This is a genomic window from Methanoregula sp. (genome assembly GCF_049686655.1).
Taxonomy (GTDB): Archaea; Halobacteriota; Methanomicrobia; order Methanomicrobiales; family Methanospirillaceae; genus Methanoregula.
In genome coordinates this window covers 1-49,145 of record NZ_JBAVIG010000022.1, presented here as the reverse complement: position 1 = coordinate 49,145, position 49,145 = coordinate 1, and the positions used below count along the sequence as shown (strand labels likewise).

Below are 49,145 nucleotides of genomic sequence, written 5' to 3'. Positions count from 1 at the left end.
GAAGATATCTCCGTACTTTTCCTGAGCCGGAAACACAGCACGATGATCCTTTCAAATGACGGACCGTTACGAGGCCTGGCCGATAATTCCCGGATCGAATACCATGGCACTCTCTGGCTTCTGGAGGAGATGATTCAGAACGAGATCCTGCGGCCACAGGAATCTGCATCGGCCCTCAGACTCATGCTCGCAAAAAAACGCTGGCTCCCCCGGCCCGAATGTGAGAAATTAATCAAAAAATGGGAATCAGGAGAATAATCAGAAACATATCACTCCTGATCATTGCCTATTCCGGTTCGTCCTTCACGCCGCCTCCTCCGCCATCAGTCACTCCACGCCCTTCTCTCCCGCCTCCCAGCACTCCCTCCACCGTCCCCCTCGCTGAGGCCGCCCTCTTCGCAACCCCCGGATCGATCCGGAGAAACTCCGGGTCGATGAAATCATGCACGATCGTCTCGTGCGTGCCATCGTCCGCGATTCGCGAGGTCACGTAGAGCCGGTAAAGCATCCGGTCCTTCCCGCCATCTTTCCGGACGAGCCCGAGGAGCCGGTCCCGGGGCTTATCCTCCATATTCATCACGGTCTGCCGGCAGAGGCCGGCGAGCCGGCTGTTGATATCCGCCATCCAGTCCGGCACATCGCCGGGCCCGAACGGCGGGGTAAAGTCCAGCTGGATCCCTTCGTCTCCCTGGAAGCGGACAAATTTCACGTGCACCTCCACGCCGCCGAGTATGATCGCATTGCCTTCGAGAGATAATTTGTGTGCTTCGTCTTCCGTTGCATGGATGATCATTTCCATAGTATTTCCTCCGTTCGTTATCCGATCGGTTCTGTCCTGTTCCGTCATTCCTCCCTGTCTCCCTTCTCCGTCGTGAAGGGGACTCCTCTCCGTCGGAGAGGGTGATCCAATAGTGCCCTTTTTTGGGCCTGCCACGTGCTAAACCCCATCGGACCCCCGTTTCGGCCTCTCCAACTGACCCATATTAACACGGTCCGGGACACGCGGCCCCTCCGGCGTAAAAACCCCTGCATTCACGTTGTGAACGCACGGAAACCGGCACGCATTTTTGCGAAACTGTGTCGTTCCGACCCGGAAAAAGGGGAATCGGAGCCCTTTACGGGCTTCTTTTCCCCTGTCCCTGAAATAAGGGTATACAGGGGAAATCACCGACGGAGACGAGTATCTTGTGGGTGTCCTGGTCAATCCTGCCATCTCCCTCATGCATTCACGATCGGCTCGCCATCGCGGCCGAGTTCAATGATACCCTTCTCCATTACGCGGAAGAGCCTGAGTCCCCCGTGCCGGCTGCAGGCCCAGAGCTCCCGGGACCGGCACAATCCCGGGGGTACGAGCCGGAGCAGAGCGATCATCTCGGCGAACTGGGCTTCCATCTCCGCAAGCGATCCGTGCAGCCGCCGGCTCATCTGCACGCTGACAACGGCCGTGTACCCGGCAGCATGGATCACAAAGGTCGAGACGCTCCCCCGACCCTGCCGGCAGAATGTGACAAAACCCCGGGCCAGCGCTACCGGCAGCGCGAAATCAATCGCTTTCTGCGATACCGGTCCCCGTCTCATGCCCTCACCCCCCGGGGAGTCGCCTCATGGATGAGACGTTCGAGCCGGTCAATACTGCGCTCCAGGCGCTCATCGAGGAGATCGATCTGTTCCCAGAGGGCCGCGACCTGCTCCCGCTGCTGTTTCTCCTCACGGTACTGCCGGGCCAGGACAGAGCAGATGAAGTCCCGGTACGAGTTCTCGTACTGCAGGTACAGGATCTCCGGGTCGGGGCTTTTGAGGCGCTGCATCATCTGGCGCATGAGTTTTTTCAGCTCATCCGATCCGGTATCCGGGGGTGTTGTGTGCAGCTCTGTTTTCCGGAACACTTCATTCGCAGGTTCCGGCGCCGGCTCATCTTTCACATGCCGACAGGCCCATTCCAGTTCCTCATTTTCCTGCCCGGCACTAACCGCACCGGACTTGTTCTCATCAGATTGCGATTCCTCGCAGGAAGTCCCGGCACCCCCGGCGCCTTCCGGCAGCAGGACCCTCGCGGATCCTGCGATAGTTGTTTCCTTCTCGTGTTCTGTCATGTTCTTTTAGTTTTTTTTTCATCGGCTATGCAGGCAGGCGCTTCATCCGCTCCGCTAACGTAATGCGTGCCATGGCCGGCGTACCGGGTGCGGCGGGTGCCTCCCTGCCCCGGGTTTTAACAAAACCCCCGGGCAACGAGTGCACTACGCGCCGGGCGCCGGCGAGTTATTGCGTATGCAGCGGTGACCGGTGAAACCCCATGCGATCCCGGCAGCAGCCGGGAAGATCCCACAACCGTTCACGGACACCGCGCCATGGAGGAAGACCCCCCGCGAACCGGACGGTTTGTCCGGCTCCTTCTCCGGTATACCCGGAAGACTGGTGGTGTATCCCATCATGGCACAGTGCAGTACAACCCGGACGAGCATCATGATCGCCAGTCAGCTCCGCGTTATGCAGCGGGCGGCCGGGGCCCATGATCTTCAATGACGGGAAAATACAGAGGTCCGCGAGCATTGTGATTAACTCAGGTTGATGAAATCAAATATATATACAAATTGGTTTAAAGAAAGTACTTCGATTTATCTAAGCGAATCGCGGCACGGATTTTGGCCGGATTTATGTAATCCGCAGGTTCAGGGAATGAAGCGCGGAGGGGCGGGGGAGCCGGAACAGCATGTCAGCGTAAGGTAGAGAAATTTTTTCTTCCGGTTGCCGGGTGCAGAGCATAATTCCCGTGTTCCATGATCGAACCCGCACCATCAGGGGAATTCAATAGCCCGGTGTGGCAAGGATAATGAAGCATTTTTGGGGTACATATGAACGACAACCGGAACGGTGACTTTCTGTATTCTAATCAGGAACAGCAGAGCACCCGATCTTTGTGGTTTCGCAAGGCACTTCCGGAGATCCCGGTCACTTCTGCCACTCTGCTGGAGTACTCCGGGGCATTCCTCGGTATTGCCGGATGGCTGGGAGTCCGCCAGGTAGGAAATCCCACAGCACAGGAGATCGGTTTTATTGTCTGGATTATCAGTGGCCTCCTCCTCATCGCATGGGGATACCATACAAAAGCCCGGGCTATCATACTCATCAATGTAGTGAATGTGGTCATGGCCGCCTCCGCATTTGCTGCGCTTGTGTAAGATAGGAACATCCCGTCCCCCTCACATCCTTTTAAACCACCGGTACCCACCTTTACCATAATGTGCGGTATTGCAGGCCAGTACTGTCTTGACGGGACGGCGCCGGACGCCCGGCTGCTCGCGGAGATGTCGAGGCGGCTCGCCCACCGTGGCCCCGACAGCGAGGGGACCAGGATAAACGGTAACATCGGGCTCGTCTACCGGAGACTTGCGATCATCGACCTCTCTGATGAGGGCAGCCAGCCGATGACCAATGAGGACGGGACGCTCTGGCTCGTCTTCAACGGCGAAATCTACAACTATATCGAACTCCGCGAAGAGCTCGTCATGAAGGGTCACCGCTTCCACTCAAAATCAGATTCCGAAGTGATCCTGCACGCGTACGAGGAATGGGGCACCGCCTGCCTGGAGCGGTTCAACGGCATGTGGGCCTTTGCCATCTGGGACGGGAAGCAGAAAAGGCTCTTCTGCGCCAGGGACCGGCTCGGTATCAAGCCGTTCTATTACACCCGGACCGGCAGCTCGTTCCTGTTCGCGTCCGAGATCAAGGCACTCCTCGCCCATCCTGACGTAGGGAAATGCCCCGATGACGGAACGCTCGGCACATATCTTGCGTGGGGCGTGCTTGATCACTCCGGGCGGACAATGTTCAAGGAAATCTCCCAACTCGAACCCGCCCATGCGATGGTCGTGACTGCCGCCGGCCCGGAGCCGTTCCGGTACTGGGACGTGAACGTCAACCCGGCGATACGGTCCACGATACCGGATGAAGTGGCCTCCTCCCGGCTCCTCGCAATCCTCCGGGACGCGACCCGGCTCCACCTCCGGAGTGATGTCGCTATCGGGACCTGCCTCTCGGGAGGCATCGATTCCTCGACCCTCACCGTACTCATCAACACCCTCATCCGCGATGAGGCACCGGCCAGTGCCGGTGCCCGGCAGAAAACCTTCTCTGCGGTATTTTCCGACAACCGCTTCGACGAGAGCCGGTACATCAACGAGATCGTCACCGCAACCGGTGTCGATGCCTACCGGGTGGAGCCCACCCCTCACCAGCTCTGGGACGATATCGACCAGCTGGTCTATATGCAGGACGAACCATTCGGTTCGCTCTCGATTTATGCACAGTACTGCGTGATGCGCCTGGCAAAAGAACATGTAAAAGTCGTGCTGGACGGGCAGGGGGCGGATGAACTCCTTGCCGGGTACCTCGCATATCAGGGGAGTTATACCGGTATGCTCCTCCGGTCATTCCGCTGGGGAACCGCAATTACCGAGATCACCGGCAGCCTCCGGCACCACCGGGAGTTCTTCCGTTCAGCATTCCGACAACTTATGGAACGGAAAACGCGCAGGAACCTCCTGAAATGCACAGCTGAAAAAATCCCCCGGTACAATGGGAATCTGGATAATGTTTTGTACCGCGAACTTACGTGCACAAACCTTCCTGCCCTCCTCCATTACGAGGACCGGAACTCGATGGCATTCTCAATCGAATCAAGGGTCCCGTTCCTCGATTACCGTTTCGTAGAATATGTTGCATCCCTTCCACTCAACCAGAAGATCAGATCTGGTATCACCAAAACCGTACTCCGCAGAGCGATCAAAGGGATAGTACCCGAAACCATCCGGTGCCGAATGGACAAGATGGGCTTTGTTACTCCTGAAGAAGTCTGGATGCGGGAAGACCTGCGCCCGTTCGTGCTCAACATCCTCTCATCGGATTCATTCCATGGCCGGCCATACTGGGATGCGGTGGCAGTAGTACGGAATTACCTGGCATTCCTTGACAGGAAGTCTGCTTATTCGCCGGAGATCTGGCGCATCATCTGTGCGGAATTATGGCTCCGGAAATTCTTCGACAAGACCGGTACTACTGCGACAGGATTACATTTCCCAAAAGGAGTATGTGGAACAGATCAATCCACGTGAGAATGCAGAAGATCGAATCTTATAAATGTTCAGTCCCATGAGATTTATGTGACGAAACCCGCATTACCGGTGCATGTCATTCCGGGCCGGGCTCCTAGGCGTTCCATGAAATCGATCATCCTTGCAGGCGGTGTCGGGACACGGCTCTGGCCGCTCTCGCGTGAGTATTATCCCAAGCAGTTTATCCAGCTTGACGGACTCTCCCTGTTCCAGAAGACATATGAGAGGGCGGTCCATCTCTCCGGGCCGGATGATATCTTTGTTGTGACAAACGATATCCACAAGTATCTTGTACGCAACCAGGCCGATGAACTTGGATATATCATCGACGAATCCCATCTCCTCGTAGAGCCGGAAGGAAAAAATACCCTGCCTGCAATCGGATGGGCATTGCAGCGTACCAGGAAGATTGACAGCCATGCAACGACTGTCGTGTTCCCAAGCGATCACATCCTCGGCGACGATGCCCTCGACCAGATCCGTGCGGCGGAGCCCATTGCAAAAAAATATCTCGTAACTTTTGGCGTAAAACCAACGTCCCCTCATACAGGGTACGGCTATATCCGGCCGGGCAGGAAACTTCCGATCGGATATGCCGTCGAGGAATTCAAAGAGAAGCCGGACGAGAAGACTGCACAAGAGTATCTCCGCAGGGGATATCTCTGGAACAGCGGGATCTTTCTCCTCTCCACGGACTGTTTCTTTGCTGAACTGAAAAAATACCAGCCGGCATTATATGCTGCACTCTCGGATGGCAGCGATCCGGATTACCCGTGTCTTGAAGCGATCTCAATTGACTATGGCCTGCTGGAGCACTCGAAAAAAGTGGCCGTGGTCCCGCTGGATGTGGAATGGAACGACCTCGGGACGTTTCGGGCGCTCTATGATACAGAAACCCACGACCGGGAAGGGAATGTCGGGCACGCCGAATACCTTTCATCCCGGAACAATTACGTGCACGCCCCGGGCAAACATGTTGGTCTCATCGGTGTAAACGATCTCATCGTGGTAGATACAGTGGACGCCCTCCTGATCTGCGACAACAAAGAGACCGAGCAGGTCAAACACCTGGTGAACCGGTATAATGCCGGCAATGATCCCGTGACCAAGTTCCACCGGCAGGTCCACCGCCCCTGGGGCTCCTATACAGTCCTTGAGGATACGCCGATCTATAAGATCAAGCGGGTGACCGTAAAGCCAGGGGAGCGGCTTTCACTCCAGCTCCACCACCACCGGAGCGAGCACTGGGTGGTGGTCAGGGGAACCGCTGAGGTGGAACTGGATGGTGAGACCCGGCTCCTGAGGAAAGGGGAGAGCACATTCGTTCACAGCGGGATGATGCACAGGCTGAAAAACCCTGGTCTGATCCCGCTCGAAGTGATTGAGGTTCAACTTGGGGAGTACCTGGAGGAAGATGATATTGTCCGGTTCGATGACGAATATGGCCGGAAGTGAGAGCCTTTTTCTGTTTTTTACTTAATGGCCGGTATAAGTAAACCATAAGGATTGCCGGGAATGCAACCCTTATTTTTTCGATCCCTGGTGTTTCCGGAATGACTTTTGCGGATGGCCGAAATCCCCCCCCACCAGGCACTGTCCCCCGGTTCCGATCAGATCTCGCCGGCCGGCGATCTCCAGCCCTTCGATAACAAGCCTGCGGTTCCGGGGATCCCGGTACTGCAGCAGGGCCCTCTGAATCCTCTTTTCCTGTCCTTTTGGAACATGAACCGGTTCCATGGTGAACGGGTTGAGTCCGGTGTAATACATACAGGTCGAGAAGCTCATGGGAGTGGGCGTGAAATCCTGCACCTGTTCGGTATAGAGCTGGTTGTCACGGATATATTCTGCAAGCAGGATCATGTCAGAGATCGTGCAGCCCGGGTGCCCGGACATGAAATAGGGGAGGATATATTGTTTCTTCTGTTTGTCTTTCTGCAACATTGCGAACTCCTTGCGGAACCGGTCGAAAACTTCCTGCCCGGGCTTGTTCATGAGCCGGGTGACGTTCTCTGAAATGTGCTCGGGAGCCACCTTGAGGTGACCGGAGACATGGTGATCGCAGATGGTCCCAAGGTAATCCGAAGGGTCGGCCACAATAAGATCGTACCGGATACCGGATCCAATGAATACCTTCCTGACGCCGGGGATGGCACGGAGGGCGGCGAGAAGTTCGCACTGGGCACGGTGGCTCGTCTGCAATGTCCGGCAGGCCGGGCTACAGTTCTTGTCCCTGCAGGCGCCGGTCTTCTCCCAGAGAGTGCACGAGAGCCCGTACATGTTGGCAGTCGGACCTCCCACATCCTGCACGATACCCTTGAATCCCTGCATACTCGTCATCCGGGTGACCTCACGGACAAGAGATGCGATGCTCCGGCCCTGGATGATCCGGCCCTGATGGTGGGTAAGGGCACAGAACGAGCAGCTTCCAAAACAGCCGCGGTGGCTGGCCACCGAGAACCTGACCGGCTCAAGGGCAGGCACGTGCTGACGGTAGGACGGGTGGGCCTCACGGGAAAAAGGTATATCGTAGATATGATCCAGTTCCAGAGTTGTCAGCGGTATAGCCGGGGGATTCTGGATGATAACCGTTTTTGGATGCGGTTGCACCACGGATTTTCCCCGGACCGGATCCTGCTCGGCATAGTGTAGTGCAAATGCCCTTGCGTAAGCAGCCTTGTCCTGAGACACTTCGGAAAACCCGGGAATCTCGACTATACCATGGGACCTGCGGCTCCGCCATTCCGCAAGCTCCATCGTAAACGCGGTCCCGCGGATATTACGCAGGGATGTTATGGGCTCGCCCGCACTGGTACGGCAGGCGATCTCCACCATCTGCCGCTCGGCCATGCCGAAAACGAGGAGGTCGGCAGGGGCATCAGCAAGGATTGCCTGCCTGACCCGGTCCTGCCAGTAATCGTAATGGGCAAACCGACGGAGGCTGGCCTCGATGCCACCAAGAATGACAGGTATACCCGGGAAGAGTTCCCGGACCCGGTTCGCGTAAACGATCACGGCCCGGTCCGGGCGTTTCGGGATACCGCCCGGTGAATACACGTCATCGCTTCGCCTCTTCAGGTTCGGGGTGAAGTTGTTCACCATCGAGTCGACATTGCCCGACGATATGCCAAAGAAGAGCCGGGGCGAGCCGAGCCGGGTAAAATCCGCACTGCTTTTCCAGTCCGGCTGGGCGATAATCCCGACCGTGAACCCGGCATCCCAAAGGACACGGCCGATCAGGGCTGTGCCAAATGAGGGGTGATCGACATAGGCATCCCCGCTGATGAGTATAATATCGAACTGTTCAATACCCAGCTTCTGTCCCTCTTCGCGCGAAATTGGGAGAAACGGTGGCTGGGAAATCATAAAACGGGAGGATTTAAGAACTCTTTCCGGTTGCGAGCCGGATTATGTCGGGGGGCGCCGGGTCAGATCCCGGATTATCTCCGCAAGACCGCCTGGCAGTTCACTCTTCTCGTCTTTCTTTTCCTCACGGGGGCCCGGGCGGGGTTCTTCATTTACCGGCTCCTGTTCCGCTGTTCCGGAAGTGTTTTCGTGACTAAGTACAGGAAGGTGGAGCTGTGTCTTTTCATCGTACTCTTTCCTAGCGGAAAGACCAGTGAATTCGTAAATCACAGCCTCAACAATGAGATAGGTTACGGCCTTCTCCCTTAGGCAGCCGGTCAGGGCGTGACCTGCCCGTCCCACTGAAGCATGATAATGGATATGCGGACCTCCCTCGCCGGGATATATCGTGCCCACGCCGAAGACCTCCCACCCCCCCTCGAACATTACAAAATGCGGGACCGGGGGAATGACCGGTTCTTCAGGGCCGGTAACCATCCGCCCTTCCATCAGAGCACCGAGGAAAACGATCGAGCCGGCACGGACACCCTTGTCCTGGACGAACTGGCGAAGGGACACGAGCATGTCTTCCCCGTCATCGATCCTCACGACAAAGACCCTGCCGAGCTGACCTTCCGTATATTGCATAAGATCAGATTCCTGTTCTGGTATTCATATGGTTTGTGCGGCTTTATATCTTCTATGACTAGGTGACGCGTGATCTCCGTCATCCGCAGAGATTTATCGATACAATCACAATGGCAGCGAAAATGAGGGGGTGAGTGACGGGCACCACGGTTTATCTGCCCCCGGCTCCACCGCCACCAAACCCGCCTCCGCCTCCAAAGCCACCGCCGCCGCCAAATCCCCCGCCGCCGGAGCCACCGTGGCTCGGTGGCGAGAAGGCAATCAGCGGGATAAACGCGGCACTCATCGCTATGGCCCCAACCGGAACACCGGTGTCGGCCATACGGATATTGAGCTCTTTCATCGCCTTCTCTACGTTCGCTCCGACACCGAGAGCAGTTCCGTAGGTGAGCCAGTCACCCCACATTGAAAGATCGGCGGGTGCATACTTCTGGATCATGGCCATGTCTGAGAGGAAACGGGTGAATGCATCCCATTCAAGCTTTTCTTTATACCGGTCGTCCTTCCAGTGGCCGAACAACGTGGACGGAGCGGCAAAAGCGATCCCCGTCTGGACGAGGACTGCAGCCCACAGAACTGCTGCCGGGATAAGGATGTACGACTGCATTGAATATACAACGGCAAGGATCACTGTGACGCCGAGCACAACGCCCGCAACCATTCCCAGCGGGGTAATGTGGTCCCGGCCATCCACTATATACTGGTTGGAGAGGCTTGTGTCCACCCTGCTGGTCACATCAGTAAGGTTACGCTGGTACCGCAGAGCTGTCTCTTCTGCACTGCTGTCTGACTGCGCCCGCTTTGCAATGGCAGCAATCTTCTCTGTGTCCATCACGCTCTTATCCGCTACCTGGTCGATGAACGTAAGGATCCTCTGTTCGTAGGGATCGAGGTTTGCAGATGACAGCACCCGGATCTCTACGCCTTTACCGTCAACTTTTTCCGTGATCGTGATGTTCTTGCGCCGGTGGAGATCGAGCAGGGTCGCATAGTAGCCGTCCTCGTCGAAATCCAGCGCATCGCCCTTGAAAAGCAGGTTTACCTGCCAGGGCCTGAGCGCCGTAGAGGGGATGGTACTCAGGTATGCCGGGACCGTGAATTTTTTCTCCCGCCCGTAGCGGTAATAGATCAGGATGAGGAGAAGCGGGATGAGGATGACGGCAACCATCGCAATCCCATTCAGGGAATATGCTACGTAATAGGGTGCATTGTACCAGAAGTTCGCGGAACCTGTCTGTCCCTGGAGATCAGGAGACTCTGTCCGGAACGCGGGCATACCGGCAAATGCATTGTTCGTACCCAGCATCTCCACTGAAAGGATCTCATTCTCAGCCACACTTCCGGTAATCACGTAGGTGTCACCGGTTTTTTGGGTTTGCAGGCTGGGGGGATAGACGTAGATTTGCTGCACATTATCTGCAGGGAGGCTGATATGGACACTATGGTAGGGAATATGCGTATCCCCGGCAAATTTCAGGTTGAGGTGGGTGGTGGTGCCATCGTACTCGATCGGGGGGTAGAGGAGGTAGGTATATCCGGCGGTATAGATACCATCAGTATAATAATCCGGATTGAAGATGCCTACTTCGTTGGTGTTGGCGAGCTCGTCGATTGCTGCCTTCCGGGAAGCGGCCTGTGCATCTCCAGCAACATTTACGGTACCATCACTGCCTTTTGCATACCAGGTAACACCCTCAGGGGCCGCTGCCGACACGAACTGGACTGCAGAAGACGAGGGAGGTGAAAAGACCAGCGGGGCATCCCAGCTCCGGTACAGCATGCGATACACCCCTCCGGTGTGCACATCGTAGGTATAGTGCTCTGTCAGGGTTCCGTTGCTCTGGAGCGTGGCATCGTAAGATTCCACCACCAGATTCCCCTCAAACAGGGCCGGCGCTGCGTTAACGATGATGAGGCCGATGAGGCCGATGACCAGGCCGGCCACAACAATACTGGCAAGCTGTCGTGTCTCTCCCACGGCAATGACCTGCTCAGAACTCTATTTTGGGAGCGTTCTCGATCGCTTCCTCGAATTGCAGGTACTGCAGCTTGATAAGTCCCATGATCTTCCCTATAAAATTCGAGGGGATTGTGTCGATCATAGTGTTGTATTCCTGGCTGATGTTGTTGTAGGTATAGCGCTGGCGGGCGATTTCCTCCTCAAGGCCCTTTACGGAGTCCATAAGACTTGTTACAGTGCCTGAGGTCTTGAGGTCGGGATAGTTTTCTGCAACCGCAAGCAGGCGGCCGAAGATGGAACGGGACTCGGCCTCGACCTTGTTCAGGTCACCGGGTCCGGCAGTAGCAACAGCGGCCCGCATGGCGGTGACCTTTGTGAGGGTATCCTGTTCGAACTTCGCATAGCTTTTCACGGCACCAAGAAGCTGCTCGATCATGTCCAGCCGCTTCTTCATGGCCACACGGATCTGCCCGAGGGTGGCTTCCGAGGAATTCCGAAGGCTGACAAACCGGTTGTAGATTCCTACGGCCCAGAGCACGAGAACGATGACTACAAGGACGATAACGCCCAAGACAACCCATCCAATAATATCTTCCAGCATTGTACTCAGTACATTCATGATCGTCCCCAGTGATAAGGTGATTGGGAACCAGAGACAAGCCTTTCACGGCGCCGGAAAAAGAAGATTATTCAAGGATTAGAGAGCCAACAACCCGGAGCTTGCCGCCTTCGAGATAGTGTAGTACGACCCGTGCATTGGGGGGGTAGACAAGCGCCTTCTCAAGAGAGAGGGTGATGCCCGGCATTCTCCAGTCGCCTTCTACAACCGCTTTTTCAAGGCGTGTGGGAAGGAACTGCATCCAGTGGCCGGCATAGAGCACCATGCCTTCTTTCAGGGGGGCAGGCCAGTACTTCACCAGTTGCGCTTTCCCGGTGATGGTCTCGGAAAACCGGAGAGTGGGATCGTTGGTGAGGACGTAGCCCCGGTCAAGGTCCTCGGATTCGATATTTTTTAAGGCCAGACCAACCCGGTCACCGGTCACTGCGGTCTCGGCGTCATCATCATGCTTCTGGATTGAGCGGACCTGGGCGGTTTTTGTTGTCGGGAGTACCTTGAGCATATCATGCTTCCTGATTAGCCCATGCGTCACGCACCCGAGAACTACAACACCGACACCCTTTACATTGAAGTGGTGATCGATCGGGATTGTCCCGTTGCCTCCACTTTCTTTTGTTTTCTGGTGCGCAGTCGCCTTCTGTGCTGCGTCCAGCAGTTTTTCCCGCAGGCCGACCATATCCTCTTCAATAACTTCGTAATGTTCGAGGACTGTTCCTTTTATGAGCGGAGCGATCTGATCCGGCGATATGTAATTCTTGAGAATCAGGTAGCCGGAACTCTTGTTCGCGCTCTGGAGCATCAGCACGCACTCCCCAAATGAGGCATTAATCTCGTCCACAACGAGGAGAATGCGATCGGCAAGGGAGACTGCATAAAACAACGAGGATAATTTTTCCGGGTACCGGGTCGGTTCGATAAACGTGACTGTAGCTTCGCCCTTTTTCAGGTTGTAGAAAGTAATATCGCTCGTTGTGCCCTTCTTCCCAAGATCCTTTGCATAATCGGGGGGGGCAAGAACTGCGACGGTGAGATTGGACATAATAGTATCCATTTATCCCGTAGCCTTATGAGGATTTATCCTCCTCATGCACCGGAGCCGGATTAGCGATCCAGATATAATAACAGGAGGCAAATCATAGTAAGTTGTTCTTCACATGAACCGGATGAATCTATGGAAACCATAAAAAATAACCGGCGGATTTTGCAGACGGGACTCCTCCTTATCGGATTATTGATCCTAGCATATGTAATCTACCGCTCGGACATCATCGAGAATTACCGGATGCTTTTATCGGTCAATATTCCTCTCCTCCTGCTTGCATTCGGAGTGTCGATAGGTACCCTTGCACTCAGGGTTTACCGCTGGAAATTCCTCAGCGAGAAGTATAATACCGCAATAAGCTGGCACGATTCCTCAATCGTCAGCATCGCAAGTCTGTTTTATGCCAATATCACTCCGGGAAAGATCGGGGACCTCTATAAAGCCTACTACATGCAGAGGCGATATGCCATGCGCTTCTTCACCGGGGTTTCCATGATTTTCTACGAACGGTTCTTCGAACTGATGATCCTCTTCCTTGCAGCTTTCGCGATGGTGTTTATCGATCTCAGGGGAATTACTGTTATCGTACTAGAAGTAACGGCGGTACTTCTCATCCTCCTCTTTTTCTTCTACTACAAGGCAGATTTCTTCCTCACGCTCATAGAAAAGTACTCTTCGAAGATCCCGGTTCTCAAGAAGATCCCTGCAGATTTCAAGATTCAAAAACTCCCGTTCCGGGACATCGTCGCCGTGTTTATCATCACGGTTTTTTCGCTCGGTTCGGAATTTGTGCGCTTCTGGATAGTTACAATGGCATTTGGGTATACGCTGAACCCCATCCTCCTCACGATTTTTTTCTGTCTCTCCATCATAGCAGGTCTTGCCTCCCAGATTCCACTCGGTGTAGGTGTTATGGAGGCATCTCTTGGTTACCTTCTCACCCTGCTCGGGGTTGCCTCAGCAGACGCTATAGCTATCGTCCTCACCGACCGGCTGATCTCGATGTATTTGGTCCTGATCTATGGATTCATCTTTGCAAAATTTGCTGAAGACCAGTGCAGTGGAGGACCTGAATGATATCCATTATCATACCCCTCTTCAATGAAGCTGAAAACGCCCGCCTCTACCCCGAAAGACTCTTTCCTGTTGCGGGACCGATCATCGAACGGTACGGTGAGACCTGCGAATATATTCTCGTGGACGACGGAAGCAGGGATACTACCCTCGCTGAGCTAAACAAGCTCAAGGAGATACAAAAAAACGTGGTGGTTGTCCCCCACGGCGCGAATAAGGGAATGGGGGTGGCAGTGAGAACAGGTCTCGCACATAGTAAAGGAGACCTGGTGATCATGATGGATTCCGATCTCACGTACCGTCCGGAAGATATCGAGAAACTATTGGCGGCATACAGGGAGACCGGGGCAGACTGTATTTCGGCATCCCCCTACCGGGGAAAAGACCTTGCAAAAGAGATCTCCTCCCCGTTCCGGCTCTTTATCAGTAAATCCGTTAATTTCCTTTACCGGGTGCTCCTGCAGGACGACCTCACCTGCGTGAGCGCCATTTTCCGTCTCTACAGGAAAGAGGCACTGGATGAGCTTATTCTGGAGAGCAATAATTTTGAGATCTGTGCCGAGATTATTGCAAAACTCATCCTCAATAGAAAAAATGTATATGAAGTGGGGGTACGGGTCTATACACGCGAGTATGGTGAATCCAAACTGAACGTGAGAAAAGAAATTTTCAACAATCTGCGAATTCTCTTTAAAATTCTCAAGGCAAAGTATCTCCGGCAGAAATGGCAGTAAACACAACTCTCATTTTACAGGAGGATCTTTCTCTTAAAAGTGAAGAGGGCGATTTCAATTTTAAAAGAAATAATTTCGGATATTTTCCCGTTTTCACAATATTTATATCCCTTTCCTCCCCTAAATACGAATGAATTGTTATCCAGCGGCAGTTATAAACAGGAAAAGATCACATCATGCACAAAGAAACAGTTTTAATCACAGGAGGGGCAGGATTTATCGGTAGTAATTTAACCGAATTCCTCCTCAAAAATGGACACCGGGTCATTGTTCTTGATGATCTGTCCAGAAGTACAACTGATAATATCCGGGCCTGCTACAACCATTCCCCTAATTTTTATTTTGTTAAAGGCTCGGTCATGGACTTCGATCTTGTCGATCGGCTTGTGAATAATGTCGATATGGTTTTCCATCTCGCAGCTCAGGTCCACTGGGAGGAATCAATTGACAACCCGGTACCAAGCTTCGAAGTTCACACCCGAGGTACCCAGAACGTGCTCGAAGCCGTCCGGAGAGGGATGGCAAGAAAGGATCCCCTCAAGCTGATGCTCTATGCATCCTCGTCTGAGGTGTACGGTACCGGCCAGTACATGCCCATGGACGAAAGCCATCCATTCAACCCCCAATCGCCCTATGCAGCAGGGAAAGCGGCAGCGGATCGACTTTGCTCATCTTATCACCACGTGTACAACCTTCCCATTATCATCCTCCGGCAGTTCAACACATACGGGCCGAACCAGAGGATGAAAGGATATTCGGCAGTCATTCCAAAATTTGTTTCACAGGTGGTGAATAATTGTCCCCCGACTATCTACGGTAATGGCGTGCAGACAAAAGATTTCCACTACATTGATGACCTCATTGCCGCTTATTCGCTGATTATCGATAAGTGGCAGGAACTGGACATGTTCGGCACTGCCATCAACTTCGGAACCGGTAAAGAGACAAGTATCAATGATCTGGCACAGATTATAATCGATACAGTTGCAAAGGAAACCGGCAGGGATCTCAAGGATATGGCCCCGATACACCTCCCGAAACGACCCGGTGAAGTTATGCGGTTTTCGGCAGATATTTCACTTGCCAAAAAGACGCTCGGGTTTACGCCAAAAACAGATATCAGAAAGGGAATTGCAAAATACGTGCGCTGGTACATCAAAGAAGGATTGTCAGTAACGTAATTTTTCTCCTTTGAAACTATTTTTGTTATTCGTCACAGCAGGGAGAGCGCTGCATCAATTATCCGTTCTGAACTCCCACCGTTCCCGAATAACGAGAGATTTGGTGGATTCCTCGGATCCTGATTTGTAGCCGCCCCGATAATCTTGTCCCGGTTGTCATCAACGAGGATGTTCCACCCATTCTCAATGGTCTCCATCCATTCAGTATTCGGCCTGAGGGTGATGCAGGGTATTGAGAGGAAGAAAGCCTGTTTTTGGGCACCGCCCGAATCCGTCAGGAGCTTTTCAGCATGAGCAATCAAACGCAGGAATTCAAAATATCCCTGAGGCGGGATTGGATGAACATTTTCCGGAAGGGTCAGGGAAAAATCCCGGATCCGCTGTTTTGTGCGGGGGTGAACCGGGAATATCACCGGAAACGGAAGGGCGGATACTGCATCAAGAATATTTTTTAACCGGGTTGGATCGTCAGTATTTGCCTCGCGGTGCAAGGTCAGGAGAAGATAGGGTTTTTTCCCGATTGCAAGTTCTGACAGGGTGCGAGAGCGCGGTTTTATCAGATGGCGATAACGGACAATTGAATCAAGCATTACATCCCCGGCAAGGAACACATTATCACAGATCCCGTTTTTATGCAGATTGTCAACACCCCGCTGCGTAGGTGAGAACAGGGCGTCAGAGATGTTATCGATGATGATCCGGTTGATCTCCTCAGGCATCGTCCGGTCAAAACTTCTCATCCCGGCTTCGAAATGGCCGACCTTTATCTTCGCTTTGTTCGCCGCGAGGGCAACACCAAGGGCGGTATTCGTGTCTCCGGTAACGAGGAGCATGTCGGGTTTCTCGGAGCGGAGGATGCATTCTGATTTTGTGATCATCTCTCCGATCTGCTCACCGGGAAGTTTTGAGCCGATCCCAAGATAATGGGTGGGGGTTGGCATATGCATCTCGTCAAAAAAGATTCTGTCCATTTCATAGTCATAGTGCTGGCCGGAATGGATGAAGATCGTCGCGATGTCCCGCCTCTTTAGTTCGCGGATGATCGGCTCTACCTGAATAAATTCCGGTCGTGTTCCAGCCGCAACAGCAATTTTCATATATTCAGCACCTTGTCAGTTCGGGAAGGTCTTTGATTACTCATGTTTCTTGGGCGGTACTCTATAATATTCCTTCAGTTTCGTAATTATCCCTCCCTGAGGTCGAAGCGTTAAGTACATTAACGTTATGAGAACGATGTACTCCAACGTGAAGAATAATAATGTAAGGTACCACCCTGATGATCCGGCCGGGTTCACATATTGCGTGTTGGTATAGGAGATTTTAAATATCAGCGGAAACTCGATATAGGCAAAAACCTGGCTTAGGTAAAACAATCCGATCTTGACAAGATCATCAGCAACCAGGAGCGCGAGAAGCGGGGTGAACCAGATAATATACTGGGGGCTGTGGAATTTTGTGAAAAAAACCAGACAGAATATGGCGCACAATACCAGTTTCAGGAATGTTTTTTCATTCTTTTCCCGCTCAGCAAAAGCGATATAGACGAGCAACAGAAGGATTGCCCCCATCAGGACATACATCACATCAGATACCAAACCAACGGAGATTCCCAGATGGAACACTTCGGAGACATAGGCGTAGAGGGTATAAGTGGCGGTATTCACGTAAACACCGACAGAGCCTCCCGTTGCAAACAGATAGGTACTCAGAGTCGCGGGACTGATGATGGCCAGGGGCACCAGCAGGACCAGGCAGAAAATAAGGAAGATCTTTCCGGCAGAGATCAGCTCCTCTTTAAGAGAGGTGGTTTTTGCATTGTACAGTACCATGAATGGCAGGGCAATTGCCGGAAATATCTTTGCAAAAAAACCGGCTGACGCGCCCACGTAACCACGGGAGCTCACACCATATATGGTGAACAGAATCGCAAGCATGAGGAGACATGTCGGGAACGCGTCTGACTTCGTGACAACAAAATATGCAGTTGAAAATGCAGTTGCATAGATGAGCCCCCCATAGAAGGCTGTTGTTGCATTATAGATCTTCAGCCCGATGAAATAGACAGAGAGGACAATGAGGATATCGCACACGATCATGAGGGCCTGGAATGAGAGCACAAATGCCATGCTGTTCCAAGTCAGCACCGCCGGAATAAACGCAAGAAGAATCGGGATGAATGTCAGGATCGGGTATGCAAATGGGTAATTAATATAGGGTAACTGTCCCTGGAGCAGGGGAGTGGCACTACTCAAGTACCCCTCGATATCGAATAAATCGATAAATGAGTGGAAAATGGTCGCAGTAATAATCACCACCACGAACTTCATCACAATCGTGGCAAGGATTAGGAGGGCGATGTGGCGTTTTATTGTATCCCCATCCGGGGCGTCAAATTGTATTCCCAGGAACCTGAAGGGCTTGTTTCCCCGTTTCCCCTTCCTCGTTACCGGTTCATTCGCGATCTTGTCTTTCTTACTCATGTCCCGTCTCCGTTTTCATGTGATCATAGCCTTAATGTTAAATAATCATTCCAGAATATTCCCCGTCTTCTCCTCAGAGTAACATCCGGGTCGTCACTTTCGTATCCAGGTAATACGCCTGTTGACAACAAAATTCCATCCGAACCCCAGCAGAATTCCGATAATATTTGCAATCCGGTAATCGATAGCCATACTGAACGTGAGAATGTTAAGTAGTGCAAAATTAATTATCGCCCCCCCTGCTGAGACCACCTCAAACAAAAGAAGCCGGTGCCATGTGCATGATAATTTCTGTGTCTTGTCACATTCCTTAAAGGTCCACAGATCATTCCAGATAAAATTATTCAATATTGCCAGCTCGATGGCAAAAACACTTGCAACGGGGATAGAAAAACCTGCATATTCCTTGAGGGATATGAGCACCCCCTGATTGATAATAATTCCGGATATCCCGACAATCCCGAACTTAAATACTCGTTTCCATTCCCGCCACGCAGCGCTCTGGCGATGGGTAAATGAGTACAGGGTAATATCCACAACCTGCTGTGCGTACTCAATGATAGTTTTGATTTTCAGCTTGCTTGAGCCGATCTCCCGATCACTGAACTCGAACGGTATCTCCTTATCGTGCTCCCAGATACCTTTCCCCAGCACTTCCAGGAGGATCTTGTATCCCCGGGGTTTCAGATGTGCCTGCGCCACTACCTGTTTCCTGATGGCAAAAAACCCGCTCACCGGATCGGTAATATCGGGAAAGAGAAGCCGCCCCAGAAATGTTGCCCCAAGGGAGATGACCCGCCGCTTGAGGGGCCATTTCCTTATCCCCCCGCCATCCATGTACCTGCTGCCGATGACAACATCGTTGCCGGCCCGGATTTCTTTGTACATTTTCGGGATGAGAGCCGGTGGATGGGAAAAATCAGCGTCGATAACAACAAAAATATCCGAGGATGCATGGAGAAATCCGTCAGCTACGGATTGCGAGAGCCCGTGGTCAGTGGTCCTGACAAGGAGGTTCACATTCGGCATCGACGCTTTCAGGTCGTTGACAATCGCGATGGTAGTATCCGGAGAATTATCATCCACAACAAGGATCTCGGCTTCGATCCCGGTGTGTTTGAGAACGGCATCCACTTCCGTGACAATATTCCGGATATTCGCCTCTTCCTTGAAAGTAGGAATAATCACCGTCAGGTCGTACATTTTTAATCCCGTTAATTCAGGCTGATACTCTCAGCGCGATAGACGATTCCGGTGCGTAGGGCTTTGTATTATTGTTCAGCCATGCAATTGCATCACCTTTCGGGTCTGCAGACATGATGTCGCCGGTGATGATGTAATAAATCGTATTGTTGGTCTTTTGGGCAGCGATCGCATCAAGATCTGCTGCGGTATATGCCCCGTATTCGAATGTCCGATCCGATGTATTGGAATAATAATAATTGAATGGCTGGGAAATGTATCCCGGGATTAATACGACGAAATCCCCGGGATTTGTCGCTTGCTGAACCTGACCTGCAAAACCTCTCCAGTCATCCTTGGTATAGCCGGAATACATATTCACTAGGACGGGTGCACCAACAATCACGACCAGCACCATCAGCCCGTATATGACAGCGGGGTTCCTGAACAAATTCCAGAGGGGTTTGTAGCAGAGTGCAATCCCGATAAAAAAGACAGGTGTAAGGAAGATGAGATACCGGGGCTCCATCGGGATCTTGTAGGAGAGGAAATAACTGATCACAAATGTCAGTACCGTAAGCGATACGAGAAACAGCCCCTTGTTCTTATCGATCAGAAATGCCTGGCAAATTCCAACGATAAACAATATCAGAAACAGTATCATGGCAAGATCGGAAAAGCCGGAGATCTGCTGGAAAGTCTCACTGATGATACCAAGACCCTGAATACCAAACGTTGGGGCAGAGGCAGTCCTCTTGGCGAAGAGTTGTATCGTTACAAGGATAAGAGGGAGACAGACAACTACGAACACGGCCCCTGCAATTATCATCGGTTTGATTGATCCGATATCCTTCCTCAATGATGTGAGTTTCACTGCAAGTGCATAGAGAACCAGTGCCCCGATGATGACAAGTGCATAAAAATGTGACCAGAAGGCCAGGGCTGAAAGGACACCGAACAGAACCCAGTCCTTTGTATCGTCGGTTTTGAGTGCCCGAAGGAAGAAGACCATCGCAAAGATGACGAAAAAGAGCATGACCGAGTATGCCCGTGCTTCCTGGGAGTAGTAGATAAGAAATGGCGAGAATGCACAGGCTGCGGCTGCAATAATACCAACATTCCGATCAACAAACTCTTTTCCTGCGCTATAGACAAGGGGTACGGTAAGGCCACCAAGCAGAGCCGGGATAAACCTGAGGATCACTTCATTATTGCCCAGAGCAAGCATCAGGTGTTCCATCCAGTAGAATAAGGGGGGATTGAATTCCCCGCTGGTTGTTGCCTGCCAGATACCGGGCAGCGTCATGGAGGCAAATGTATAGGTTGAGGCTTCATCGAGCCAGAGGGAATTGAAGCCAAGATGATAAAAGCGAAGGAAAAAACCGATAAGGGTCAGGCATGAAAGCAGTTGAACATACCTGCTGTTACGTATGATATTTTTTATATTTTCAACCGTGAAGTCCTGAAACATGAGGCGCGGGGAGACGAACCCATTGTCCAGATCACAGGTATCCTCTCCGGTTAATCGTTTTCTGTTTTCCCGATCCTCGCGTTTTTTCACCATAATGACCATGTACTATTTCGCAAATATTCTCATATAGTTATTGCAGGGCATTTTTTCTTAAGATTCTTCGGCTATTTTAAAAAAGGAGCGAATTCCGGCGTTTCATGGATCACGCATTTTCATAGGAGACTGAATAGCCACAAGAAGTGCTTCCCAGCTGTCAACTACAGCTGCCGATTGTTCTAACATGAGATTCACCTGTTCGTTGATGCCCACATGACGGAAATCGGTCCGGAGTGCAATCACCCGTTTTCCCTGTGCAAAGGCATACCCCATCTCCCATGCGGTACCCGAATCGGCATCGGCACCGTCAATGACTGCAACAACAATATCCGCATCCTCAAGGGCATTTTTATTAGCCGAAAATAACCTCCCCTGCTCTTCTTTTTTCCGCGTATTGCAATCATCGCCAGTTTCCTGTGGCAAGTAGACTTCGAACAGGTTTTTCCTCAGCAGATCAGCTACCTGCAGGTTGTAGGATCGTTCGGCATCCGAGAAGAGAGGTGCGGCAAGATATACCCGGTATCGAGCAAAGACGAGCGTATCGATCGCAGGAATATAAGGAAAGCGGGAGAGGAAAACCCCCCGCCCGTTTCGTCTGGGGGGTTCATCGTCCCTGTTTCCATACCAGGTACTGGTGACACCGCACGTTGGTGAGGAATTGACACCGATAATACAGAGTGGTGGGCCGCGCTTGACAATGATTTCCCGGACCTGTTCCTCCAGTTCATCCATAAGCCGGTAAAATGCCGGGGTATCCAGCCGTTCGAGAAATGTTCCCGGGATCCTGTCTGGTCCCAAATAGAGAGTCTCAGGACATGGCAGCGGGATTATTTCAATACCGAATGCATTGCACCGGGTTTTCACGCGCTCGAAGGCCTCAAGATCAGAAGGTCTTGTAATCCCGTCCGCCCGGAGCACCGGGTTGAGTATGCAGGGACTGCAGAGCACGTACATTATTACAGTGTGTGCACGCACAGATGATCAATGATCCCCCTGTACTCCTACCGGGATAACAGCTGTGATCCCCGTAAGTGTACGGTCAAGAAGCTGGAGAAGGCCGGATTTCTGAAGATCTTTTCCAGGATTTCCCAGATTCCGCGCAATACTTTACTACTCGATCCTACAGCCGAACAGGCTCTCTCCCCGGCGGACAGGTTTGTCAAATCCATTACCGTGCTGGACTGCTCATGGGTAGTGCTGGATACCGGTGCTGTACGTTCCTGGCGGATCCGGAGGGCACTCCCCTTCCTCGTGGCGGCAAACCCCGTCAACTTCGGCAAACCCTGTAAATTATCCTCAGTCGAGGCGCTTGCTGCTGCACTCTTCATTGTTGGCGAGAAAGAGCGGGCTGCAGAACTGCTCTCAAAAGTCAACTGGGGTATCCGGTTTCTCGAAGTAAACGAAGAACCACTCAGACTTTATGCAGGGGCAAAAGACAGCACGGAAGTTGTAAAGATACAAAATCTGTTCCTGTAAATCCACCGCTTTTCAGACAGCAGTGTTACGAGATTTTCTCTTATCTAAAAACCGATAAAAATTTTCCAGATTTTATCAGGGAAGGACAATGGTATTTTGTCCGTCTGCAGGTGAGTGTATCATCCATTTCATCGAGGCTCCCGCGACGATACAAAGGACTCCGATAACCCACGCATACACACCCCAGATCTTCACAAGGGCTATGGTGGAGAGTGCAGGGAATAACGCCATCAGTATGCTCAGGAAGAGGGTGAGCATACCGAAAAGGACGATCACGAGACGTGTTTTCCACACATCCGAGAGCGAGCACCCCACAATGATCAGGAGCACGCTGTTGATGATCGCGATAAAGGCCATGATGATGATGAGCGAGGTCTGGATAAGTCCCGGTATCATGATAGCAATCGAAGCAACAATGAGGGACAGGATACCTGCGAAGAATATAGGGAACTGGTATACGAGATCCTGTTTTACCGATATGGAGAACACGATCATGATCACACCGACTGCGAGGGCAAGGATGCCAAAGAGTGGAATGAACATGTCAAGAAACATGGGTGTCCAGAAAAAGGCATCAACACCCGATAAAAAAATGATAATACCTATAATGGAAATCTGCCACCACCGCACCGGTGTATCGGACATGTCCAGGGAGGGTAACTTCATATAATTGTTGTTCTTTTCCGGGACCATTTAAATATATGTTAAAAACACCGAAAACTACAGTTCTGAAGAGTCTGCAGATCATCCGGACTTTTCCTGAAATTCCACATAGTTTTTTCTGTCCAGACGCAATGTACGATTGTATGATCAAGGTTGCCATCAACGGATATGGTACCATCGGCAAGCGCGTGGCCGATGCAGTTGTTGCCCAGAAGGACATGAAAGTAATCGGGGTATCGAAGACACGCCCGAACGCGGAAGCTTTTGTGGCAAAACAGCGGGGATATCCATTGTATATCGCGGATATCTCCAAAAAAGCTGCTTTCGAAAAAGCAGGCCTTGAAGTTGCGGGATCCGTAGAGGAAATGTGCCGGGCTGCCGATGTTATCGTGGATGCAACACCGGGTGATGTCGGCGCAACGAATAAACCGCTCTATGAAAAAATTGGCGTCAAGGCTATCTGGCAGGGCGGGGAAGAACATGAACTGGCCGGATTTTCCTTCAACTCATCATGCAACTACAAGGATGCGATCGGCAGGAAGTTCGTCCGGGTCGTGTCCTGCAATACTACAGGGTTATGCCGCATTATCAACGAGATCGACAGGGAATTCGGGGTTGCCCATGTCCACGCAGTCATGGTGCGACGGGGATCCGATCCGGGCGAGATCAAGAAAGGCCCCATTGACGCCATAGTCCTTGATCCGGTAAGCGTTCCCAGCCACCACGGCCCCGACGTACTGAGTGTATTGCCTCATATCTCGATTACAACAATGGCAATGATCGTCCCGACAACGATGATGCATATGCACGCAATCAGGATCACGACAAAGAAGGCTGTGAACCGCGACGGGGTCATCGGGCTCATCAACAATCACCCCCGCCTTGGCCTGATCAAGAAGACCGCCGGGATCAGGAGCACCGCCGAGCTCAAGGAATTCGCCATGGATCTCGGGAGGCCACGTTCCGATCTCTACGAGAACTGCATTTTCGAGGATTCCATCTATGCAAAGGAGAACGAACTCTGTTTCTTCCAGGCAATCCACCAGGAAGCCGACGTGGTTGTGGAGAATGTTGATGCGATCCGGGCGATGATGAATGCAGAAAAAGACGGGGACAGATCCATTGCAACAACCAACGCCGCACTGAATTTCAAAACAATCCAGAATAACCATTAACACCCATTATCACCTATTATTTTCAATGGATGCGTACGAGCAGGTTTGCCGGAACACCGTCGAAGTCATTACAGAAGATGACCTACGGGCGCTTCTTGCACAGCCGCAAAAAAAGGTTTATGCCGGGTATGAGCCCAGCGGGGAGATCCACCTCGGCCACCTGGTGACGATCAACAAGCTCGTGGACCTCCAGGCTGCGGGTTTTGAAGTCACGGTGCTGCTTGCTGATCTCCATGCCTTCCTCAACCGCAAAGGAACAATGGAAAAGGTACACGAACTCGCGGAATATAACCGTCGCTGTTTTGAGGGGCTTGGGCTGAAGAACGTCCGGTACGTGCTTGGATCCGATCTCCAGCTCAACCGGGAGTACGAGCTGCTCGTGCTCCAGCTTTCCCAACAGATCACCCTGAACCGGGCAACCCGGAGCATGGATGAGGTGGGACGCCAGATGGATCACCCGACGGTCTCCCAGATGGTATACCCGATCATGCAGATGGCCGACATCGCTATGCTTGGTGTGGATGCAGCTGTCGGCGGTATCGACCAGCGCAAGATCCACATGCTGGCACGTGAACACCTTATCAATTTCGGGTACAAAGTGCCCGTCTGTATCCACACGCCCATCCTGAACGGGCTTGACGGCAAGAAGATGTCCTCGTCCCAGGGAAATTACATCTCGGTTGCAGACACCGAAGAAGATATCAAGAAGAAATGCCAGAAAGCATTCTGCCCGCCGGAAATTACGGAGAACCCAATCCTCCAGATCTTCCAGCACCACATCTTCCCCCGGCTTCCCGGGCTCATCATCCGCCGCCCGGAAAAATTCGGCGGGGACCGGGAGTTTATAAATTACGCGGAACTGGAAACCGCATACGGCAAGGCAGAGATTCACCCGCTCGATCTCAAGAAGGCGTGCGGGGAGTCCCTTGCTGAGATCCTTGCACCAGTCCGTGAGTATATCCATTGAAACGCAATATATCCTGTACTTGCCGGTGAAGATTACCTTGAGAAAAGAAACCAATATTGACAAACAACTGGATCGGTTCGATCAGCGCCTCGAAGAGATGGGTGTACGGATCCGGGATGCCGACCAGCTCAAGGTAAAGGAGGATGTTTTCGACGATATCACTCTTCTTTCTCTCTATAAACTCGTGCATAAGAAATGGCTCTCGGTCATAGGGGGATCAATAAGCACCGGCAAAGAGGCGAACGTCTTTTACGGTGAGCGTGACGATGTTGCCGTAGCCATAAAGATCTACCGGATCCGGACAGCGAATTTCACCACGATGAGTTCCTATATTGTGGGAGACCGCCGGTTTTCCCATGTGAAGAAGGCAAAGAAGGAGCTCATCTTTGCCTGGACCAAGAAAGAGTTCTCAAACCTTGTGCGTGCACGGGAGGCGGGTATTGCTGTGCCGGAGCCCCTTGTATGGAACCGTAATATTCTTATTATGACGTTCATGGGGGTGGGAGAGATCCCATTCCCCCAGCTACGAAATGCCGAGATGGACGACCCTGCCAGTGTATATGCCCGGATCCTCAGCGATATCGATATTCTCTACAACAAGGCTGACCTTGTTCATGCCGATCTGAGCGAGTTCAATATATTGTACGGCGACCAACCATATCTCATAGATATGGGCCAGTCAGTCACTCGCGATCACCCCCGCGCCCTCCCGTTTCTCATGAGGGACATCAGGAACATCAACCGGTTTTTCAGCAACCGTTGCGATGTGCAGAGCGATGTCGAAATTTTCAATGCCGTAACTGGCCTGAATACAGCAAAACCATGATACCTGAGCATCCCATGATGAGAGGTACCAGGTAATTCCGCAGGGGATTTGCGGATATCTAACCAGAGGTGAAACAAGCGATGATGCAGGAAGTAAAAATTTCCGGAACACGCGTTGGTGTCCTGATAGGGAAAAGCGGCGCTACAAAAAAAGAGCTTGAAACGAAGACGCACACCACGATATCCATTGACAGCAAGGAGGGAACGGTCAAAGTCGAAGCAACAGATGAGAATACCGTTCCACTCCTGAGGGCTGTAGAGATCATCAATGCAATCAACCGCGGGTTTTCCCCGGAGCGGGCATTTGAGATGATCGAGGATGAAGATCTTCTCCTCGAAGTGATCGATCTTGGCGGTATGGCAGACAGTCCCAAACAACTTGACCGGCTCAGGGGAAGAATCATAGGCAAGGATGGTCGTGCACGAGAACAGATCGAGGATATGACCGATGTTGAAATATCCGTGTTCGGTAAAACCGTCGCCTTGATCGGATACCCTGAGCAGCTCAAGACCGCCCGCGCTGCAGTCGATATGCTGATCGAGGGGGTCCCCCACGAGAACGTCTTCGCCTTCCTTGACCGGAAAAAGAAAGAGTCAAAGCAGGATCTGATCAGTTATTACTACTGAGTAGCCTCTGTGGATAAAATCCCAAACCAGAATATATGTGTTTTGCTACATTTCCTGTGGAAAATATGTCGTTTTATAGGTTAGTATTACACAAACGGACATGATTAACAGCGCATTTCAGTGGAATTAAAGGGGTTCGCAAAAGCGGTGCACAATGCAGATTGAGAACCTGCCGATTCCGGATAATCTTAAAGAGCGGTACCTTGCGGCAGGTATCCGGGAACTCTATCCGCCACAGGCCGAATGCGTAGATAAAGGGATTTTTTCCGGGAAAAACCTCCTTGTTTCGATCCCTACAGCGAGCGGCAAGACTCTTGTTGCCGAAATGGTGATGCACCGCCACATCGCAAATAAGGGTAAATGCCTCTATATTGTGCCGCTGAAAGCATTGGCCAGTGAGAAATTCGATGAGTTCAGCAACAAGGGTGTACGCGTAGGAATTGCTACCGGAGATTTTGACCGGCGGGATGATATGCTGGGCAGGAACGATATCATCGTTGCCACGAGCGAGAAAGTGGATTCCCTGCTGCGCAACGGTGCCAGCTGGATTTCGGATATCACTCTGCTTGTAATCGATGAAGTGCACCTGATCGATTCCCTGAATCGCGGACCGACACTCGAGATGGTGATCGCGAAGATGCGGTACCGCAACCCCTCCATGCAGGTGATAGGGCTCTCAGCAACCATCGGTAATCCCGGCACCCTTGCCGGTTGGCTGGAGGCAGCACTGGTTACCAGTACCTGGCGACCGGTCGATCTCCGCCAAGGTGTATTCTGTTCTGACACAATCCATTTCCGGGAAGGGGAACGCAAGGTAAAACAGGTATCGAAAAACTACGACGACCTCAACCTTTGTCTCGATACCATCGCAGAGGGCGGACAGTGCCTTGTCTTTGTTTCATCGCGCCGCAATGCTGAGGCCTTTGCAAAACGGGCTGCCGGTGCAATCAAGGATGATGATCCACTTCTCAAAGAGTATGCGGCACAGCTCGGCGGCATGGCCGATACAGAGATGGGGAAAAACCTTGCATTATGCGTATCCTGCGGTGCGGCTTTTCACCATGCCGGTCTGAGCCGCCAGGAGCGGGGCGTGGTGGAGGAGGGATTCCGGAAAGGGCTGATCAAATGTATCTCTTCCACCCCGACGCTCGCTGCCGGGCTTAACCTCCCGGCCCGCCGGGTGATTATCCGGGATTATCTCCGCTTCACCGCCGGGGAGGGGATGCAGCCGATCCCGGCAAGCGAGTACCACCAGATGGCGGGGAGGGCCGGAAGGCCACGGCTGGACCCGTACGGGGAGGCGGTACTTATCGCGAAAGACGAGGGGCAGATAGAAGAGCTGTTCGAGTGCTATATCGAGGCCGCGGCCGAGGAGATCCACTCCAGAATTGCCGAGCCGCATGCCCTTTATACCCACGTACTCTCTCTCATAGCCTCGGGATTCGCCAGAACCCGGGGGGAACTCACCAGCTTCATGGACAGGAGCTTCTATGTTCATGAGCACCGACAGGGACGCCTGATGCAGAAATCCGTGGATGCTGCGCTCAAATTCCTGGTCGCCTCCGAAATGATCCTTGAAATCGGCGAACATCTCGGATCAACGGAATTCGGAACCCTGGTTTCACGATTGTACATCGATCCGAGGAGTGCCGCCCTGATCGTTTCCAACCTTCGCAAACGCACAGAGTACACAGATATAGGCCTTCTTCATCTGATCTGCAGCACACCGGATATGCCCAAGCTCTATGTCCGGAACACGGACCGGCCTGCACTGGACCGTATGCTCGAAACTAACGAGCACGATCTCTGGCTTGCGATACCGGACGAGGAAGGGGAGGAGCTGGAGCTGTTTTACCGGGCACTCAAAACAGCAATGCTCCTTAGCGACTGGACCGATGAAATGCCCGATGCAAAGATCTGCGAGCGCTACTCGGTAGGGCCGGGTGATATCTATGGCATGGTGGAGAGTATAAACTGGCTGCTGCACGCGAGCCAGGAGCTTTCCCGGATGTTTGCCCCCGGTTTCAACCAGGCTATCCGCGAGTTCGAAATCTGCATGAAGAACGGGATCCGTCGCGAACTTCTGCCCTTGGTTAAACTCCGGGGTATCGGGCGGGTCCGTGCAAGACGTCTCTTCAACAACAGCATCACATCTCCGGAATCAGTTCTATCGGCAGGAATTGAAACCGTGACAAGGATTATCGGAAAGGGGATCGCTGAACAGATATTTACCCAGCTGGGGCGTTCCGGAAAATCTCCTGCCGTGCCATCAAGTGAAGATAATATTTCGGGGCAGTCAACACTCTCCCGGTTCAGGTGATTACATGAAGGGACACACCCAACCCACAGATATCAGAGCCGCCCGGTGCCTGATTGGGGACAAGCAGGCTTTTTTGGCACGTCTCCAGTGTATTGGAAGGGAACGTGGCACCCGGATCATTTGCTTCAATGCTGACATGATGGCAGGCAGACGACATGTCGAATCCGCGGTGCGTTTTGCCCGGCGTTCCTGGGAGGGGGGGGGCGCCATTGCCAACACGTTTGAGATGGAGGTGCTCCTGTACGCGGCCGGCTCACGCCAATGTAACGTAGCTTTGAAATTCGGCATTCATGATGGGGAAAACAATCTCTATATCTGTTGTGAACCCGGCGGGAATGATAACGTATGGATTGCGCTCTCTGCCCTGCTTGAGTACGCCGACCCGGAGATCTTTGAAACCATCGATCAGAAGAAAAAGGAGCATCTTATCGATCTGTTCGACATAACATCCCTGGAGTTGGGATCCATTGATACCGGTACAACTATCACAGATCTGGTCCTGGAACGGGTTGCACTTCAGCAGGTACTTCGTTAAATAGCCGGTATTATTGCTATTTTAAAAAATGCTCTTGAGAGAGATCCAGTTGTTCTTTTGAGATCACATAATTTTTTGCGTTTATGAGTGTGCCACGCTCGTACCATAAAATCTGGTGGCAGGTGGGGGTCACTTGGGTACATTTAACCAGCAAAACCTGACCCAATGACCCCAGTACTTCACTAATTTCAGAATGGATCAATAACGCCAAATTTTCCTGCACACCCCAATCCGGATTCTGGTCCATAATGGCCTCCGGGTGCCTGATCGGGTACCAGACGATACAAAGTCCGACCAAAAAAACACCCCTTACAGAACACCGCTAAAGGGAAAATATAGCGCCCCGCAATTTGACCGGTTTTTGAGTTTTCGCCACAAATCGCGGGGATAATTTCCGTGGTGGACAACAGGGTTCTATTTTTGTGTTCACCACCGGACCCTGAGGGGAAAATACGCCCGTTTCGGCCCCGGATTGAGGGGCGAGACCGTATGTATGAGGGCAGGGCGGTTTTGTCTTATAAAGGATGGGATAATTTAGAGAAGTACTGGATCCCGGGATACAACCACTCAATTATGGCAGATTTACGGCAGAGTGTTCATTCCATGGGAGCGCCAGGAGCCGCAGGAAGTCCGGGCGGCAATTATCAAATGTACCCATGCGACCCCCCCCCATCAATACCAACCACTGTAAACTCCAGTCATCACCGTAAATCCGGCCAAAACTGGCACGGAACCGGAGAGGGTCGGGTGGGGTCGCACGGGTACATTTGAGTGTGGGATAATCTCATGATCCACTCAGATTCTGTAGCAGGGTGGACGTATGTCCCGGATCGATAGCCTGTGGGCAAACTGTGGGCAAAACCGCTTCGATGGCTGATGGCTTCTCTGCTTCGTAGCTCCCGGAAACCCACTCGGCCTTTGAGGGCAAGCCCACTCACGTCCGTCCTTGCTGAAACAACGATTGGTACCTCCCCGGGTTTTGCGTCACTCGTTCACGGTATCGAGCTCTGAATAGTGATTGGTTCGCTGCGGGGAATCGGTCGTCGCAATTACGAGAACGAATTGGTGAAGGATCAGGACTCTTCGAAGACCCCTGCTAGTTCTTTGAATGATTCATCGCTCCGGGATTCAACATGCCGAAGTCCTCATGTGCGTATATTACAAAAAATTGCTCTGTAGAAATCATTTTTTTCGAAGAGACGATGCCCCGAGTCAAATGGCAGGTAATACATCGTCATCGCAACTGGGGGATGCAATAGCGGCGGGGGCAAAGCCCAAAAGAGCGTCAGCGATTATGAGGTTTTCTACAGAGCACAAAAATTAATGATTTCGACACGGCAAAAAAATTCAGAAGATCAATTTTAAAAGATTCTGTCTGAATTTCAAGCTTTTTCTGTTTACGGTTTTGGGAGATTTGCATGAGACAGGATGTGGGCGATCGCCGGCACGATCAGCTCTTTTGTTGCGAGAGTTACGGCAGGTGTTGATCCAGGAATACAGAAAACAGCGGTCCCATAGGAGATTCCGGCAATTGCACGGGACAACATCGAAGAGAGTCCTACCTGTCCGAAACTTTTCATCCGGAATAATTCGCCGAAGCCATCAAGCTTCTTTTCAAGAAGGGGAAAGATTGCTTCGATTGTGCAATCATCGTGTGTAAGGCCGGTTCCGCCATTGAATATGATGCAATTTGCATTTTTTGTTGCTATGAATAATTCATTTCTTATCCTTTCCAAATTGTCAGGAACGATTGTATAGTAAGTTACGGGAATGGTATTTTCTTTAAGAATTTCTGCTATTGCTTTTCCGCTGAGATCATTCTCTTTTACCCGTGTACTGGATACTGTTATGATGGCAGCAGTAATTCCAATTGTTCGTTCATGAGCGTGACTCATAATAAACATGTCATCCGTGATATATTTAGAGAGTTCCTTGGCTTATCGGTAAGAATCCTTCAATTATTTCAGGAACAAATTTCAGGAACAATTGTGATAAAAGCAACTGTGACGAGTATGGCGGGGGGCCCTTTATTTCGTGTGGAAGTATTTTCTCCCCGATCTTTTTCTTCTATCCGAACCCAGCCCCATGTGGGTTTGTTTATTCTCAAAACTTTTTGCAAACCAAACGCTATTTCGATTGTTATATATACTATTGAAAATAAATTTATAAATGGCTTTCCTGAAAATAAAAAAAAATAGAACAAGGGTATCCTTGTACCAGTTCCACACGAAACAAAGGGGTCGGGGCCTTCGTCACAGTAAAAACTTTGTTCAGTCAATAAACAAAATTTATGATAATCAGTCCAGAAATAACCATCTATGAAAAAACGGGGCAAATAAAAAATGTCCCTGCAAAAATAGTATAATTTATCGGTATTTTCAATTTTAAACCAATTAAAATGGTATTTCCACACGAAACAATGGGGTTTATAATCCGAATGGACCGATCGTTTTTTAGTCTCGTCGCACTAATTCTCAGCTCCACAGTGTAACTATGCCCGATACAGAAGATCCATCAACAGGACTATTCAAAAAATACCTTATCAATAACCGGATATTCAGGGACAGGGAAGTTCTGAGGCATTCTTATCGCCCCCAGATCCTGCCCCATCGTAAACCTCAGATTGATGAAGTGGCCTCTATTCTCGCCCCCTCTCTCAGGAACGAAACCCCCTCAAATATCCTCATTTATGGTAAGACCGGCACAGGTAAAACCGCATGCGTCCGCTATGTTGGTTCGGAGCTGGAAAAAGCCAGCAGCAATATGGGAACCATCTGCAGGATTGTCCACCTGAACTGCGAAGTCATTGATACCCAGTACCGGGTACTTGCCCAGATTGCAAAGTGCCTTGATGTTGTTGATGAAGTCTCCAGCGATAAAACGCGAACTCACATCCCGATGACCGGGTGGCCAACTGATCAGGTGTATGCTGAGCTGAAAAACCAGCTGGAAGCCGGCGGTGGCGTGCTCGTCATCGTACTGGATGAGATCGATAAGCTGGTCAAAAAGAGTGGTGACGATACGCTTTACAATCTCACGCGTATCAATACCGATCTCAAAAATTCAAAAGTCAGCATCATCGGGATATCCAATGATCTGAGTTTCAAGGATTTTCTCGATCCGCGGGTCCTGTCATCTCTTTCGGAAGAAGAAATTGTGTTCCCGCCGTACAATGCTCCCCAGCTGGTCGATATCCTTGCACAGCGCGCAGACGGTGCGTTCGTACAGGGTGCAATCGCAGAAGGCGTCATTCCCCTGTGCGCCGCCCTGGCGGCCCAGGAACACGGGGACGCCCGGCGGGCACTGGACCTGTTCAGGATATCCGGGGAACTTGCCGATCGCGACGACTCATCTCAAGTCAGTGAAGAACACGTCAAGCAAGCTCAGGCAAAGATCGAGACCGACAGCATGATAGAATGCATTGCGACCCTTCCTACGCAGAGCAAGCTGATTCTCTATTCGATGCTTATCCTGGAGCAGCTAGGCCAGAATATCTTTACGAGCGGGGAAGTCTCACGTATATATCAGGATATCGCCCCGTCAGTCCAGCTCGATGTGCTGACCCATCGCCGTATCACTGACCTGATCTCGGAGCTGAACATGCTTGGTGTGATCAATACGCGGGTGGTGAGCCGCGGGCGGTACGGCAGGACGAAAGAGATGTGGTTCGATGCAAACACGGGAAAGATCCGTGAAGTGGTGCTCAAGGACCCGCGTCTGAACGAACTCAAAGACCTTGACGTGTCCCAGATGGAAGCAAAGTGGATGAAGACCTGGTTCAGGTGATACAGGATGGATGAAAAGGACCTCGACCTCCTCCGTATTCTTGAGGAGAACAGCAGGCTGTCAGCAGAAGAGATCGCAATGATGACGAACCTTGGGAAAGCCGAGGTTGAAGACCGTATCCGGGCACTCGAAGTCGCCCAGGTGATCAAACGTTATTCAACGGTCATCAACTGGGAGCGGGCCGGAAACGGTGAGGTCTCGGCTATCATCGAACTCAAGGTCAGCCCCGAACGCGATTTCGGATACGATCGGATTGCCGAGCGGCTTTCACGTTTCAGGCAGGTCAGGAGCCTGCGCCTCATCACTGGTACCTACGATCTCCAGCTAACTGTCACCGGCAAAAACATGCAGGAAGTGTCGCGTTTTGTCTCGGAACACGTAGCGCCGATGGACCGGATCCGCGAGACCGCGACACACATCATCATGAAGTCATACAAGGAAAACGGCAACGCATTTTTTGAGCAGCCAGAAACGGAACGCCTCCCCTATTGCCCGTAAGGTGTCACCATGCGCAACTTCACCTCAGTACGTGCACAGGAGATTCCGCCTTCAGGAATCCGGAAGTTTTTCGATCTTGTGCTCACCATGGAGGATGTGATCTCCCTTGGCGTCGGCGAACCGGATTTCCGCACTCCCTGGAATATCTGTGAATCGAGTATCTACGCGATCGAGCAGGGCGTAACCTCCTACACTTCAAATAAAGGGCTCCAGACACTGCGTGATGCACTCTCCCGCTACCTTGCTCAGCATTACAATCTGAACTACAGCAGCGATCACGAGATCATTATCACCAGCGGCGTATCGGAAGCCTTGGACATTGCCATCAGGGCCATCGTTGATCCCGGTGATGAAGTCCTGGTTGCCCAGCCGGGATATGTCTCGTATGGCCCGTGTGTCACTCTTGCAGGGGGTAAACCCGTCCCGGTCCGGTGCGTGGAAAAAGACCACTTCAAACTGAACCCCGACACCCTGGCAGAACAGATCACAAAAAAATCAAAGGCGCTGATCATCAACTTCCCGAACAATCCTACGGGAGCCGTCATGACCGAGAGCGACTTGAAAGCAGTTGCAGACCTGATCATAGATCACGATCTCCTGCTCATCAGTGACGAAGTCTATGCCGAACTCACGTACGAGACCCGGCACTGTGCTGCCGCAACGGTCGGCGCTCTCCGGGAGCGGACGATCACGCTCAACGGCTTTTCGAAGGCTTATGCAATGACCGGCTGGCGGATCGGCTATCTCTGCGCCCCGAGGGAGCTCTGCGATGCCGCCCTGAAGATTCACCAGTACGTAATGCTCTGTGCACCGGTAATGGGCCAGGTCGGTGCCGTCGAGGCGCTGCGATCCGCTGAGGAGGAAAAAAACAGCATGGTCAACGAGTATCGCCTCAGGCGAAACATGTTTGTGGCAGGGCTCAACCGGATCGGTCTCCCATGCCATGTGCCCGAAGGTGCATTCTATGCCTTCCCCTCCGTGGAAAAGACTGGTCTTTCCGATGTGGAATTTGCCGAGCGTCTCCTCAAGGAGCAGCGGGTAGCCGTGGTACCGGGCAGCGTCTTCGGGTCCGGTGGCGAAGGACACCTGCGGTGCGCCTATGCAGTGTCCCGGAAAGAACTTAACGAAGCATTACTCAGGATGGAAGCATTCCTCAATACCCTCTGATCCGATACATCACAATCAACAACCTGTTTTCCGTTTCCCTTCCTGCTGCGGCGGGCGGGGGATAGTTTATTGTGGAACTCGACCAATACTACATGATACTTCAATGAGCTGTACAATCATCGTTGGTGGATTTTTTGGGGATGAGGGAAAAGGCAAGGTTGTTGCCCATATTGCCTATAAGGACAAACCCGTAATCATCTCCCGCGGCGGTGTGGGTCCGAATGCCGGACACACTGTCCAGGTCGGGGATCACAAATATGGTGTCCGTATGGTCCCGTCCGGTTTTGTATACAAGGACGCAAAACTCTGCATTGGGAGCGGTGTTCTGGTCGACCCGAGGGTCCTGAAGCAGGAAGTCGAGATGCTGGGCGTCAGAGGCCGGGTCTTTGTCGACAAGCGCTGCGGTATCATCACTGAAGATCATATAGCCCGTGACAAGGGGAGCGCCCACCTCGCAAAAAAAATCGGCAGCACCGGTTCCGGTTGCGGGCCGGCGAATTCCGATCGCGTAATGAGACTCTCCCCGCAGGCAAAGGACATCCCGGAACTTGCGGAATATCTGCTTGACGTCCCTCAAGCTATCGATGATGCCCTCAAAAAGAAGGAAACGGTCCTGCTCGAGGGCACCCAGGGCTTTGGCATCTCGTTGTACTATGGGACCTATCCCTTTGTGACAAGCAAGGACACCTCAGCGTCGCAGATTGCTGCAGATAACGGTGTCGGGCCAACCAAAATCGACGACGTCATCGTGGTCTTCAAAGCCTACCCGACACGGGTCGGTGAAGGGCCGTTCAGCACGGAAATGCCAATCGCTACATCGGATGCAATGGGTATCCAGGAGTTCGGAACCGTCACCCATCGCCAGCGCCGTGTTGGCGGGTGGGATGGGGAGATGGCACAGTATTCCGCCATGATCAACGGGTGCACGCAGGCTGCAATCACCGGAATAGATAACGTCGATAAAGCCTGCTTTGGTGCAACTGAGTATGCAAAACTGACCAAAAAGGCAAAGGACTTTATCAGACAGGCCGAGGAAGACATCGGAAGCCCGGTCACGCTCATCTCCACCGGCCCCGAAGTGACCCAGATCATCGATTTGAGGGATGAACTGGTATGAAGCGCTCACTCATGGATATCCTCTGCTGCCCGGTGTGCAAAGGAGATCTTGTGCTTCATATAGACTCAGAAAACGATAAGGAGATCCTTGAAGGCAGTCTGAACTGTGCTGCCTGCAGGGTGGATTATCCCATTCACGAGGGCATCCCCAATCTCCTGCCACCCACCCATAAATCATAAGAGGCAAAGGATGGATCTCCCGTTACCTGTCATGATGCTGGTGTCTGCCGGTAAAGGGGAAAATGAAGGCACCTACGAAGTGTACCTCAACCGTAGCGGAATAAACTCCATTGATCTGCCCCGGGAGAAGATCATCGCGGAGATCGGGGGCAGCCTGCGGATGCGTTTTCTAAACCGGGGAGCGCCAATCCATATTACCATCACCACCTCAAACGCCAGCATGTACTCCGATTTTTTCCATGAGAACATGTATGTGGTAGATGAATCGGTGCTCACCCTCCCTATCAGGAAAGAGAGTCAGGAAGGCCTCTTTGATCTGGAGATCATTTCAGGGTATGGTGGGATGAAGTCCCAGCTGCAGGTAACGGTCATTCAACCACCGGTCCTTCGGCCGGTGGCTCCGGAAGAATTCCCCCTCCAGCCTGTTGCCCGAGGCCGGCCCCATCTCCTGATGATCATGATGGGTATTGCACTCATCATGTACTGCACCTGGCTCTATACAAGAATTGAATTCCTCAATATTGCCTCATTTATCACACTTATCATCGGGGCTCTTTACACATGGTACCGCCAGCAGTAACGCTCGTAGCAGTCGTTCTCTGTTGTGCGCTTGTCGTGGACCGGTTGATCGGTGACCCCCACTCCCGGTATCACCCGGTTGCCCTCCTTGGATCCTTTATCGGGCTCTGGGGAAAACCGGCATACTATCCCGTCAGATTCCAGCGGATTGCAGGTGTCCTGTTATGGGTACTCACCGTCTTCCTGTTTACCCTGCCGTTCATTCTTTTCACTGCACTGGCACCGTGTTTTCTCTACCTATTAGTGGCGCCATTCCTGCTCAAATGCTGTTTTGCCTGGCGCTCGCTCGAAGAGCACACCCTTGCCGTAGTATCTGCCCTGAATGAGGACGTTGAAACCGGCAGGGAGAAAGTCCGGTTGCTTGTGTCCCGGAATACAGCGGAGCTTGACCGGGATCAGATCCTCTCGGCAGGCTACGAGTCCATGACCGAAAACCTCACGGACAGCATCATCTCGCCGCTTTTCTGGTTCTCCCTCTTTGGTCTCGCTGGCGCAGCGGCCTGCCGGGCAATCAACACTATGGATGCGATGCTCGGGTACCACGATGAGCGCGAGCGGATCGGGTGGTGGCCCGCACGCACAGATGATATTCTCAATTATATCCCGGCCCGGATCACCGTTCTCCTGCTACTCATCTGGTTTGCCGGCCGGGGGACAGCTTCCCATGCATGGCAGGTGATGTGCCGCGACAGTCTCAAGCGCCCCGGGTTCAATGGCGGGATCGTGATGGCTGCGATGGCAGGCGGGACAGGCATCCGGTTTGAAAAGCCGGGAGTGTATACCATTGGTGACGGCACCCGGACACTCGACGAAGGGGGTTCCGACATTATCAGGGCGACCCGGGCGGTCACCCTGATGTATGCAATAATTGCCTGTTGCGTACTCTTTTTATTGGGAGCGACGATCAATAATATTGGCATATGAAACTGGAAGAACTGAGATTTGGCACTGAGCTTCTCAAGCGCGGCTTTGCATCCATGCAGAAGGGGGGCGTCATTATGGATGTAGTGAATGCCGAACAGGCGAAAATCGCCGAGGAAGCCGGGGCAGTCGCAGTCATGTCGCTTGAGCGCGTGCCTTCCGATATCAGGAAAGCGGGCGGTGTTGCCCGCATGGCCGACCCTGAGAAGGTTATCGAGATCATCGAGGCGGTCTCCATCCCGGTCATGGGCAAGGTCCGGATCGGTCACTTTGTAGAAGCCCAGGTGCTGGAAGTCCTCGGCGTAGACATGATCGATGAGAGTGAAGTCCTGACCCCCGCGGACGAGCAATACCATATCGATAAGAAACAGTTCAAGGTCCCCTTTGTCTGCGGTGCCCGCGATCTCGGCGAAGCGCTCCGCAGGATCAATGAAGGCGCGGCAATGATCCGGACCAAAGGTGAGGCCGGCACTGGCAATGTAGTCGAAGCAGTCCGGCACATGCGCACAATCATGGGCGAGATCCGGATGCTGCGGGGCCTCGACAAGCAGGAGATGGCAGATTATGCCCGCGAGATCGAAGCCACTGCGGACCTCGTCTTTGAATGTGCTGAGCGCGGCCGGCTGCCGGTCGTGAACTTCTCGGCCGGTGGCATCGCCACCCCCTCGGATGCAGCTATGATGATGCAGCTGGGTGCTGACGGTGTCTTCGTGGGATCAGGGATCTTCAAGTCCTCGAGCCCCGAACGGATGGCGAAAGCAATCGTGGAAGCGGTCAACCACTTCGATGATCCAAACGTGATCGCGAAAGTCAGCAACGGCCTTGGCGACGCAATGCCCGGGCTCGATATCCACAAGCTCAGGGACGACGAGGTGCTCCAGACCCGTGGACGCTAAGATCGGCGTTCTGGCACTCCAGGGGAACGTGAGCGAACATATCGATGCGTTCCTGCTGGCCCTTGAACGGATGGGCCACGGGTCGTCATCCGAGGTCTTTGAGGTCCGGAGCCCGGCAGATCTCACAGACTGCCACGCCTTTGCCATTCCCGGCGGGGAGTCCACGACCATCTCCCGCCTCATTGACAAGAACGGGCTCTACGAGCCGATCCGTAGCTTCAATGGTGGCATCTTTGCTACCTGCGCAGGCATGGTACTATTGGCAAATACAGTTGACGATCCACGGATCCACCCGCTCGGGCTCATCGAGATGGCAGTTGACCGGAATGCGTTTGGCAGGCAACGGGAATCGTTTGAAGCCGATCTTGCGGTTGAAGGCCTGCAGGGGGATCCCTTCCATGCAGTCTTCATCAGGGCACCTGTTGTCACCTCAGTCGGAACGGGTGTCAGGGTCCTTGCCCGTGTCGATCAGGGAATTGTTGCCCTCGAGCACGGAAAGCACGTGGCGTTCTCGTTTCACCCGGAACTGGGTGATGATACCCGGCTTCACGAACGGTTCCTGCAAAAACTCGGGATCACCCGGCAGAAAAAATAATTTTCACATTTTTCAGGAACCGGATTTCGACCGGTTCGAAATGCAGGGAAAGAACACCTGTATCATTTGCCCCGGGCACAACTTTCTTAAGCTGAAATGCCCGATTGGAAACGGTTTTTAACTTAAGGATACCACTCAAAAGAGAAGATTCAACCGGCGGGCAGGACCCCAGCCTACATTTTAAAAAAATGGGAATAAGATATACCACTCTGCTGTGGAAATTCATATACAGCCAAAGGAACAATCCGGGATACTCATGAGTGCATCACCTATTGTCGACAGCATTCTCTCCGCACGCTACCTCCGGAAAGGGGAACGGTCGTTTGAGGATATCTGTCACCGTGTTGCATCAGCCCTTGCTGATGACAAAGTGGAAGAAGAACGCTTTTTTGAGGCCATGCAGTCACTGCGCTTCCTGCCCAATTCCCCGACCCTGATGAACGCCGGCACCGAACTCGGCCAGCTCTCCGCCTGCTTCACGCTACCGGTCACTGATTCGATCGATGGTATCTTCGATGCCATGAAACAAGGTGCAATCATCCACAAGACCGGCGGGGGAACCGGGTATAATTTTTCGCACCTCCGGCCGGAGGGCTCACCTGTCCAGTCGACCGACGGGGTGGCATCAGGCCCCGTATCATTCATGCGGGTTTTCAATGCCGCGACCGAGGTGATCAAGCAGGGAGGCCGCCGTCGAGGGGCGAACATGGGGATCCTCGATGTCTGGCACCCTGACATCCTCCCCTTCATCAATGCAAAGACCAAGGAAGGCGAGTTCTCCAACTTCAACATTTCCGTTATGGTCAATGACAAGTTCATGGACCTCGTCTCCCGCAAGCAGTTTGAGACCGTCTGGATCACCCATCCGCACACCGGGGAAACGGTTACGGTTGGCCAGATCTGGACCGGGATCGTTGATGGGATCTGGAAGAACGGCGAGCCGGGCATCCTGTTCTTTGATGAGATCAACCGACGGAACCCGACTCCGCAGCTCGGCGAGATCGACACCACCAATCCCTGCGGGGAGCAGCCGCTGCTCCCGTACGAGAGCTGCGTGCTCGGCAGCATCAACCTCGCAGCCTGCGTGAACAATGGTGTTCTTGACGAGAACAAACTCCGGGAGACTGCACGCATGGCCACCCGGTTCCTCGATTTCGTCATCGAGCGGAATGTTTTCCCCATCCCGCAGATCGGCGATGCAACACGGAGGACCCGGAAGATCGGCCTTGGGCTCATGGGCGTCCACGATGCCCTCCTGATGGCTGGCCTTGCCTATGACTCGGCCGTAGGCCGGGCCTGGTGCGAGCAGATCATGCAGGTCGTAACCGAGACTGCTGTCGACGAATCGCGCCGGCGTGCCGAAAAGATGGGCCCGTTCCCGGCATGGCAGGGAAGCATCTGGAAGGAATTCCCGGTCAGGAACGCGGCCATGACCACAATTGCCCCCACGGGCACAATCTCCCTCCTCGCCGGGTGCTCGAGCGGGATCGAACCGATCTTCTCGTTTGCTTACACCCGGAAGAATACCGTGGGCAAGACCTTTGTGATCGTAAACCCGGTCTTCCGGGACCGGCTGAAGAGCACTCTTTCCGGCCACGGGCTCACCGGTGCAGAGCTGCAGAAGAAATGTGATGAGGTCCTGGCCCATGTCCACGAGACCGGGACGGTGCAGGACCTGCACTGGCTCCCGCAGGAATTCCGATCGCTTTTCAAGACAGCACTGGACATCAGCTGGAAGGACCATATCCTGATGCAGGCCGCGTTCCAGAAACATGTCCATGCCTCCATCAGCAAGACCATCAACATGCCGTCTTCAGCGACCAAGGACGACTGTGCAGAAGCCCTCCTCATGGCCTGGTCCTTGAAACTCAAGGGTATCACCATCTACCGGACCGGCAGCAGGGAAGATGTGGTACTCTCCCTCAAGGAGACCGCTCCCAGGCCGGCGCCCTTCCCTGAAGCTGTGCCGGTTGCCGGCAGGAATGCGCCGGAGAAGATCCCTTCCCTCTCGATAGACCGGCCCCGGGAACTGTCCGGCAGGACCTATCTCTGCCAGTCCGGGTGCTGCCGGCTCTACGTGACTGTGAACCTCCATGAAGGAAAACCAATGGAGATCTTTATCAGGACTGTCGGGAGCGGGGGCTGCGACGCAAACAGCAGCGCGCTCGGCCGTGCAATCAGTACCGGGCTCCAGAATGGAGTTCCTTATCAGAAATTCGTCAAGCAGTTTGCCAAGGTCAACTGTATATCCGCCATCAAGAACCCGTCATCGGAAGGCCATTCTTGTGCCGATGTTGTGGGGCGCTGCATCGAGCTCTCGGCAAAGAACCAGAGCATCACGACCCTGAGGGACTGGGACTTACGCGAGGTGGGAAAGCACGCCTGCCCGGAATGCAACGAGCCTCTGGACTTTGGCGAAGGCTGCAACAAGGGGATCTGCAAGAACTGCGGCTGGACAGGCTGCAGTTGATATCAGGCAACCTTTCGTTTTGGAAAGGGCTCCTCGGGCGAGGGAACCTGTCCCGGTATCCGGAAGGAAAGCGTTACGGTTCCGATTCATCAAGCGTATTGTCGAGAGGATAGAGCTGGAATTGTGCCGTCACATAGAGGTGTCGCTCATCTTCCGGGTTCCCCCGTGTCGCGACGATTTTCCCGATAAAGACCGTGTGATCACCGGTCTCGAACTCGCTGATCACTTGGCACTCGAACGCAACTGCAGCCCCGTCAATAGTCGGCGGCCTGACTTTTTCGGATTTGATGAATGAGAGGCCGGACGTTTTTATCTTGTCGCTGTTCCGGCCAGTCGTTGTGCCACAGATCCATGCCCCTTTCTTCTGGTCGGGACCAGGATAGTTGATGACGAACTCCCGGTTCTTCTGAATCCCGGCATGGGAGTACCGGCTGTGGTCGATGGAAATGAGCATAAGGAACGGCTCAAAAGAGGTCCGTATCACCCATGAGACACCGAGGGCATTGGGCTTTCCCTGTTCATCCATGCTCGTGACCACCGTGTATACCATCGGTGCAGAGCGGGCAAACGCTTCGTTTTGGGAGAGTGTCTTCATCATAGCTGCCACGTCCGGATAGTAGTCAGGATCAGGTATCGATAAGGATTGCGGTAGTATGCACTGGCCCTCCGGGAAGTGGATGTCCGAAGAATTTTCCCGGCTGGAATCACAGGGGAACCCGCGGTAGTGTTATGTTGACAAATCCTGTCGTTATCCCAAGTTATAAAACGTGAAAAAGAGAGGGATCGTATATGCCTGGTTTGAAAACCCTTCTTTTTGTCTATAACACAGACAGCGGGGTGCTGCAGGCCCTCAGGGACTATTCCGCCGGTACGGCAGTTGGCTCCCGGACAGACATCTGCCCGCTCTGCGCGATTACCCACAGCCCGGTTGGGATGAAGAAAGAGTGGAAGCGTTTCATCAAGGATCTGGGGGTTCCGTCGCGGTTTTTGGACAGGAATGCATTCTCTTCGGAGTTCGGGAACCACAAGACTACCTTTCCTGTTGTGCTTGTCCAGGAAGGAACCGGACTGGCGGTCTTCATCAGCACTGAAGAACTCAACCGGTGCAGGGATCTCAATGACCTTATTCTCCTTATGAAAGAACGGCTTTAAAGAGCTAGTCAGAACTGCAGGGCCTCTTATTAGATTTCCGTTGAGAAACACCAGAGAACCCTAATTGAGAAAAAGAAGGACCGGAAACAGGGTGCGCCCGTGAGGTACCACCCGCGCTCAGGTTCTGCAGCACATTCAGGAAGGGTTTGTAACCCTTCCCATAAAGAGGACCGTGCCGGTATTGTTATCCCGGATCAGGAAGACGAACGGGTGATCTGCCCGGAATACCGGGACCGGGCCCTCCCCCCGGACTGCCGCCATATTCATGACAACACCAGTTGCTGCCGCTGCTTCCGTACCGTCCTCGTTCACATCCACATACGCTTTGTGGACCACGTCATTGATCAGGAGATCCTGTCTTCCGTCCATTCCGGAGAAGTCCGCCGAACTGGTAAACGCGGTCGGCATCCCCATCGCTCCGAGGACTGCAGGGAGCGAGTACTGGGTCCCAAGCTGGAATTTCGGGAAGAATACCTTAACCCGCTGGGTCGAAGCAGACTGCTCTAGGACAGAGAGATTTTCCGGGCTGAGATACTGGTCAGCGGCACTCAGGGTATCTCCCTTGGGAAGGAGGACGATCATGGACAGGCCTGCCCCGCTGCTGTGGGCATACGGCATCTCCAGCATCTGCACATCCCCGTTCTCGGTATAAGGGTATCTGGCATCATCATCCGTTCTCTGCATCATTTTGACGGTGGTTGTAGTATCGGAAGACACCCGGAACCCGGCATCCTGCGTCATGTTCGCATCGAACTGCCTCACCCATGTACCTTTAAAGTACACCGCATTCGTGATCACGAGCCGGGTCAGGGAAGTGACAGAACCCGGTGGCAGGAGATCCTGTATCTTATTGTTCGTCTTCTCCCCGACCCAGCTGTTGATCGCGAGGCGGGAGTTGTCCGGCTGACCGGTAAAGTCGAGGTTGGTGACATTGGCTGAATACCATTGTCCGGCAATGCCGGTGTATTCCGGAAGGAACGCAAACGTCTTTTCCGCCCAGAGAGCATTTGCTGTATCCAGGCTGTAACCGGAATCCCTGCTGTTAATTACTCCGTTGATGGAAGCAAATCCCTGCCTCCGGATCGTGTCATCGGCAGGGAAATGGAAGACCGACCTGATCTCATCGGCAGTTGTCCCGCGGGCGCCCTCATAGGTAATAGCCAGGGCGGACGAGATGGAATACGGGGAGAAGAAGATATTTCCCCCGGAAGCGCCCGGCCTGTTTGCCAGCTGTTGGTAGAGATCGTATGAGAACTGGTTGTCTGCCTCACTTACACCCGTAGTGTTTCCCGGTGCGGGGGATATAACGACAGATGACTGGGTGGGTAATGGTGGGATTATCTCCCCGTTGGCTCCCGGAGTGCCGGTGCATCCTGCCAGTGATATCCCGAGAACCAGGAGGAAGGAGCATACCAGCAGCGCCAGCGCAGTGTTTTCCATGGGGAAAAATTGCAGCCCGGTGGTGTTAAATCTGGCGATAAATGCGGGTTTTTTCGCAGGTATGAAAAATGGGAGGAATACAAGCGTTTCCGGTATGAAAAACCGGGACTACCAGTCTTTCACCATCGCCTCGGCCTTCAGATTCCCGGGCATCAGTTCAATGGCGTACCGTAGCGCAGTCCGGGGCATCACTCTCTTGTTTTTCATAACATAGGTGAAGATCTCCTGCGTGTGCTTCCGGCTCACTTCCTTCAGCAGCCAGCCATAGCCTTTCTGTACCATATCGTCCCCGTCTATCAGCAGCAGGTCCGCAATGTCCATGGCCTCGGAGAGGAACTTCCCGTGTTTGGCCGGGACGATGAGCGAGACTGCTGCTGCACGGCGCATCCACCGGTTCTCCGACTGCGTCCAGCGTTTCAGTTCGTCTACGTATTCCGGATATTGTTCGATGAAGTCGCCCATCGTATGGTTGCAGAACCCGTCGCACGATGCCCAGTTGGTGATGTAGGTCTCGATCCAGCGCCGGAACACCGCGAGGTCTTCCCGCTCATATTGTCCGGAGAGGGCATAGGTCCAGTTCGAGACAATGAAGGATTCCTCGATGTGCCCTGACCGGTAGAGTTCCTCGCAGAGCACGAAGATCTCCTGCTTGTCCCGTATCCCGATCTCTTTCCAGTACTTTTTCGCTATTCTCATGACTGTCGGAGTTTTCACGCCGTAGCATGCGATATCCTCTTTGAAAAACCGCTTTGAGGTTCTTTGGATCTCCGGATCTGCCAGAGCTTCAAGTTCCTGCCGGATGTGTGCGATGACCGGGTCCATGAAAAAAGATGGGGACCTGAGGGGGATAAAGGGATGCCGCATGCGGGGGGGGAAGCTGCATCCTGCTGCGTTCAGGTCTCCTCTGCAGGTCAGTTTTCTTTATTCTGAATGGCGATGGTCTGCTTGATGATCTCGTGCTTTTCAAGCGTCGCATCGAGTAGCTCATCGTATACTACCGGCAGCCTGCTGCGCAGTATCTTCACGCCCTCTTCGGTGATGCCGCCCCGGGTCGCTACACGGCTGATAATCGTCTCGAAACCTGTATCTTTTGAGGTAAGGAGCCACGCGGTTCCGATCAGGGTATGCCGGACAAGGTACTCCGCAAGGGCCGGAGGGACGCCCTCCTTCCGCACTGCGGCGGCGGCATATTCCTGCATCATGGCAGCAAACAGTGCTGGTGCACAGCTGGTGAGATCCGAGTACACTTCGATATGCTTCTCCTCGATCTCCACGGGCGTCCCGATTGCCGAGAAGAGCGAGAAGATGAGTTCCTTGTCTTCCGGTGTAACCCAGCTGCCCCATGCCACAAGCGAGATTCCCGAGTGCTCTTCCGCTGTTACGCTGGGGATGATCCTGGCGCACCGTGCGCCCGGCACCGACCATGCGGCAAGGTCAGCAAGTGTCACGCAGCTGGCGATCGAGATAAGAAGGGTGTTCTTTGAAAGCACGTCATGGATCCCTGCAAGCACCCCATGGACATCGAGGGGCCTGACACATATAAACAGTACCTCAGCATCCCGTGCCACATCACAGTCCGAATCTTTTACGGTAATGCCTGTATCGGTGGCAAGGGCCCGTGCGGATGCCCCCGTCTTACTGCACGCTGAGATATCCTGCGGTGCGGCAACACCTGTCCGGATGAAGTGCCTGATCAGCATGCTGCCCATGGAACCCGTGCCGATAAACCCGTAGCGTGTCATGTTCTCTTAATCGTGGGAAGTACAGGAGAATAAAAGGTAGGATCCCGATGAATGCCAGGCGCGATAAAAAACGACTGCGTAATTCTTCGACAGGTGAATAATCCCGATTCCCGAAGGTTATCAGTTCTTTTTCCGGCCTTTTGCAGGGCACTGGTATGAAGAACCATCTATATTTACGCCCTCCTCGATCCCGAGATAGTGTGCTCCCCAGGTACAAAGAGCCTGCAGGATTGGGATGAGGGTTCTGCCAAACTCTGTAATCGAATATTCCACCCTGGGCGGCACTTCGGGATAGACGGTCCGGGTAATAACCCCGTCATTCTCGAGCTCGCGGAGCTGTTTTGTCAGCATCTTGGCGTTGACTCCAGGCAGCCCCCTCTGCAGTTCGCCAAAGCGCATCACGTTGTCTCCGAGAGCCCAGAGGATAAGTGGCTTCCATTTGCCGCCTATCACATCCAGTGCCGCCTCGACCGGGCAGTGATAGGTCTTACCGTTCTTGGTATAGGTCATGGTTACCTCAATGAAAGCTTGTTACTTTATTAACTGTATTTCTTATATATTCACTTAAGGCAGATTTTATCTTAATGGTTCAGTGCGCCCTTACAGAAGAATAGTATGTATGCCTCCTGCTTATGGCTTCCTGTCAGGATCTTCTGCATGTCGGGAGGAGTGAGGAAAACATGGAAAAGAAACAGATCGGACCGAATTTTTTCATCCCGATGCCGGTGATCCTCGTGGGAACACAGGTTGCGGGGAAGGACAACTTCATGACCGTGGGCTGGTGCGCACGGGCGAACGCGAACCCGCCGATGATCCTCTGCGGGATCGGGAACCATCACTATACCCCGAAGGGTATTGCAGAGACAAAGACTTTCTCGGTGAATATCCCGTCTTCATCCCTCCTGGAGAAGACCGATTACTGCGGGATGGTATCTGGTGAGAAGACCGACAAGTCACGGGTCTTCGACGTGTTCTACGGTTCGCTGAAAACAGCCCCGATGATCAAAGACTGCCCGGTCACCTTGGAGTGTCGGCTTGTCCAGACCGTCCCGCTGCCGACCAACACGCTCTTCATCGGCGAGATTGCAGGAGCATATGCGGATGGCAGGGTGATCACGGAAGGAAAGCCCGACTTCCCGGAGATCGATCCGCTCTTCCTGACCATGCCGGACAACCGGTACTGGAAACTCGGGAAGTACGCCGGAGATGCGTGGAGTGCCGGGAAGAATCTGATAATGGTGTGATGAAATGACGAAGGTTGTTGCATTTAACGGCAGCCCGCGGCCGGAAGGGAACACCAGGATCCTGATCGGTCAGGTGCTGCAGGAACTCGAAAAGGAAGGTATCACCACGGAACTCGTTCAGGTCGGCGGAAAGAAGATCCGCGGGTGCACCGCGTGCATGAAATGCTTCGAGAACCGGGACAAGCGGTGTATTATCGATGACGATATCGTGAACGATTGTATCGGGAAGATGGCGGAGGCTGACGGGATCATCCTTGGCTCCCCGGTCTATTTCACGGATATTACGGCCGAGATGAAGGCATTGGTCGACCGGGCCGGTTTCGTCTCAATGGCAAACGGGGGTCTGTTCCGGCGCAAGGTAGGATCCGCAGCCATCGCGGTCCGGCGTGCCGGGGCCATGCATACGCTCGACTCGCTCCTCCATTTCCTGCTGATCAGCGGGATGGTGGTTCCGGGCCTGCCACCCATCGGGGTCGGGAGAAATATCGGTGATGTGATGAATGATGACGAGGGCATGGCCTGGGCACGGGATACCGGTAAGAGCATGGCATGGCTGCTGGAGCTGATGAAAAAACAGGACGGTTCCGTTAAAAAAATGAAAAAACACTGAAAACGGACCAGAATACACCATTGGAAAACCATCATGACCACGATACTTGTTGACCAGGATCTCTGCACCCGGTGCGGGATCTGCTCTGTCGTCTGCCCGATGTCCATCGTTGATCCGGCGGATGAGAACACCCTTCCCGGAGTGCAGGAAGCAAAAGCCGGCATGTGTATCCAGTGCGGCCATTGCGAAATCTCCTGCCCGTCTCAGGCACTCCTTCTTAACGTCAGGCCCGATGAGAAAGTGCCCCTGCCGGGCAGTGCCGGCACCATTGCTGCCGATGATATGGCTTACTACCTGAAGAAGCGCCGGTCCGTGCGGCACTTCACGAAAGATCCCGTGCCAAGGGAGAAGATTGGGCAGGTGCTTGACATCGCCCGGTACGCGGCATCAGGAGGCAACGGCCAGCCGGTGCAGTGGATCGTTGTTCATGACCCGGAAAAAGTCAGAAAGATCGCAGGGCTGACTATCGGGTGGATGAAGACCCTTGCAGATTCCAATCACCCGATGAGCGGCTATGTGCCGGGGCTGCTCAAAGCGTGGGAAGAGGGACACGACGTTGTCTGCCGGGGCGCCCCGCATCTGCTCTTCGCTACTATACCGGAGGGCAACCCGGTTGCATCCGTTGATGCCATCATCGCCCTCACGCATTTCGATGTCGCGGCACCGGCGTTTGGCATCGGCACCTGCTGGGCAGGATTTCTCGCCATGGCCTCTACGTCCTATGAACCGCTGCAGAAGGAACTTGATATCCCTGCAGGACGGAAATCCGCGTACGCGATGATGTTTGGTTACCCCCAGTACAAGGTCTACGGAATCCCACGACGGAAACCCCTTGAGGTGACGTGGCAGTAAGCCTGCACGGAGAAAACAGGAGAACACGAGAATGAACGTTATTGCAATCAACGGAAGCCCGCGAAAGAAATGGAATACGGCAACCCTGCTCCGGCACGCCCTTGACGGCGCTGCCTCTGAGGGAGCCGAGACAGAACTCATCAATCTCTATGATCTGGATTTCAAGGGATGCACCAGTTGCTTTGCCTGCAAACTGAAAGGCGGGAAGAGTTACGGGAAGTGTGCCATGCTGGATGAACTAACGCCCGTCCTTGAAAAGATAGAAGCAGTGGACGCTCTCATCCTCGGCTCACCGATCTATTTCGGCAACGTGACCGGGGAGATGCGGTGTTTCATGGAACGGCTGCTCTTCCCGTACCTCACCTACAC

Annotated in this window: 52 protein-coding genes; 30 read left to right on the top strand and 22 right to left on the bottom strand. The window is 53.0% G+C overall.

The window, feature by feature from the left end; genetic code table 11:
- A partial coding sequence (locus tag WBL42_RS03175) for a hypothetical protein (RefSeq protein ID WP_424719817.1) occupies window positions 1–258 on the top strand: 258 nt, incomplete at its 5' end.
- A 28-nt stretch (window positions 259–286) separates the two neighbouring features.
- Here the strand turns inward: WBL42_RS03175 and WBL42_RS03170 are convergent.
- The 4 genes from WBL42_RS03170 to WBL42_RS03155 all read right to left on the bottom strand — a co-directional run bounded on the left by WBL42_RS03170 (window position 287) and on the right by WBL42_RS03155 (window position 2,465).
- Window positions 287–799: a hypothetical protein gene (locus WBL42_RS03170; RefSeq protein WP_424719816.1), complete on the bottom strand. Its 513-nt coding sequence runs from the start codon at window positions 797–799 to the stop codon at window positions 287–289.
- A 419-nt stretch (window positions 800–1,218) separates the two neighbouring features.
- On the bottom strand, window positions 1,219–1,578 hold the full coding sequence (locus WBL42_RS03165; protein WP_424719815.1) for a hypothetical protein: 360 nt from the start codon (window positions 1,576–1,578) through the stop codon (window positions 1,219–1,221).
- Window positions 1,575–2,093, bottom strand: a complete 519-nt coding sequence (locus WBL42_RS03160; protein WP_424719814.1) for a hypothetical protein — start codon at window positions 2,091–2,093, stop codon at window positions 1,575–1,577. Before WBL42_RS03160 ends, WBL42_RS03165 begins: the two co-directional genes overlap by 4 nt.
- 144 nt (window positions 2,094–2,237) lie before the next feature.
- Window positions 2,238–2,465, bottom strand: coding sequence for a hypothetical protein (locus WBL42_RS03155; protein WP_424719813.1), 228 nt, complete (start codon window positions 2,463–2,465; stop codon window positions 2,238–2,240).
- 450 nt (window positions 2,466–2,915) lie between these two features.
- Between WBL42_RS03155 and WBL42_RS03150 the strand changes: the two genes are divergently transcribed.
- The 3 genes from WBL42_RS03150 (at window position 2,916) to WBL42_RS03140 (ending at window position 6,566) form a co-directional block, all read left to right on the top strand.
- The gene (locus WBL42_RS03150) at window positions 2,916–3,179 is read left to right on the top strand and encodes a hypothetical protein (RefSeq protein ID WP_424719812.1); all 264 of its coding nucleotides are present in this window, start codon (window positions 2,916–2,918) and stop codon (window positions 3,177–3,179) included.
- 60 nt (window positions 3,180–3,239) lie between these two features.
- Window positions 3,240–5,111 carry an asparagine synthase (glutamine-hydrolyzing) gene (gene asnB / locus WBL42_RS03145; protein ID WP_424719811.1) on the top strand — a complete coding sequence of 624 codons (1,872 nt, stop codon included), beginning with the start codon at window positions 3,240–3,242 and terminating at the stop codon, window positions 5,109–5,111.
- Window positions 5,112–5,216: 105 nt separating this feature from the next.
- Complete coding sequence (locus WBL42_RS03140) at window positions 5,217–6,566, top strand: mannose-1-phosphate guanylyltransferase/mannose-6-phosphate isomerase (protein ID WP_424719810.1); 1,350 nt, start codon at window positions 5,217–5,219, stop codon at window positions 6,564–6,566.
- A 69-nt stretch (window positions 6,567–6,635) separates the two neighbouring features.
- Here the strand turns inward: WBL42_RS03140 and WBL42_RS03135 are convergent, their stop codons facing one another.
- The 5 genes from WBL42_RS03135 to WBL42_RS03115 form a co-directional block, all read right to left on the bottom strand.
- Entirely contained in the window at window positions 6,636–8,474 is a 1,839-nt protein-coding gene (locus tag WBL42_RS03135) for a YgiQ family radical SAM protein (RefSeq protein WP_424719809.1), read from the bottom strand.
- A 42-nt stretch (window positions 8,475–8,516) separates the two neighbouring features.
- Window positions 8,517–9,101, bottom strand: coding sequence for a PPC domain-containing DNA-binding protein (locus WBL42_RS03130; RefSeq protein WP_424719808.1), 585 nt, complete (start codon window positions 9,099–9,101; stop codon window positions 8,517–8,519).
- A 151-nt stretch (window positions 9,102–9,252) separates the two neighbouring features.
- Entirely contained in the window at window positions 9,253–11,079 is a 1,827-nt protein-coding gene (locus tag WBL42_RS03125; protein WP_424719807.1) for a DUF2207 family protein, read from the bottom strand.
- Window positions 11,080–11,092: 13 nt separating this feature from the next.
- The gene (locus WBL42_RS03120; RefSeq protein ID WP_424719820.1) at window positions 11,093–11,662 is read right to left on the bottom strand and encodes a LemA family protein; all 570 of its coding nucleotides are present in this window, start codon (window positions 11,660–11,662) and stop codon (window positions 11,093–11,095) included.
- Window positions 11,663–11,747: 85 nt separating this feature from the next.
- Window positions 11,748–12,719 (bottom strand): EF-Tu/IF-2/RF-3 family GTPase, encoded by a 972-nt coding sequence (locus WBL42_RS03115; protein WP_424719806.1) that lies wholly within the window; start codon window positions 12,717–12,719, stop codon window positions 11,748–11,750.
- Window positions 12,720–12,851: 132 nt separating this feature from the next.
- Between WBL42_RS03115 and WBL42_RS03110 the strand changes: the two genes are divergently transcribed.
- From WBL42_RS03110 to WBL42_RS03100, 3 genes are all read left to right on the top strand, one after another.
- Window positions 12,852–13,799, top strand: a complete 948-nt coding sequence (locus tag WBL42_RS03110) for a lysylphosphatidylglycerol synthase transmembrane domain-containing protein (protein ID WP_424719805.1) — start codon at window positions 12,852–12,854, stop codon at window positions 13,797–13,799.
- Window positions 13,796–14,530: a glycosyltransferase family 2 protein gene (locus WBL42_RS03105; protein ID WP_424719804.1), complete on the top strand. Its 735-nt coding sequence runs from the start codon at window positions 13,796–13,798 to the stop codon at window positions 14,528–14,530. The genes WBL42_RS03110 and WBL42_RS03105 overlap by 4 nt, the downstream gene beginning before the upstream one ends.
- 176 nt (window positions 14,531–14,706) lie before the next feature.
- Window positions 14,707–15,711, top strand: a complete 1,005-nt coding sequence (locus tag WBL42_RS03100) for a GDP-mannose 4,6-dehydratase (protein WP_424719803.1) — start codon at window positions 14,707–14,709, stop codon at window positions 15,709–15,711.
- A 32-nt stretch (window positions 15,712–15,743) separates the two neighbouring features.
- Here the strand turns inward: WBL42_RS03100 and wecB are convergent, their stop codons facing one another.
- From wecB to WBL42_RS03075, 5 genes are all read right to left on the bottom strand, one after another.
- On the bottom strand, window positions 15,744–16,808 hold the full coding sequence (wecB, locus tag WBL42_RS03095; RefSeq protein WP_424719802.1) for a non-hydrolyzing UDP-N-acetylglucosamine 2-epimerase: 1,065 nt from the start codon (window positions 16,806–16,808) through the stop codon (window positions 15,744–15,746).
- A gap of 36 nt (window positions 16,809–16,844) precedes the next feature.
- Window positions 16,845–18,191: a hypothetical protein gene (locus tag WBL42_RS03090; protein WP_424719801.1), complete on the bottom strand. Its 1,347-nt coding sequence runs from the start codon at window positions 18,189–18,191 to the stop codon at window positions 16,845–16,847.
- A 93-nt stretch (window positions 18,192–18,284) separates the two neighbouring features.
- Complete coding sequence (locus WBL42_RS03085; protein ID WP_424719800.1) at window positions 18,285–19,394, bottom strand: glycosyltransferase; 1,110 nt, start codon at window positions 19,392–19,394, stop codon at window positions 18,285–18,287.
- 16 nt (window positions 19,395–19,410) lie between these two features.
- Window positions 19,411–20,937 carry a glycosyltransferase family 39 protein gene (locus WBL42_RS03080; protein WP_424719799.1) on the bottom strand — a complete coding sequence of 509 codons (1,527 nt, stop codon included), beginning with the start codon at window positions 20,935–20,937 and terminating at the stop codon, window positions 19,411–19,413.
- Between the two features lie 102 nt (window positions 20,938–21,039).
- A complete protein-coding gene (locus WBL42_RS03075; protein WP_424719798.1) occupies window positions 21,040–21,894 on the bottom strand; it encodes a nucleoside 2-deoxyribosyltransferase in 855 nt (284 codons plus the stop codon).
- A 30-nt stretch (window positions 21,895–21,924) separates the two neighbouring features.
- On the opposite strand from WBL42_RS03075, the gene WBL42_RS03070 reads away from it, so the two are divergent.
- Window positions 21,925–22,416, top strand: a complete 492-nt coding sequence (locus WBL42_RS03070; protein WP_424719797.1) for a DUF367 family protein — start codon at window positions 21,925–21,927, stop codon at window positions 22,414–22,416.
- A 75-nt stretch (window positions 22,417–22,491) separates the two neighbouring features.
- Here the strand turns inward: WBL42_RS03070 and WBL42_RS03065 are convergent, their stop codons facing one another.
- The gene (locus WBL42_RS03065) at window positions 22,492–23,082 is read right to left on the bottom strand and encodes a DUF308 domain-containing protein (RefSeq protein WP_424719796.1); all 591 of its coding nucleotides are present in this window, start codon (window positions 23,080–23,082) and stop codon (window positions 22,492–22,494) included.
- A 140-nt stretch (window positions 23,083–23,222) separates the two neighbouring features.
- Between WBL42_RS03065 and WBL42_RS03060 the strand changes: the two genes are divergently transcribed.
- From WBL42_RS03060 to cgi121, 6 genes are all read left to right on the top strand, one after another.
- The gene (locus WBL42_RS03060) at window positions 23,223–24,254 is read left to right on the top strand and encodes a type II glyceraldehyde-3-phosphate dehydrogenase (RefSeq protein WP_424719795.1); all 1,032 of its coding nucleotides are present in this window, start codon (window positions 23,223–23,225) and stop codon (window positions 24,252–24,254) included.
- A 25-nt stretch (window positions 24,255–24,279) separates the two neighbouring features.
- The gene (locus tag WBL42_RS03055) at window positions 24,280–25,221 is read left to right on the top strand and encodes a tyrosine--tRNA ligase (RefSeq protein WP_424719794.1); all 942 of its coding nucleotides are present in this window, start codon (window positions 24,280–24,282) and stop codon (window positions 25,219–25,221) included.
- Window positions 25,222–25,318: 97 nt separating this feature from the next.
- Entirely contained in the window at window positions 25,319–26,047 is a 729-nt protein-coding gene (locus WBL42_RS03050; protein ID WP_424719819.1) for a serine protein kinase RIO, read from the top strand.
- Between the two features lie 80 nt (window positions 26,048–26,127).
- On the top strand, window positions 26,128–26,673 hold the full coding sequence (locus tag WBL42_RS03045) for a KH domain-containing protein (protein WP_424719793.1): 546 nt from the start codon (window positions 26,128–26,130) through the stop codon (window positions 26,671–26,673).
- A 154-nt stretch (window positions 26,674–26,827) separates the two neighbouring features.
- A complete protein-coding gene (locus tag WBL42_RS03040; protein WP_424719792.1) occupies window positions 26,828–28,993 on the top strand; it encodes an ATP-dependent DNA helicase in 2,166 nt (721 codons plus the stop codon).
- Between the two features lie 4 nt (window positions 28,994–28,997).
- Complete coding sequence (cgi121, locus tag WBL42_RS03035) at window positions 28,998–29,528, top strand: KEOPS complex subunit Cgi121 (protein WP_424719791.1); 531 nt, start codon at window positions 28,998–29,000, stop codon at window positions 29,526–29,528.
- Window positions 29,529–29,544: 16 nt separating this feature from the next.
- Here the strand turns inward: cgi121 and WBL42_RS03030 are convergent, their stop codons facing one another.
- Together WBL42_RS03030 and WBL42_RS03025 are read right to left on the bottom strand one after the other, a co-directional pair.
- Window positions 29,545–29,775, bottom strand: a complete 231-nt coding sequence (locus tag WBL42_RS03030) for a hypothetical protein (protein ID WP_424719790.1) — start codon at window positions 29,773–29,775, stop codon at window positions 29,545–29,547.
- A 1,150-nt stretch (window positions 29,776–30,925) separates the two neighbouring features.
- Window positions 30,926–31,423, bottom strand: coding sequence for a MogA/MoaB family molybdenum cofactor biosynthesis protein (locus tag WBL42_RS03025; RefSeq protein WP_424719789.1), 498 nt, complete (start codon window positions 31,421–31,423; stop codon window positions 30,926–30,928).
- Between WBL42_RS03025 and WBL42_RS03020 the strand changes: the two genes are divergently transcribed.
- The 11 genes from WBL42_RS03020 (at window position 31,409) to WBL42_RS02970 (ending at window position 41,736) form a co-directional block, all read left to right on the top strand.
- Window positions 31,409–31,726 carry a hypothetical protein gene (locus WBL42_RS03020; RefSeq protein WP_424719788.1) on the top strand — a complete coding sequence of 106 codons (318 nt, stop codon included), beginning with the start codon at window positions 31,409–31,411 and terminating at the stop codon, window positions 31,724–31,726. The genes WBL42_RS03025 and WBL42_RS03020 overlap by 15 nt on opposite strands.
- Before the next feature lie 295 nt (window positions 31,727–32,021).
- Entirely contained in the window at window positions 32,022–33,314 is a 1,293-nt protein-coding gene (locus tag WBL42_RS03015; RefSeq protein WP_424719787.1) for an ORC1-type DNA replication protein, read from the top strand.
- Between the two features lie 6 nt (window positions 33,315–33,320).
- Entirely contained in the window at window positions 33,321–33,812 is a 492-nt protein-coding gene (locus WBL42_RS03010; protein WP_424719786.1) for an Lrp/AsnC family transcriptional regulator, read from the top strand.
- 9 nt (window positions 33,813–33,821) lie between these two features.
- Window positions 33,822–34,979 (top strand): aminotransferase class I/II-fold pyridoxal phosphate-dependent enzyme, encoded by a 1,158-nt coding sequence (locus tag WBL42_RS03005; protein WP_424719785.1) that lies wholly within the window; start codon window positions 33,822–33,824, stop codon window positions 34,977–34,979.
- 103 nt (window positions 34,980–35,082) lie between these two features.
- On the top strand, window positions 35,083–36,096 hold the full coding sequence (locus WBL42_RS03000) for an adenylosuccinate synthetase (RefSeq protein WP_424719784.1): 1,014 nt from the start codon (window positions 35,083–35,085) through the stop codon (window positions 36,094–36,096).
- Entirely contained in the window at window positions 36,093–36,275 is a 183-nt protein-coding gene (locus tag WBL42_RS02995) for a methytransferase partner Trm112 (RefSeq protein WP_424719783.1), read from the top strand. The genes WBL42_RS03000 and WBL42_RS02995 overlap by 4 nt, the downstream gene beginning before the upstream one ends.
- 10 nt (window positions 36,276–36,285) lie before the next feature.
- Window positions 36,286–36,855, top strand: coding sequence for a DUF7524 family protein (locus WBL42_RS02990; RefSeq protein WP_424719782.1), 570 nt, complete (start codon window positions 36,286–36,288; stop codon window positions 36,853–36,855).
- Entirely contained in the window at window positions 36,837–37,778 is a 942-nt protein-coding gene (cbiB, locus tag WBL42_RS02985) for an adenosylcobinamide-phosphate synthase CbiB (RefSeq protein WP_424719781.1), read from the top strand. The genes WBL42_RS02990 and cbiB overlap by 19 nt, the downstream gene beginning before the upstream one ends.
- A complete protein-coding gene (gene pdxS / locus WBL42_RS02980; RefSeq protein ID WP_424719780.1) occupies window positions 37,775–38,671 on the top strand; it encodes a pyridoxal 5'-phosphate synthase lyase subunit PdxS in 897 nt (298 codons plus the stop codon). Before cbiB ends, pdxS begins: the two co-directional genes overlap by 4 nt.
- Window positions 38,661–39,266 (top strand): pyridoxal 5'-phosphate synthase glutaminase subunit PdxT, encoded by a 606-nt coding sequence (gene pdxT / locus WBL42_RS02975; protein WP_424719779.1) that lies wholly within the window; start codon window positions 38,661–38,663, stop codon window positions 39,264–39,266. The genes pdxS and pdxT overlap by 11 nt, the downstream gene beginning before the upstream one ends.
- Window positions 39,267–39,522: 256 nt before the next feature.
- Complete coding sequence (locus tag WBL42_RS02970; RefSeq protein WP_424719778.1) at window positions 39,523–41,736, top strand: adenosylcobalamin-dependent ribonucleoside-diphosphate reductase; 2,214 nt, start codon at window positions 39,523–39,525, stop codon at window positions 41,734–41,736.
- Window positions 41,737–41,809: 73 nt separating this feature from the next.
- On the opposite strand, the gene WBL42_RS02965 is transcribed toward WBL42_RS02970, so the two are convergent.
- Window positions 41,810–42,334: a flavin reductase family protein gene (locus tag WBL42_RS02965; RefSeq protein WP_424719818.1), complete on the bottom strand. Its 525-nt coding sequence runs from the start codon at window positions 42,332–42,334 to the stop codon at window positions 41,810–41,812.
- A 200-nt stretch (window positions 42,335–42,534) separates the two neighbouring features.
- On the opposite strand from WBL42_RS02965, the gene WBL42_RS02960 reads away from it, so the two are divergent.
- A complete protein-coding gene (locus WBL42_RS02960; RefSeq protein ID WP_424719777.1) occupies window positions 42,535–42,888 on the top strand; it encodes a hypothetical protein in 354 nt (117 codons plus the stop codon).
- A gap of 135 nt (window positions 42,889–43,023) precedes the next feature.
- On the opposite strand, the gene WBL42_RS02955 is transcribed toward WBL42_RS02960, so the two are convergent.
- The 4 genes from WBL42_RS02955 to WBL42_RS02940 all read right to left on the bottom strand — a co-directional run bounded on the left by WBL42_RS02955 (window position 43,024) and on the right by WBL42_RS02940 (window position 46,580).
- A complete protein-coding gene (locus WBL42_RS02955) occupies window positions 43,024–44,328 on the bottom strand; it encodes a serpin family protein (RefSeq protein ID WP_424719776.1) in 1,305 nt (434 codons plus the stop codon).
- Between the two features lie 108 nt (window positions 44,329–44,436).
- Entirely contained in the window at window positions 44,437–45,150 is a 714-nt protein-coding gene (locus WBL42_RS02950; RefSeq protein ID WP_424719775.1) for a DNA alkylation repair protein, read from the bottom strand.
- An 89-nt stretch (window positions 45,151–45,239) separates the two neighbouring features.
- Window positions 45,240–46,070 carry a pyrroline-5-carboxylate reductase family protein gene (locus WBL42_RS02945; RefSeq protein WP_424719774.1) on the bottom strand — a complete coding sequence of 277 codons (831 nt, stop codon included), beginning with the start codon at window positions 46,068–46,070 and terminating at the stop codon, window positions 45,240–45,242.
- Window positions 46,071–46,190: 120 nt separating this feature from the next.
- Window positions 46,191–46,580 (bottom strand): winged helix-turn-helix transcriptional regulator, encoded by a 390-nt coding sequence (locus tag WBL42_RS02940; protein WP_424719773.1) that lies wholly within the window; start codon window positions 46,578–46,580, stop codon window positions 46,191–46,193.
- A 170-nt stretch (window positions 46,581–46,750) separates the two neighbouring features.
- Between WBL42_RS02940 and WBL42_RS02935 the strand changes: the two genes are divergently transcribed.
- The 4 genes from WBL42_RS02935 to WBL42_RS02920 form a co-directional block, all read left to right on the top strand.
- On the top strand, window positions 46,751–47,314 hold the full coding sequence (locus WBL42_RS02935) for a flavin reductase family protein (RefSeq protein ID WP_424719772.1): 564 nt from the start codon (window positions 46,751–46,753) through the stop codon (window positions 47,312–47,314).
- 4 nt (window positions 47,315–47,318) lie between these two features.
- Window positions 47,319–47,924, top strand: a complete 606-nt coding sequence (locus tag WBL42_RS02930; RefSeq protein WP_424719771.1) for a flavodoxin family protein — start codon at window positions 47,319–47,321, stop codon at window positions 47,922–47,924.
- 33 nt (window positions 47,925–47,957) lie between these two features.
- A complete protein-coding gene (locus WBL42_RS02925) occupies window positions 47,958–48,776 on the top strand; it encodes a nitroreductase family protein (protein ID WP_424719770.1) in 819 nt (272 codons plus the stop codon).
- 31 nt (window positions 48,777–48,807) lie between these two features.
- Window positions 48,808–49,145 (top strand): flavodoxin family protein (locus WBL42_RS02920; protein WP_424719769.1); only part of this gene is annotated, 338 nt, incomplete at its 3' end.

Coding starts and splice junctions, on each gene's coding strand:
- WBL42_RS03155 (WP_424719813.1), bottom strand. CDS start 2,465: ATGATGCTCGTCCGGGTTGTACTGCACTGTGCCATGATGGGATACACC.
- WBL42_RS03120 (WP_424719820.1), bottom strand. CDS start 11,662: ATGCTGGAAGATATTATTGGATGGGTTGTCTTGGGCGTTATCGTCCTT.
- WBL42_RS03010 (WP_424719786.1), top strand. CDS start 33,321: ATGGATGAAAAGGACCTCGACCTCCTCCGTATTCTTGAGGAGAACAGC.
- WBL42_RS02995 (WP_424719783.1), top strand. CDS start 36,093: ATGAAGCGCTCACTCATGGATATCCTCTGCTGCCCGGTGTGCAAAGGA.
- WBL42_RS02945 (WP_424719774.1), bottom strand. CDS start 46,070: ATGACACGCTACGGGTTTATCGGCACGGGTTCCATGGGCAGCATGCTG.
- WBL42_RS02970 (WP_424719778.1), top strand. CDS start 39,523: ATGAGTGCATCACCTATTGTCGACAGCATTCTCTCCGCACGCTACCTC.
- WBL42_RS03170 (WP_424719816.1), bottom strand. CDS start 799: ATGGAAATGATCATCCATGCAACGGAAGACGAAGCACACAAATTATCT.
- WBL42_RS02940 (WP_424719773.1), bottom strand. CDS start 46,580: ATGACCTATACCAAGAACGGTAAGACCTATCACTGCCCGGTCGAGGCG.
- WBL42_RS03025 (WP_424719789.1), bottom strand. CDS start 31,423: ATGAGTCACGCTCATGAACGAACAATTGGAATTACTGCTGCCATCATA.
- asnB (WP_424719811.1), top strand. CDS start 3,240: ATGTGCGGTATTGCAGGCCAGTACTGTCTTGACGGGACGGCGCCGGAC.
- WBL42_RS03130 (WP_424719808.1), bottom strand. CDS start 9,101: ATGCAATATACGGAAGGTCAGCTCGGCAGGGTCTTTGTCGTGAGGATC.
- wecB (WP_424719802.1), bottom strand. CDS start 16,808: ATGAAAATTGCTGTTGCGGCTGGAACACGACCGGAATTTATTCAGGTA.
- WBL42_RS03065 (WP_424719796.1), bottom strand. CDS start 23,082: ATGAAGTTACCCTCCCTGGACATGTCCGATACACCGGTGCGGTGGTGG.
- WBL42_RS03060 (WP_424719795.1), top strand. CDS start 23,223: ATGATCAAGGTTGCCATCAACGGATATGGTACCATCGGCAAGCGCGTG.
- WBL42_RS03135 (WP_424719809.1), bottom strand. CDS start 8,474: ATGATTTCCCAGCCACCGTTTCTCCCAATTTCGCGCGAAGAGGGACAG.
- WBL42_RS03030 (WP_424719790.1), bottom strand. CDS start 29,775: ATGGACCAGAATCCGGATTGGGGTGTGCAGGAAAATTTGGCGTTATTG.
- WBL42_RS02990 (WP_424719782.1), top strand. CDS start 36,286: ATGGATCTCCCGTTACCTGTCATGATGCTGGTGTCTGCCGGTAAAGGG.
- WBL42_RS03075 (WP_424719798.1), bottom strand. CDS start 21,894: ATGTACGTGCTCTGCAGTCCCTGCATACTCAACCCGGTGCTCCGGGCG.
- WBL42_RS03050 (WP_424719819.1), top strand. CDS start 25,319: ATGGGTGTACGGATCCGGGATGCCGACCAGCTCAAGGTAAAGGAGGAT.
- WBL42_RS03015 (WP_424719787.1), top strand. CDS start 32,022: ATGCCCGATACAGAAGATCCATCAACAGGACTATTCAAAAAATACCTT.
- WBL42_RS03045 (WP_424719793.1), top strand. CDS start 26,128: ATGATGCAGGAAGTAAAAATTTCCGGAACACGCGTTGGTGTCCTGATA.
- WBL42_RS03090 (WP_424719801.1), bottom strand. CDS start 18,191: ATGAGTAAGAAAGACAAGATCGCGAATGAACCGGTAACGAGGAAGGGG.
- WBL42_RS02925 (WP_424719770.1), top strand. CDS start 47,958: ATGACCACGATACTTGTTGACCAGGATCTCTGCACCCGGTGCGGGATC.
- WBL42_RS03040 (WP_424719792.1), top strand. CDS start 26,828: ATGCAGATTGAGAACCTGCCGATTCCGGATAATCTTAAAGAGCGGTAC.
- WBL42_RS03005 (WP_424719785.1), top strand. CDS start 33,822: ATGCGCAACTTCACCTCAGTACGTGCACAGGAGATTCCGCCTTCAGGA.
- WBL42_RS03000 (WP_424719784.1), top strand. CDS start 35,083: ATGAGCTGTACAATCATCGTTGGTGGATTTTTTGGGGATGAGGGAAAA.
- pdxS (WP_424719780.1), top strand. CDS start 37,775: ATGAAACTGGAAGAACTGAGATTTGGCACTGAGCTTCTCAAGCGCGGC.
- cgi121 (WP_424719791.1), top strand. CDS start 28,998: ATGAAGGGACACACCCAACCCACAGATATCAGAGCCGCCCGGTGCCTG.
- WBL42_RS02965 (WP_424719818.1), bottom strand. CDS start 42,334: ATGATGAAGACACTCTCCCAAAACGAAGCGTTTGCCCGCTCTGCACCG.
- WBL42_RS03165 (WP_424719815.1), bottom strand. CDS start 1,578: ATGAGACGGGGACCGGTATCGCAGAAAGCGATTGATTTCGCGCTGCCG.
- WBL42_RS03080 (WP_424719799.1), bottom strand. CDS start 20,937: ATGGTGAAAAAACGCGAGGATCGGGAAAACAGAAAACGATTAACCGGA.
- WBL42_RS03055 (WP_424719794.1), top strand. CDS start 24,280: ATGGATGCGTACGAGCAGGTTTGCCGGAACACCGTCGAAGTCATTACA.
- WBL42_RS02935 (WP_424719772.1), top strand. CDS start 46,751: ATGGAAAAGAAACAGATCGGACCGAATTTTTTCATCCCGATGCCGGTG.
- WBL42_RS03140 (WP_424719810.1), top strand. CDS start 5,217: ATGAAATCGATCATCCTTGCAGGCGGTGTCGGGACACGGCTCTGGCCG.
- WBL42_RS03115 (WP_424719806.1), bottom strand. CDS start 12,719: ATGTCCAATCTCACCGTCGCAGTTCTTGCCCCCCCCGATTATGCAAAG.
- WBL42_RS03110 (WP_424719805.1), top strand. CDS start 12,852: ATGGAAACCATAAAAAATAACCGGCGGATTTTGCAGACGGGACTCCTC.
- WBL42_RS02955 (WP_424719776.1), bottom strand. CDS start 44,328: ATGGAAAACACTGCGCTGGCGCTGCTGGTATGCTCCTTCCTCCTGGTT.
- WBL42_RS02950 (WP_424719775.1), bottom strand. CDS start 45,150: ATGGACCCGGTCATCGCACACATCCGGCAGGAACTTGAAGCTCTGGCA.
- WBL42_RS03020 (WP_424719788.1), top strand. CDS start 31,409: ATGAGCGTGACTCATAATAAACATGTCATCCGTGATATATTTAGAGAG.
- cbiB (WP_424719781.1), top strand. CDS start 36,837: ATGGTACCGCCAGCAGTAACGCTCGTAGCAGTCGTTCTCTGTTGTGCG.
- WBL42_RS03105 (WP_424719804.1), top strand. CDS start 13,796: ATGATATCCATTATCATACCCCTCTTCAATGAAGCTGAAAACGCCCGC.
- WBL42_RS03085 (WP_424719800.1), bottom strand. CDS start 19,394: ATGTACGACCTGACGGTGATTATTCCTACTTTCAAGGAAGAGGCGAAT.
- WBL42_RS02930 (WP_424719771.1), top strand. CDS start 47,319: ATGACGAAGGTTGTTGCATTTAACGGCAGCCCGCGGCCGGAAGGGAAC.
- WBL42_RS03160 (WP_424719814.1), bottom strand. CDS start 2,093: ATGACAGAACACGAGAAGGAAACAACTATCGCAGGATCCGCGAGGGTC.
- WBL42_RS03070 (WP_424719797.1), top strand. CDS start 21,925: ATGATCCCCCTGTACTCCTACCGGGATAACAGCTGTGATCCCCGTAAG.
- WBL42_RS03100 (WP_424719803.1), top strand. CDS start 14,707: ATGCACAAAGAAACAGTTTTAATCACAGGAGGGGCAGGATTTATCGGT.